Below are 57671 nucleotides of genomic sequence, written 5' to 3' on the forward strand. Positions count from 1 at the left end.
TAGACCAGCGCCGACACCCGCAGGGTGCCGTTGAAGTCCGGCACCTTCAGGCGGATGCGGGCGATGCCCTTGGCATCGAGCTGCACCGGGCCGGAGAACAGGTCCACGGTCTGCACGCGCGCGGTCGGGCGCTTGGCCTGCGGCAATGCCTGCAGCGCCATGTCGCCACCGAACTTCAGCTTGCCGGCACCGCCATCGAAGCTCTCGATCACCCGGCTGTAGATGTCGTAGGCATCGATGCCGAGGCGACGCTGGGCGAAGAAGTGCGCACCGGCATCGGGCACCGGGAAGCGGGTGATGTTGAGGATGCCCACGTCCACCGCCGAGACGGTGACGTGCGCCATCTTGCCGGCCAGCTGCGGTGCACTGACCGTCACCGACAGGTCCTGTTCCGGGCGCATCTGCTTGGGCGCCACCAGGCCGACCGCTACGGTGCGGCCCTTGCGGTCCATCGGCACATGCACCACGCCCACGGCACGGGCCGGGGTGATCTTGCTCGGCGCGCTGCCGCCGCGGAACACCAGTGCGGTGATGTAGACGTCGTGGCGCTCCCAGTCGGCGGTGACCGGAATCTTGAAGGTCGAACCCGGCTTGGCGTCGATGTCCTGCACGTACAGCATGCGGTCGGTCTCGACCATCAGGATGCCCTTGCCGGCATGCGGCGGGGTCACCGTCACTTCCAGGGTGTCACCGGCCTTGTAGCCGGTCTTGTCCAGGCCCAGCTTGACCTTGTCCGGGCGTGCATCCAGGCCACGGTTGTCATCGCCCCAGCTCCAGCCGGCACGGAACGGGTAGCGGCTGGTCAGGCCGGTGGACGGATCGAACACGTCCACCCGGTACTCGCCCCACTCCACCGGGAAATCGAAGGCGACCGCGCTGCTGCCGGCATCGACGGTGCGGGTTTCCTTGTTCTCGAAGCGGCGGGTGAAATCGTAGTCCCAGCGGTTGTCGTTGAAGGTCCAGTGGTAGTCGCGCAGTTCGCGCACCAGGGTGATCTTCAGGCCCTTGGCCGGCTGCGGCTTGCCGGCGGCATCCACGCGCATCAGCTCGAAGCGCGCATTGCCGTTGGAGTCGGCACCATCCTCGGGGTTGAACAGCGGGCGCACGCCAACCAGCGCGTTGGCCGGCCACATCACCCGCTTCAGGGTACGGGTGACGGTACGGCCACCGGTTTCATACAGGCTGCCGGACAGCACCACGGCGATCGGTGCCTTGGCCTTGGCGGCCTCTTCCGGCAATGCCACATCCTCACGCAGCTGGCCGTTGCCCGGCAGCGTGGAGTCGATCACGTCCTTGGCTTCGCGCGGCAGCTGCAGGGTCGGGTCACCGAAGAAGTAGCCCGGCAGGCCTTCGACTGGCTGCTGTTCGGCGGCCACCGCCATGCGCGCAGTGAAACGGTTGCCGTCGGCCGGCGCACCGTACAGGTAGGCACCATTGGCCTGCAGGCGCAGGTCCTCGCCCGGCTTCAGCGTCTTCTGCGCGCTGTCCAGGTCCAGCTTCATGCGCTCGGGCAGGAACTCCTCGATGCGCAGGGTCATGCCCTGGATCGCTTCCTTGCTGGCCGGATCGGTGCGGAACTCGACCTGCCAGCGCCCGGTCGGCGCTTCAGCGGGAATGACCTGCTCGAAGTTGATGTAGCCCTGCTCGCCCGGCTGCAGGCGGGTCTCGCGGAAGGTCTTGCCGTCGGGCTGCTTCAGGCGCAGGAACACCGGCTGCGCCTTGACCGGCTTGCCGTCGTTGTCGCGCAGCAGGGCGGACAGGCGCACGGTCTCGCCCGGGCGGTACAGGTCACGGCCGGACCAGGCGTAAACGTCGAACCAGGCATTGTCACGACCGGCCACGGCAAATTCGCTCAGGTCCAGCGCCGGCTGGTTGAACGGCAGGAAGCTGGTGTCCTTGCCCGTGCTGGCGACCAGCACGTGGGTGGCATCCAGCGTGTAGTTCAGCAGCGCATTGCCGTTGCCGTCGGTGCTGCCCTTCAGCACCACCTCGCCCTTGGCGTCCAGCACGCGCAGGTCGATGCCCTTCAGCGGCGCACCGTCCTTGAGGCCGGCGGTGTGCACGAACAGCTTGTCCTTGTAGGCGCGGGTATGCAGGCCGATGTCGCTGACCGAGAAGAACGCGGTATCGAACTCGCCTTCATAGTCGCCGGTGCGCTTGAGCAGGGCAAAGTACAGGCCCGGTTCCTGCAGTTCCTTGATGTCCTGGGTCGGCAGGTAGGTCAGCACCCGCTCGTTCTTCTTGCCGCCGAGGATGAAGCGGTTGACGTAGACCGGCTCGGCCAGCTTGTTGATCGGGCTGCGCTCGTAGTCACTGCTCAGCTCCCAGCTGCCGCGGCGGCCACCGCGCTGGTACTGGCTGAAGAAAGTCGGCAGGTCCTTCTCGCGCACGCGCAGGAATTCAACATCAACCTCGGGCACGTTCACCGAGACCACCGGCAGGCCACGGCTGTCCTTGGCCGGCAGAACGCTGCCCTGTGAGGCGAAACCGACCACCGGCTTCAGCTCGCCGCTGAACACCTTCTGCTTCAGTTCCTTGCCCAGGCGGCTGCCATCGGCGGCCAGCAGGTCCGGCGAGACCACCAGGCTGAACTCCTTGCCAGCCTCGACGAACGGGTAACGCAGGGTCAGGCCGTCATCGGACAGCGTCCAGCTGCTGTCGTCGGTGCCGACCTTCTCTTCGAAGCGCACCAGCTTGTCGAAATCCTGGGTGCCGACCAGCGGGCGCGAGAACTCCAGCGCCAGCGACAGGCCTTCATTCTTCTGGTCCGGGTAAGCGCGCAGCAGGGTGAATTCCTTCACCTGCTCGGCCTTGGTGGTGATGGCCTCACCGCTGCTCTTGGGCAGCTGCCCGCTGTCGTTGCGGCAACCGGCCAGGCCCAGCAACAGGCCTCCTGCCAGTACAGCCGCCGCCCATCCCCACCGCTTCCGCCGTGCCGGACCGCTCATGTCGTCACTCCTTGATCGAGGTGGCCATTATAGGCAGGCCGCGTCAAGGTGTTGACGCGAATTCGGCAATTGCCCGGGCGGGTAGTGCCGGCCGCTGGCCGGCAGGACCGGTAGCCGCCAACCTCGGTTGGCGATAGCCGTGGCAACCAAGGTTGGCACCTACCCAAGCGCCCCTCCCCCGCCGCGCCAGGCACAGGCCGATGCCGGCAACCTGTCTGGCTTGGGATCGGGCGCTCCCCCAATCGTGGCGCGCAATGTCCCGGCGGAGAGAAGGCCGAAGTCGCCCCAAAGTGACGGGTTCAACCCTCGATTGAGCGACTTCCCAATCGGCCTTCAGTCGCCGCTGTAGCATCGGCATCAGGCCTTCTGAACAGCAGTGAACATTGCAATGACACGAGTACGCATGATTCAGGATCCAGCGACCGGTAAGGTCTGGGGTACGCGATGTGACCGAGGTACTGTCGAAGTCACCTCCGGAAGCCCCGGGAAGCTGAAGTCACAGTTGAAAGACTTCCCGAGTCCCGACGAGGCACTGAAATGGGCCATCAAACAGGAGTGGTCGCGGCTGAAAAAGGGCTTCGTACTCGTGAACCATGCTGCTGCCGCAGGCGAACCCTGCATGCATCGTTACATTGGCGGGGGGTACACGGGAGCCCTGATGATTGCGGGTTGCAATGGGAAGCTGGCGACCAATCAGCACCAGGACGAAGACACGCATGGTGCGGCAACCGACATGTTGCTGCTCATTGGTGAAGACGCTGAGATCATCCATGGTTGGCGATCAAGCAAGACGGACCTTGCCTGGTCGGCACTACCTACGGATGACCGGACAGGATTCCTGATTCGATTCGACTCTGGAATCTACCTTTGGACTTCAGATGGCAGTCCTCCCCAGCGGATCAGCGATGCATCCGTACTGTCATCGCCCTTCCTGACAAGGTCCAACGGGCATGCCGCATGGCATGACGGTGAGCAGGTAACGGTAATGAGACTCGACGATGGAAGGCACATCATGCAGCTGGCGCGCTCCCCTGCGATGGTTGGCGGGCATTCCGAGCAGATTATGGGCACGCTCTCAGCGGATGCCACGATGCTTGCCTGCTGTGCCAATCCAGGTGAGATCGAGTACATCGATGTCGCCCAGGCCAAGACCGTGCGCCGACATCAGGCTGATTTTGAAATGATCGTCAAGATGGAGTGGAGCGCGGATGGACGCTGGTTGTTGGCCTTGGAAGAGTATGGACGGTGGCGCCTGCTGTGCCTGGACGCGGCAACAGGCGAATCCCGCCCCGGGTGGCCGGAGTTCACTGATATGATACGAACTGACTTTGCACTGGACTGCGATAGCAAGCGATTGGCCGTCATGCACCGCGGTCATATTGCACTTTATGACTTTGCAGACATGAGGGAAATTCGACGCTTTCCCGTCGATCATGTGGTGCGTACCGCGCATATTGCATGGACGGGACACAATGCCATTTCGGTACGCACCGACTATGGATGCCTTTCCACATATGCGATCTGATCCGGCTTAGTCTATCGCTATCGCGGGATTACACTATCTCTGAGGAACCTCTGCAGACTGCAGCGTGGACCAAAGCATCCCGGTAGTCGCCAACCTTGGTTGGCGTCGGCCGTGCCAACCAAGGTTGGCACCTACCAAAGCAGGTGCAGCCACGTGCCCGGCAAGCAGGCGCAGCGCCAGATCCGGCGAAGCCCCCTACCCCGGCAGGTACAGATCCACGTAGTCGGTCACCGGCATCGCCGCCAGCGCCACCGGGTCCAGCGAGGCGGCCAGGATGCGCTGCTGCTGGGCGGTCGGGAAGCGATGGGCCAGGTGCCGGCGGAACTTGTCCATCAGCAGCGGAATGCCTTCCTCGCGGCGCCGGGCATGGCCGAGCGGGTACTCCACCAGCACCTCCGGCAGTCCGCTGCCATCGTTGAAGCGCACGCTGAGGCCGTTGGCGATGCTGCGCTTGTCCGGGTCCAGGTAGTCGGCGCTGAGCTGCGGATCCTCGTGGCAAGCCATCTTTGCGCGCAATGCGTCGATGCGCGGATCGGCGGCGACGTCGTCCTCATAGTCCTCGGCCACCAGCCGCCCATGCAGCAGCGCGATGGCGATCATGTACTGCACGCAGTGGTCGCGGTCGGCCGGGTTATGCAGTGGACCCCGCTTGTCGATGATGCGGATGCAGGCGTCCTGGGTCCGGATCGCGATGTGTTCGATGTCCTCGGCGCGCCGCCCGGCCACGCGCAATTGCTGGTGCAGCGTAATCGCTGCCTCCACTGCGGTCTGGCCGTGGAACTCGGCCGGGTAGCTGATCTTGAACAGCACGTTCTCCATCACATAGCTGCCCAGCGGTCTCTCCAGCGTCAATGCCTGGCCATGCATGGACACTGCCTCGAAGCCCCAGGTCGGTGCACTGAGCACGCTCGGATAGCCCATTTCACCCGTTGCCGCGATCAGCGCCAAGCGCACGCCACGGCTGGTGGCATCGCCGGCGGCCCAGCTCTTGCGCGAGCCGGTGTTGGGCGCGTGCCGGTAGGTCCGCAGCGCCTGGCCATCGACCCAGGCCAGCGACACTGCATTGAGCATGCGTTCGCGATCAAGCCCGAGCAGCTGCGCTACCACGGCGGTGGTCGCCACCTTGACCAGCACCACATGGTCCAGCCCGACCCGGTTGAACGAATTCTTCAGCGCCAACACGCCCTGGATCTCATGCGCCTTGATCATCGCCAGCAGCACGTCCTGCACGGTCGGCGGCGGGCGGCGCAGGGCCTGCGCATTGCGTCCCAGCCAATCGCAGACGGCGAGGATGCCGCCGAGGTTGTCCGACGGGTGGCCCCATTCGGCGGCCAGCCATGTGTCGTTGAAATCCAGCCAGCGCACCATCGCGCCCAGGTTGAAGGCGGCCTGCACCGGGTCCAGCACGTAGTGCGTGCCCGGTACGCGCGCGCCGTTGACCACGCTGATGCCCGGCACCAGAGGACCGAGCAGCTTGCTGCAGGCCGGGAAGGACAGCGCTTCCAAACCGCAGCCCAGCGTGTCGAGCAGGCAGTGGTGCGCGGTCTGGAACGCCAGGGGTGAGTCGATGCGCGCGTCGCGCACGTAGTCGACGATGTCCACCAGCAGCGCATCCCACGCTGCACGCTCGTTGGATGGGGTGTGGTTATCGGACATCGTCGATCTCCTCTTCAGAAAAGCAGGTCAGGCCGCGCCTCCCGGTAGTCGCCAACCTTGGTTGGCGCTGGACATTGCCCGGGCGGTGCCAATGCCATGCCAACCAAGGTTGGCATCTACCGAAGCGTGTGATGCCAGCGCCGACCTGCTGGTTACTCGGCCGGCACCCGCACCTTGCCTTCCATCAGCACGCGGGCGCTGCGGCTCATGATGGCCTTGGTCACCGTCCACTGGCCGTCAACGAGACCGGCCTGCGCGCCCACGCGCAGCGTGCCGGAGGGGTGGCCGAAGGTCACCGCCTCGCGCTCGCCACCACCGGCCGCACGATTGACCAGGGTGCCCGGAATCGCCGCGGCAGTGCCGATCGCCACGGCGGCGGTGCCCATCATCGCGTGGTGCAGCTTGCCCATCGACAGTGCGCGCGCATGCAGGTCGATGGCCGAGGCCGGAATGGCCTTGCCGCTGGATGACACATAGTCCTGCGCCGGCGCCACGAAGGCGACCTTCGGCGTGTGCTGGCGGGTTGCCGCATCTTCCAGGTTCTTGATCAGACCCATGCGCAGCGCGCCATGCGCGCGGATGGTCTCGAACTTCTGCAGTGCGGCCTTGTCCTCATTGATCGCCGGCTGCAGCTCGGTGCCGGTGTAGCCCAGGTCGGCGGCGTTGAGGAAGATGGTCGGGATGCCCGCGGTGATCATCGTCACCTCGAAGCTGCCCACGCCGGGAACATCGAGGGTGTCGACCAGGTTACCGGTCGGGAACATCGCGCCCGCATCACCGTCATCGGACGGATCGATGAATTCCAGCTGGATCTCGGCCGCCGGGAAGGTCACGCCGTCCAGTTCGAAATCGCCGATCTCCTGCACTTCGCCATCGCGCATCGGCACGTGCGCGATGATGGTCTTGCCGATGTTGGCCTGCCAGATGCGCACGGTGCACAGGCCATCGCGCGGCACCCGGGCCGGATCGATCAGACCATTGGCAATCGCGAACGGACCCACCGCAGTGCTGAGGTTGCCGCAGTTGCCGCTCCAGTCGACGAAGGCGGTGTCGATCGACACCTGGCCATACAGGTAGTCCACGTCGTGGTCAGGCACCGAAGCGGTGGAAATGATCACGCACTTGCTGGTGCTGGAGGTGGCGCCGCCCATGCCATCGGTCTGCTTGCCATACGGATCGGGCGAGCCGATCACGCGCATCAGCAGCGCATCGCGTGCGGCGCCCGGCACCTGCGCGGCATCGGGCAGGTCCTGCAGGCGGAAGAACACGCCCTTGCTGGTGCCGCCGCGCATGTAGGTGGCGGGAATTCGGAGTTGCGGAAGAAAATTCATCGTCGGATCCAAGCGTTTGGATTTCAGGAAATGTCTTGCATCAGTGCGTCAAGGCCACGATCAACGCACCACACCCGCATGACGTCCACGCGGTCCGGCAGATCGAGGTAGTAGACGAGATAGCGTTCAAAGCCCGGAACCTGCATGAAGCGCAAGAGTGCCGGCAACTGTGCGGCGAGGTCGGCATGGCGGACGGAACCTGACGCAGGGAACATCGCAATACGTTGAAGCGTGGCCTTCAGCTCGGCGAGAAAGCGCTGACCCAGTGCCAGCCCTCCCTGTCGTGCGTACCACAGCGCGGCGTCGGCTGCGTCTGTCTCGGCCCGGGGCCTCCATTCAATCGCCTTCACGCTCCATCCTTTCGGTCAGTTCGCGACGCATCCGCTCGAATGTGGCCGCAGTCACCGGAACGGCAGGCCCAGAAGCCAGCCCCTCGGCAATCAACTGCTTGAGCAGCTCTTCAGCCTTGCTGCGCTGACGCTGGCGGATCAGGTCACGCACATAATCCGACGTACTGGAGTAGCCGCCTTCGCGCACTTCCTCGTCCACGAACTGCTTGAGCGGATCGGTCAGCGAAATGTTCATGGTGGCCATGAAACTCTCCTTTGGCAGTTTTTGCCAAGTCAGTGTGCGCCCTGCCCTGGTGTCGGACAAGCCCGCCCCCGGCCTCCGGGGGCAGGCATTCAGTCCGGCATCACGCCACCTTGGCGCCTTCCAGGAAGTCCTGGGCGAAGCGCTGCAGCACGCCGCCGGCTTCGTAGATCGCCACTTCCTCGTCGCTGTCCAGGCGGCAGGTGACCGGCACGATCACGTCCTGGCCGTCGCGGCGGTGGATGACCAGGGTCAGGTCAGCGCGCGGGGTGCGCTCGCCGATCACGTCGAAGGTCTCGGTGCCATCGATGCCCAGGGTCAGGCGGGTGGTGCCCGGCTTGAACTCCAGCGGCAGCACGCCCATGCCGATCAGGTTGGTGCGGTGAATCCGCTCGAAGCCTTCGGCCACGATCGCTTCCACGCCGGCCAGGCGCACGCCCTTGGCGGCCCAGTCGCGCGAGCTGCCCTGGCCGTAGTCGGCACCGGCGATGATGATCAGCGGCTGCTTGCGCTCCATGTAGGTCTCGATCGCTTCCCACATGCGCATCACCTTGCCTTCCGGCTCCACGCGCGCCAGCGAACCCTGCCTCACGCTGCCGTCGTCGTTGCGCACCATCTCGTTGAACAGCTTCGGGTTGGCGAACGTTGCGCGCTGCGCGGTCAGGTGGTCGCCGCGGTGGGTCGCGTAGGAATTGAAGTCCTCTTCCGGCAGGCCCATCTTCGCCAGGTATTCGCCAGCGGCACTCGAAGCCATGATCGCGTTGGACGGCGACAGGTGGTCGGTGGTGATGTTGTCCGGCAGCACGGCGAGCGCGCGCATGCCAGCCAGCGTACGCTCACCGGCCAGTGCACCCTCCCAGTACGGCGGGCGGCGGATGTAGGTACTCTGCGGGCGCCAGTCGTACAACGGGCTGACCGCCGCACCGTGCTCCACGCGTACGTTGAACATCGGGTTGTAGACGCGGCGGAACTGCTCCGGCTTCACCGAGGCCTTCACCACCGCATCGATCTCGGCGTCGCTCGGCCAGATGTCCTTCAGGCGCACTTCGTTGCCGTTGGCGTCCACGCCCAGCACGTCCTTCTCGATATCGAAGCGCACGGTACCAGCGATGGCGTAGGCGATCACCAGTGGCGGCGAGGCCAGGAAGGCCTGCTTGGCGTACGGGTGGATGCGGCCATCGAAGTTGCGGTTGCCCGACAGCACGGCCGTGGCGTACAGGTCACGGTCGATGATCTCCTGCTGGATCTTCGGGTCCAGCGCACCGCTCATGCCGTTGCAGGTAGTGCAGGCGAAGGCGACGATGCCGAAGCCGAGCTGTTCCAGGTCCGGCAGCAGGCCGGATTCTTCCAGATACAACTGCACGGCCTTGGAACCCGGCGCCAACGAGGACTTCACCCACGGCTTGCGCTGCAGGCCGCGCGCGTTGGCGTTGCGCGCCAGCAGTGCGGCGGCGATCACGTTACGCGGGTTGGAGGTGTTGGTGCAGCTGGTGATGGCGGCGATGATCACTGCGCCATCCGGCATCAGGCCCTGCGCCTGTTCGGCTTTGCCCGCTTCCAGCTTGGCCGCATCAGCAATGCCGCGCTCGGCCAGTTCGGCCACCGGCAGGCGACGGTGCGGATTGCTCGGCCCGGCCATGTTGCGCACCACGGTCGATAGATCGAAGCGCAGCACGCGCTCGTACTGCGCGTTGGCCAGATCATCGGCCCACAGGCCGGTGGTGCGGGCATAGTTCTCCACCAGCGCCACCTGCGATTCCTCGCGCCCGGTCAGGCGCAGGTACTCGGTGGTCTGCGCATCGATGTAGAACATCGCCGCAGTGGCGCCGTACTCCGGGCACATGTTGGAGATGGTGGCGCGGTCACCGATGGTCAGTGCCGCGGCACCCTCGCCGAAGAATTCAAGCCAGGCGCCCACCACGCGTTCCTTGCGCAGGAACTCGGTCAATGCCAGCACCACATCGGTGGCAGTGATGCCGGGCTGCGGCTTGCCGGCCAGCTCGACGCCGATGATGTCCGGCAGGCGCATCCACGAGGCGCGGCCCAGCATCACGTTCTCTGCTTCCAGGCCGCCAACACCAATCGCGATCACGCCCAGCGCATCCACGTGCGGGGTGTGGCTGTCGGTGCCCACGCAGGTATCCGGGAAGGCCACCCCGTTCTGCACGTAGATCACCGGCGACATCTTCTCCAGGTTGATCTGGTGCATGATGCCGTTGCCCGGCGGAATCACATCCACGTTCTCGAAGGCCAGCTTGGTCCAGTCGATGAAGTGGAAACGGTCTTCGTTGCGGCGATCCTCGATGGCGCGGTTCTTCTCGAACGCCTGCGGATCGTAACCACCGCATTCCACCGCCAGCGAGTGATCGACGATCAGCTGCACCGGCACCACCGGATTGACCTTGGCCGGGTCGCCCCCCTTGTCGGCGATCGCATCACGCAGGCCAGCCAGGTCGACCAGTGCGGTCTGGCCGAGGATGTCATGGCACACCACGCGCGCAGGGAACCACGGGAAATCCAGGTCGCGGCGGCGCTCGATCAGCTGCTTCAGCGAATCGGTCAGCGTCGCCGGATCGCAGCGGCGCACCAGGTTTTCGGCCAGCACGCGCGATACGTACGGCAGCGTGGCGTAGGCGCCGGGCTGGATCGCATCGACAGCGGCATGCGCGTCGAAATAATCCAGCGAGCTGCCGGGGAGGTTCTTGCGGTAATCGGTATTCATGGGCTGGCGGAGTGCTTGAGGCGGGCCGGGTGCCGGCGGTGCGGCGGCGAAAGCATCCGGCCGGCACGCGGCCGGCCGGATGGGTACAGCAGGTGGATCAGACGCGCTTGTCGATGGCGACGAAGTCGCGGTCTTCCGGACCGATGTAGTTGGCGCTCGGGCGGATGATCTTGCCGTCGATGCGCTGCTCGACGATGTGCGCGCTCCAGCCGGCGGTGCGGGCGATCACGAACAGGGGGGTGAACATCGCGGTCGGCACGCCCATCATGTGGTAGCTGACGGCGCTGAACCAGTCCAGGTTCGGGAACATCTTCTTGATGTCCCACATGACCGTTTCCAGGCGCTCGGCAATGTCGTACATCTTCAGGCTGGACTGCTCTTCGGACAGCTCGCGGGCCACGTCCTTGATCACCTTGTTGCGCGGATCGGACACGGTGTAGACCGGGTGGCCGAAACCAATCACCACTTCCTTGCGCTCCACGCGGGCCTTGATGTCTTCCTCGGCCTCGTCGGGATTGTCGTAGCGCTTCTGCACCTCGAAGGCCACTTCATTGGCACCGCCATGCTTGGGACCGCGCAGCGCACCGATGCCACCGCAGATCGCGCTGTACATGTCGCTGCCGGTGCCGGCGATGACGCGGCAGGCGAAGGTGGAGGCATTGAATTCGTGCTCGGCGTACAGGATCAGCGAGGTATGCATCGCCTTCACCCACGAATCCTGCGGCTTCTCGCCATGCAGCAGGTGCAGGAAGTGACCTCCGATCGAGTCATCGTCGGTTTCCACGTCGATGGCACGGCCGTTGTGGCTCCAGTGGTACCAGTACAGCAGCATCGAGCCGAGGCAGGCCATCAGCTTGTCGGCGATGTCGCGCGCGCCCGGATGGTTGTGGTCGTCCTTTTCCGGCGACACGCAGCCGAGCACGGACACGCCAGTGCGCATCACGTCCATCGGGTGCGCCGACGGCGGCAGTTCTTCCAGCGCCGCCTTCACCGCGGCCGGAATGCCACGCAGCGACTTCAGCTTGGCCTTGTACGAAACCAGCTCGGCGCGGGTCGGCAGCTTGCCGTGCACCAGCAGGTAGGCGATTTCCTCGAACTCGCTGGTGTTGGCCAGGTCCAGGATGTCGTAGCCACGGTAGTGCAGATCGTTGCCGCTGCGGCCCACGCTGCACAGCGCAGTGTTGCCGGCAGCAGTGCCGGACAGGGCGACGGACTTCTTCGGCTTGAAGGTCGGGGTTGCGGTCGTATCGTTCATGTTTTCCCTCCGAAAACTGATGGTGCAGGGTACTGCTTATTTCTTGGCGGCGAACAGTGCATCGAGCTGCTGCTCGAAGGCGTGGTAGCCGATGCGGTCATACAGCTCTTCGCGCGTCTGCATGCTCTCCACCACATTGCGCTGATGGCCATCGCGGCGCACCGCCTGGTAGACATTTTCGGCGGCCTTGTTGGCCGCACGGAACGCTGACAGCGGGAACAGCTGGATGGCCACGCCGGCCGAGGCCAGTTCATCGCGGCTGAACAGCGGGGTGGCACCGAATTCGGTGATGTTGGCCAGCACCGGCACCTTCACCGCATCGACGAAGCGGCGGTAGGTATCCAGGTCATAGGCAGCCTCGGCGAAGATGCCATCGGCACCGGCTTCGACACAGGCGATGGCGCGCTCGATGGCCTTGTCCACGCCGTCCACCTGGATGGCATCGGTGCGTGCGATCAGGAAAAAGTCCGGATCGGTCTTGGCATCGGCGGCGGCCTTCACGCGGTCGACCATTTCACCCTGCGAGACGATCTCCTTGCCCGGACGGTGGCCGCAGCGCTTGGCGCCAACCTGATCTTCGATATGGCAGGCCGCGGCGCCGGCCTTGATCAGCGACTTCACGGTGCGCGCGATGTTGAACGCGCTCGGGCCGAAACCGGTATCGATGTCGACCATCAGCGGCAGGTCGCAGACATCGGTGATGCGCCGCACGTCGATCAGCACGTCTTCCAGGGTGTTGATACCCAGGTCCGGCAGGCCCAGCGAACCAGCGGCAACGCCGCCGCCGGACAGGTAGATGGCACGGAAGCCAGCGCGCTTGGCCAGCAGCGCATGGTTGGCGTTGATCGCGCCGATCACCTGCAGCGGCGATTCGGCAGCCAGCGCCTCACGGAAGCGGGCACCGGCGGAGAATGGGGCGGAAGCGGTCATGCGGCAATCCAGGTTGAAGAACGGGAAGGTAGGCGCAAGCACCATGCCAAGCTGCAAGCGGTTGATTTCACGGGGATGACCGGCACGCAACTGTGAAACAAATGAAACATTGAAACGGATGTATCATGAAACACCCTACCCGAACCCGCCGCCATGTACCTGCCCCGATCACCCCTGCGCCACGCCGATACCGACCCCGGCCGCCCGGTGATCTGGACCGTCAGCGTCTCGCGGCTGACCGGCCTGCTCGGCGACGTCATTCCCGAGTTCGACCGCCGCGCACGCATCGAGCAGATCAACCTCGGCTTCGAGGAAGCGGTGGACGTGATCGGGCAGCGCCTGCGTCGCGAGCACTGCGATGTGGTGATCGCCGGCGGCTCCAATGCGGCGTGGCTGCGTGGTCGGCTGGAGCTGCCGCTGGTGCCGATCCAGGCCAACGGCTTCGACCTGATGGAAGCACTGGCGCGCGCGCGACGCATCGCTCCGCGCATCGGCCTGGTCACCCACGCCAGCGATGTACCAGTGTTCAGCAACTTCCAGCAGAGTTTCGGCCTGGATATCGAACATCGCCGCTTCGTCACCCGCGAGGACGCACGAGACTGCATCGCCGACCTGCGCGCCAACGGCATCGAGGTGATCGTCGGCACCGGCATGGCCATCGACCATGCAGAACAGGCCGGTCTGCCCGGGGTGCTGCTGTATTCGGCCGACTCGGTGCGGCAGGCGTTCGAACATGCGCTGGAACTGACCCAGACCCTGGCACGTTCCGGCAGCAACCGCCCTGCCCCGCGCCGGCGCCCGGCAGCGCGTGCCGATGCGCATGAACTACTCGGCGACAGCGACGCGATGGCGCAGGTGCGCGCGCAGATCGCGCTCTACGCCCCACATGACAGCACCGTGCTGGTCAGCGGCGAAACCGGCACCGGCAAGGAACTGGTGGCGCGCCAGCTGCACGCCGCCAGCGGTCGTCGCGGACGCTTCGTGGCACTGAACTGCGGCGCGATCAGCGAATCGCTGCTGGAAGCGGAGCTGTTCGGCTACAGCGATGGCGCCTTCACCGGCGCGCGGCGTGGTGGCCGTGTTGGCCTGGTCGAGGCGGCAGATGGCGGCACCCTGTTCCTGGACGAAATCGGCGAACTGCCGCTACCGCTGCAGACCCGACTGCTGCGGGTGCTGGAGGAACGCGAAGTGCTGCGCGTCGGCGCCACCGAACCCACGCCCGTGGATCTGCGCGTCGTCGCTGCCACGCTGCAGTCACTGGAACAACGTGCCGCCGCCGGAAGTTTCCGCCGTGATCTGTATTACCGCCTGGCCGCGCTGCGTATCGCGCTGCCTTCGCTGCGTGCGCGGCACAGCGATATCCCGCTGTTGGCGCAGCACTTCTTCCGCCAGCTGCGTGGCATCGATGCGCCACTGGATGAGGACGCACTGGCGGTACTGACCGCCGCCGAGTGGCCCGGCAACGTGCGCGAACTGCGCAACCTGGTCGATCGCCTGCGCATCCACTGGCAGCCGGGTGAAGGGCTGATCGATGCCGCGCGACTGTTGCGGCTTGCACCTGAGCTGGTGAATGAGGGCACTGCAGCCTTGCCGGTGGAAAGCAACGGCAAGCGCCCGCCGCGTGCGCAGCTGGAAGCGCTGTTGCAGGAACACCGCAATGACCGCGAGGGGATGGCGCAGGCGCTGGGCGTCTCACGCACCACGCTGTGGCGCTGGCTGCGCGCGGAAGGCCTGTAGAGCCGAGCCCATGCTCGGCTGATCTTCCCGCAGAAGCAGCCGAGCATGGGCTCGGCTCTACAGGGTGCGTGCCGTCAGCGTGACCAACGCGCCTCTATCGCAAACCGGCCACTCCCCACCGCCGCAATCCAAAGCAGCAGCACCCCAAGCGGCACTTCGCTGAGGTAGAAGAACCAGCTCAACCAATCCGGCACGCTCAGCCCGGCCGGAATGCGTGCGATGCCATCGGTCAATGCGGCCACCGCGCAGATGCCCGCCAGCAGCAATGCCGAAGGGCGACTGAGCAGCCCCAGCACCAGCAGTCCACCGGCAATCCATTCAATCACACCCAGCACCGGCGCACTGAATACCGGGAACGGAATCCCCGCATCGACCAACGTATGCACCATGCGCTCGCGCCCGGCGTCGGTGAACACCTTGTTCCAGCCGGAGACGCAGAACATCACACCGGCGACGATGCGGGCAAGCAGCAGCAGGTAAGCCTCCACGCCACGACGCGGTGATGGCACGGCAAACAGGCAACGCCAGGAGGGCATGGCAACTCCACAGATTGAAGGCTTCGATTGGAGTGTGCCCGCCAGCTACCTGCTCATACATGAAGCTGACCAGTCCACTCGCAAAAAGCGTGGACTTCTGTAGAGCCGAGCCCGCGCTCAGCTGATGCTCTCGAAGGAGCAGCCGAGCGTGGGCTCGGCTCTACAACAGGCCTCCAACAACCAGCAGGCGTTGCATCGGGCAGCCTTACGGATACAGCAGGCGCTTGCTCCAGCGCCCTTCAGCCCCGGCCTCATAGCACCAGCGCTCATGCAGGCGGAATTGCGCGCCGTACCAGAACTCGATGCGGTCGGGCACCACGCGCAGGCCGCTCCAGCCATCCGGGCGCGGCACGTCCTTGCCTTCGAAGCGGGCTTCGATCTCGGCCACGCGTGCGTCGAATTCCTCGCGCGTCGACAGCGTCTTCGACTGCTGCGAGGCCCAGGCGCCGACCTGGCTCAAGCGCGGGCGGCTGGCGAAGTAGGCATCAGCCTCGGCATCAGCGACCTGCTCGACACGGCCTTCGATGCGCACCTGGATGCCGGCCTCGCGCAGGCTGCGCCACAGGAACAGCAGTGCGGCCTGCGGATTGGCCTGAAGTTCCTGGCCCTTGTGGCTGTCCAGATGGGTGTAGAAGACAAAGCCACGCTCGTCGAAGGCCTTCAGCAGCACGGTACGCGCCGAGGGACGGCCCTGCGTATCGGCGGTGGCCACGGTCATCGCATTCGGCTCGACCTCGCGGCTCTGCTTGGCCTCCTCGAACAGGCCGGCAAACGTGGACAGGGCTTCGGCGTACAGGTCGCTCATGATTGCGTTCTTCTCACACGGATTGGGCTATTGTGGCTGCATGGTCGCTGCTGCGTATATGCCCCAGGTGAAAGGATTCCCCGAAACATTGGCCGAACAGGCGCTGGACGATGCGCTGGCCAGCGATGCAGCAGTTCCAGTATTGGCGATCAGCGGTCTGCAGGGGAGCGGCAAATCGACGCTGGCCGCGCAGGTGGTGGCGCGCGCCCAGGCACGTGGCCTGAACGCGGCCACGCTGTCGATCGATGATGTCTACCTGACCCGCGCACAGCGCCAACGGCTGGCCCGCCAGGTGCACCCATTGCTGATCACCCGCGGCCCGCCCGGCACCCACGACCTGCCGCTGGCCCACGCCGTACTGGACGCGGTGGCCGCACGCCAGCCCTTCGCGATGCCGCGCTTCGACAAGCTCGCCGACGAGCGCCTGCCCGAGGCTCAGTGGCCGCAGCTGCAGCAGCCATTGGACCTGCTGGTGTTCGAAGGCTGGTTCCTCGGCACACCGGCGCAGGATGACAACGCACTGGACAGCCCGTTGAACGCGCTGGAACGCGAGGCCGACGCCGATGGTCGTTGGCGCCGCTGGTGCAACCAGGCACTGGCCCGCGACTACCCGGCGTTGTGGCAGCGCTGCGACCGCCTGTGGTTCCTGCAGCCGCCGGATTTTTCGGTGGTGCCGCGCTGGCGCTGGCAGCAGGAGCAGAACCTGCAGGCGGCGCAGCCGGGCCGGCACGGCATGAGCCGGCCGCAGCTGGAGCGCTTCGTGCAGTATTACGAGCGGGTCAGCCGGCAGGCACTGCATGCCCTGCCCGGCCTGGCCGACCACGTGGTGGTGCTGGACGGCCAGCGCCAGGTGCAGGCGGTGCGCTGAGGGCGCCTATTCCACCAGGAACGTCACCCGCAGATTGACCCGCCATTCGGTGATTTCGCCGTTGCCATCGGTCACCACCTTGGTTTCGTTGATCCAGGCGCCCTGGATGCCCTTGACCGTCCCGGATACCTTCTTCAAGCCACTGCGCACGGCATCCTCCACGCTCTTGGGCGAGGACGCATTGATTTCGATGACCTTGGCGACCGTCATGACTGCTGCTCCGTCAGGCGCGGGAGAGCCCCGCAGTAACGCCCAGCCTGACGTGAAGAACGTAAAGGCCAAGGCACGGAGGTGTTAGGATCAGAGGGCATGAATCCTGCTCCGAACCTGATCCTGATCGGCCCGATGGGCGCCGGTAAAACCTGCATCGGCCGCCGCCTGGCCGAGCGCTTCACGCTGGACTTCGTCGATGTCGACCAGGCCATCGTCGATGCCGCCGGCGCCAGCATCCCGACCATCTTCGAGCACTCGGGCGAAACCGGCTTCCGCAGCCATGAGCGTGAGGCGCTTGCTCGCGTACTGGAAGGCCGTGGCCAGCTGGTCTCCACCGGTGGCGGCGCCGTACTGGATCCGGACAACCGTGCACTGATCGCCCGGCGCGGCTTCGTGGTCTACCTCCGGGTCAGCGTGGCCGAACAGCTGGAGCGCCTGGCCCGCGACAAGGGCCGGCCGCTGCTGCAGCGCCCTGACCGCGAGCAGGTGCTGCACGATCTGGCCGCACACCGCGACCCGCTGTACCGCGAGCTGGCCGACCTCATCCTCGATACCGACCCGTACACCGCTGCCGATGCGACCGCCCAGCTGGTGGTCAAGCTGGCCACGCAATGGCAGCGCCAGGACCTGACCGCATGACTTCCCCCGCCCTGTTGCAGGTCGCCGTTGGCGGCGACCGCCCCTACTCCATCACCATCGGCGCTGGCGCGCAGGCCGACGGCACCGCGCTGGCCTCGCATGTGCGCGGCCGCCACGTGCTTTTGCTCAGCGACAGCGAAGTGGCTCCGCGCTACCTGGCCGCCGTGAAGCAGACGCTGCTGGCCGCACGCCCCGACCTGATCGTCGGCGAGCACGTGCTGGCCGCCGGCGAAGCCTCCAAGACCCTGGCCGAATTCGGCCGCACGATCGAAGCGCTGGCCGCGCTCGGCGCCACCCGAGATGCCTGCGTGTTCGCCCTCGGCGGCGGCGTGGTTGGTGACCTCGCCGGATTCGCCGCCGCCTGCTGGATGCGCGGCGTGGACTGCGTGCAACTGCCGACCACCCTGCTGGCGATGGTCGATTCGTCGGTGGGCGGCAAGACCGCGGTCGACATTCCAGCCGGCAAGAACCTGGTCGGCGCGTTCCATCCCCCCCGCGCGGTGATCGCCGATACCCTCGTGCTGGCCACCCTGCCGTCGCGCGAACTGCGCGCTGGCCTGGCCGAAGTGGTGAAGTACGGTGCACTGGGCGACGCGGTGTTCTTCGAATGGCTGCAGCAGCACGCCGATGCGCTGCTGGCCGGCGAGGATGCAGTGCTGGCCGAGGCCATCGCGCGCAGCTGCCGGCACAAGGCCGCCATCGTCGAGCGCGATCCGTTCGAGAAAGGCGAGCGCGCCCTTCTCAACCTTGGCCACACCTTCGGCCACGCCATCGAGACCGAACAGGGCTACTCCGCTCCCGGCCGCGATGCACTGAACCATGGCGAGGCGGTGGCGGTGGGCATGGTGCTGGCGGCGAAGCTGTCCACCGACCTGGGCCTGGCCGAGGATGCCGACCGTGCACGCCTGCAGATGCTACTGGAACGCCTCGGCCTGCCGGTGGCGATCCCGGCCGGACTGGACCCGCAGGCCCTGCTCGGCCGCATGCGGCTGGACAAGAAGAACGTGGCCGGCCGCCTGCGCCTGGTGCTGTGGCGCGGCATCGGCCGTGCTGAAGTGGTGCCGGACGTGGACGAGGCGGCGGTGCTGAAGGTGCTGGGCGCGGCCTGACCGTTTCCGTGTTCGCCGGGCATGGCCCGGCGCTACCGGGGAGGTTTCATGAAGTTGCCGGCCAACGGCCGGCACGACCGCGTTGCGGCCGGGGTCACCCTGGCCCCGCTACAATCGGCGCCATGCACGTTTACCTGCAACATCCCGACGCCGGTGCGCAGGCACCGCGCTTCCTGCGCCTGATCCTGCAGCCGGACCTGTTCGGCGGCTGGGAGCTGCTGCGCGAGAGCGGTCGCGCCGGTGGTCGCTCGCAGCTGCGGCGCGAGCTGTTCCTGCAGGCCGACGAAGCCCGCCATGCCTTCGAGAAGGCCCGCGATGCCGAACTGCATCGCGGCTTCCAGATTCTTCCGCACGGCGACTGACGCCGCTGCCAACTTTCGCCCAAGGAATGCCCATCGTGACCAGCCCTCTCCGCAACGATCGCCTGCTGCGCGCCCTGCGCCGCGAACCGGTGGACTGCACCCCCGTCTGGCTGATGCGCCAGGCCGGCCGCTACCTGCCGGAGTACCGCGCGACCCGGGCCAAGGCCGGCAGCTTCCTGGCCATGGCCAAGAACCCGGAGATCGCCTGCGAAGTCACCCTGCAGCCGCTGCGCCGCTTCCCGCTGGACGCTGCGATCCTGTTCTCGGACATCCTCACCATTCCCGATGCGATGGGCCTGGAGCTGTACTTCGTCGAAGGCGAAGGCCCGAAGTTCCGCCACCCGGTGCGTGATGAAGCCGCCATCGCCAAGCTGGCGGTCCCGGACATGGAACAGGACCTGGGCTACGTGATGGACGCGGTGCGCCTGATCCGCCGTGAGCTGGACGGCCAGGTGCCGCTGATCGGTTTCTCCGGCAGCCCGTGGACGCTGGCCTGCTACATGGTGGAAGGCGGCGGCAGCAAGGACTTCGCGCGGATCAAGGCGATGGCACTGAACCATCCGCAGGCCCTGCACCACCTGCTGGAGGTCACCACCGAGGCGGTCATCGCCTACCTTGGCGCGCAGCGCGCGGCCGGTGCACAGGCACTACAGGTGTTCGACACCTGGGGTGGCGTGCTGTCGCCGTCGATGTACCGCGAGTTCTCGCTGCGCTACCTGCAGCGCATCGCCGAGGGCCTGGATCGCGGCGAAGGCAACGAGCGCACGCCGCTGATCCTGTTCGGCAAGGGCACCGGCCTGCACCTGGAGGCGCTGTCGCAGACCGGTGCCGATGCACTCGGCCTGGACTGGACGCTGGACCTGGACGAAGCGATGCGCCGCACCGGTGGTCGCGTCGCCCTGCAGGGCAACCTCGACCCGACCACCCTGTACGCCTCGCCGGATGCGATCGCCGCCGCAGCAGCACGCGTGCTCGACACCTATGCCGCCGGCAACGGCGGTTCGCGCGAGGGCCATGTGTTCAACCTCGGCCACGGCATGTCGCCGGACATGGACCCGGCGCACGTGCAGGTGCTGGTCGACGCGGTGCACGCGCACAGCCAGCGCTGAGCATTGCGCATGCGGTTGCGGCGCGATGTTGATCGCGCCGTGACCCGCAGTGCGCGATCATGGCGTCCCCCACGCTGCACCGGCCACACCCCATGTCTACATCGCCATCGACCTACAACCGCCAGCGCCCCCTGCTGTGGCTGGTTTCGTTGGCGATCTTCATGCAGATGCTGGACTCGACCATCGTCAACACGGCCTTGCCGGCGATGGCGGCCAGCCTGGGCGAAAGCCCGCTGCAGATGCAGTCGGTGGTGTTCAGCTACGCATTGGCGGTAGCCACCTTCATTCCCGCCTCCGGATGGATCGCCGACCGCTACGGCACGCGTCGTACCTTCCTGGTAGCGATCATCCTGTTCACCCTCGGCTCGCTGGCCTGCGCGCTGGCCCAGCACCTGCACCAGCTGGTTGGGGCACGTGTGCTGCAGGGTATCGGCGGTGCGATGCTGCTGCCGGTCGGCCGCCTGGCAGTGATGCGTTCGGTGCCACGCGAGGACTTCCTGCGCGCGATGAGCTTCATAGCCATCCCGGCACTGGTCGGCCCGTTGATCGGCCCGACGTTGGGTGGCTGGCTGGTCGAGATCGCGTCGTGGCACTGGGTGTTCCTGATCAACCTGCCGATCGGCGTGATCGGTTTCATCGCCGCGATGAAGATCATGCCCGACCACTACGCCAGCCATCGCACCCGTTTCGACCTGCGCGGCTACATCACGCTGGCCTTTGCGATGGTGGTGCTGTCGCTGGCGCTGGACGGCATTTCCGGGCTCGGAACGCCACATGCGCTGGTGATGCTGATGACCGTGGCCGGCCTGGCCGCACTGGTCGGTTACTGGCTGCATGCCGCCAACTCCACCGCGCCGTTGTTCTCGCTGGCCCTGTTCCGCGTGCCCAGCTACCGCATCGGCATCCTTGGCAACCTGTTCTCGCGCATCGGCAGCAGCGCCATGCCGATGCTGATCCCGCTGCTGCTGCAGGTCGGCCTGGGCCTGGGCCCGATGAACGCCGGCCTGATGATGGTGCCAGTGGCGGCGGCCGGCATGGTGTCGAAGAAGCTGGCGGTGAAGCTGGTCGAGCGCTACGGCTACCGCCGCGTGCTGATGGTCAACACCGTGCTGGTGGGCCTGGCGATGGCCAGCTTCATCCTGATGACACCCGGCCAGCACCTGGCCTGGCGCCTGCTGCAGCTGGCCTTCTTCGGTGCGGTCAATTCGCTGCAGTTCACCGTGATGAACACCGTGACCCTGCGTGATCTGGATCGCGAGTTCGCCAGTTCCGGCAACAGCCTGCTGTCGATGGTGATGATGCTCGCCGCCGGTTTCGGTGCCGCGGCGGCCGGCAGCCTGCTGGCCGCGTTCGGCAATCACCTGGACAGCGACAGTGCGACGTCGGCGCTGCACGCCACCTTCCTGTGCGTGGGTGCGATCACCCTGACCTCGACGATGATCTTCTGGCAGCTGCCGGACACCAAGCCCGAACCGCGGCAGGTCGAGCACGTCGCGGAGTGAGGGGGTTCGGCAGGGTTGCACCCTGCACCCGCAGAGGCCCAACCCGAAGCAACAGCAACAGCAACAGCGAGCATTCCGTGGGATGGCGGGGCGGTGTGGGCTTGCAGGACACGCCGTAAACCCGTCCATGGGGGCTCGATGGCGCCATCCATGGCGCCAACGGTCCTGCAAGCCCACACCGCCCCACCTCTGACAGGTTCACGCGGCTGTGGGTAACGGCGACTGTTGGAACGCGCGGTTGTTGGTAGGTGTCGACCTTGGTCGACACATCTGTCAGATATCGAATTCCAGATTGGGGTCAGAGCCCGTTGCGCGCCAACGGGATCCGACCCCGTGCTCCGACAGATCGCGGAAAACTGTCGAAGGCGGAGAGGGTCCGGTTGCGGGAGTGTCCGCTGCATGGATGCCGCGGCCAAGTTCCGGGGGTCACTTCATGGACGGGTTTACGGCGTCTCCCGCCACCGGACCCACCCCGCCATCCCACAGGAATCCAGCCTTTGCTTCGGCTGTTGCCGTTGCTCCGACGGGTAGCAGGTGCAGGGCCGCAGGCCCTGCCGAACCTACCTGCCCATGATCCTGGCAATCGCTTCCACCAGCAGCTCCCCGGTCACCGGCTTGCGCAGGAAGCCACCGATACCGGCCGCTTCCACCTGCTGCTGCAGGTCCGGGTCGGTACGCGCGGTCACCGCCAGCAGCGGCAGCATGTAGCCCTGGTTGCGCAGGTGCTGGGCCAGCTCGAAACCACTCAGTCCCGGCAGGTCCAGGTCCAGCAGGCCGACGTCGAAGTCACCGGCACTGATCTCGCGCAACGCCGCCAGCGCGTGGCCGGCATGTACCACGTCATGCCCACGCGCGCTCAACAGTCCGCGCACCACGTCGGCCACGGTGGCGTCGTCCTCCACCAGCAGCACCCGCAACGGCGGCATGTTCGCCGCTTCTTCGCGGTGCGCTTCGCCAGCGGCTTCGGCATCGGCGTCGACCACCAGCGGCAACGGCAGGGTCACGCCGAAACAGGTGCCCCGGCCCAGCTGGCTCTCGACCTGGATCCGGCCCTGCATGGCCTGCGCCAGCTCGCGGCAGATCGCCAGGCCCAGGCCGCTGCCGCCGTACTGCGCGGCGGTGCGCGCACCGTCGGCCTGCTCGAAGCGGCGGAACAGGCGTTGCTGTTGCTCCTGGCTGATGCCAGGACCGGTATCGCGCACCTCGAAGTGCAGCGCGCGCAGTTCACCATCGCTGCGCGCGTGCAGGGTGATGGTGCCGCGGCTGGTGAACTTCACCGCGTTCGACAGCAGGTTGAGCAGGATCTGGCGGACCCGCATCGCATCACCGGTCGCCTGCAGCCCCGGTGGCAACTGGTTGTCCAGGGTGAAGCGCAGGCCCTTCTGCGCGGCCAGCGGCCCCATCAACGCGGCCAGATCCTGCAGCAGGCGACTCAACGCGAACGGCTTGGACTGCAGTTCCAATCTGCCCGATTCGATCCGCGCCAGGTCCAGCGCATCATTGACCAGATGCAGCAGGTGTTCACCGGCGTGGCGGATCGACTGCGTGTAGCCGCGCTGCTGCGGATCCAGCGGCGAGGCCAGCAGCAGTTCGCTCATGCCCAGCACACCGGTCATCGGCGTGCGGATCTCATGGCCGAGGTTGGCCAGGAAACGGGTCTTGGCGGCGGAGGCCTGTTCGGCCAGCTCCTGCTTGTGCAGCGCCAGCTGGTAGGCATGGCGACGCTGCAGGCGGCGGCGATACAGCCAGGCGAACCAGCTGGTCAGCAGCAGTGCGATCGACGCCAGCACCAGCAACCCGGACAGGCTGCGCCACCACGGCGGCTGCACGCGGAACTCCAGGCTCTGCACCCGCGACCAGACATGGTCGGCCGAGCGCGCCTGCACTTCCAGGCGATAGCTGCCCGGTGGCAGCCGCGAGAACAGGCGCTCACCGGCCGGCCCCACTTCAACCCAGTCCGGGTCGTAACCGGCCAGCCGGTAGCGATAGGTGTTGGAGGCCGAATCCGCAAACGACAGCAGGCGCGCGACGATGCGCAGGTCGCGGTCGCCATCGGCAATCTGCAACGGCGTGTCATGAGTGAGGTCCAGCACCTGCTCGTTGCGGCGCACCTCGACACGCTCGATCACCAGCGGTGCACGCCGCACCGACGGCCGCACCTGTTCCGGGTCGAACACCACCACGCCGGCCGGCGTGCCCGCCACCAGGTGCCCGTCGCCCGAGGTCGTCAGTGTGTGCTCGCGAAACTCCTGGCTGGGCAGGCCGTCGTGCACGCCATACAGACGCACGCTCTGGCCATCGGCACCCACCCGCACCAGCCCACGTGCACTGGTTGCCCAGGCCACGCCCTGCGCGTCGACCACCAGGCCAGAGGCGGAGATCGCCGGATAGCCCTGCTCGGCACCGATCACAGCCTGCCGTTCCAGGCGCCCCTGGCTCCAGCGATAGCGCGACAGGCGCCCGTCTTCGGACAGCCAGACCTGGCCATCGCGGCCCACGTGCAGTGCGTGGATCGCCGTGGCCGGTGCACCGGGCACCGGCTGGAATCGTTCGCTCTCCGGCAACCACTGCAGCAGGCCACGGCTGCTGGCCAGCCAGATGTGGTCCTGCGGGCCACATTCCACGTCGAGGTTGAGTTGCCCCTGCTGCAATCCACGCTGGCCATTGTCCAGCTGCCGGCGCAGGCGCCCATCCAGATCACGCTGCTGCAGGCCGGCCGGCAGCATCAGCCAGAGGCTGTCGCCATCGCAGGTCATCATCGATTCGATGACCCCTTCCATGGTCGCGTCGGCGCCAGCGTCACGGCCCCACCGGCGCAGGTCGCGACGCTTGGGGTCGTAGCGCATCAGCGCGTCGGTCGAGCCGATCCAGACCTGGCCACGCCGGTCCTCGCGCACCGAGGTCAGCCAGTACATGCCATTGACCCAGGTGCGGTGCTGCTCGATCCTGCCGGTCTTCGGGTCGAAACGGTCCAGCGCGCCGTGGCTGCCCACCGTCCAGATGCCGCCATTGCTGGAGGGACTGGTCCCGAGCACGAAAGCATTGCGCAGCGAACTGGCATCGTCCTCCAGCCGCGACAGCACCGAGAACTGCCACCAGCGCGGCAGCAGGTGCCACAGGCCTGCATTGGTGCTGGCCAGCCAGATGCCGCCTTCGCGGTCCTCGTAGGCGCCGGTCCAGTTCGGCCGTACCGGGCCGCGCGCAACCGCGCTGTACAGCGGAACGGTCTGGTACTGGCCGTCCACGGCCCGGCCCAGGCCACTGCGGGTATCCAGCCAATGCCCGCCCTGCTCGTCGCGCAACATCATGCCGAGCACCTGCTCGCCCTGCGGCAGCTTCCACGGCAACGTTTCGAAACGACCATCGGGACGACGCACGGTGGCGCCGGCCATCGTGCTGATCCACAGGCTGCCGTCAGGTTCGCTGGTCAGGCCGTTGATCAGCAGGCTGGGAATCACGTCGGCGCCGATGCGCTCGAAATCGGTGCCGGTCCAGCGCGCCACGCCATGCTTGGTACCAACCCACAGGCTGCCATCGGCCAGCGTGACCAGGTACGGCACCGACGCAGCAGGCAGGCTGCGCGGATTGTTCGCCTCCGGCAGGAAGCGCTGCAGGCGGTCCTGGCTGTCCAGGCGGTACAGGCCGCCTTCGTGGGTACCGAACCAGATCGAGCCGTCAGGCGTGGTTGCCAGGCTCCAGATGGTGTTGGTGCCCATCAGCGGCTGGCTGCTGCGGTCGTAGAAATGCAGTTGCCGGCGGTCGGCCGACATCCGCACCAGGCCGGCGTTCTCGGTACCGATCCAGAGTTGGTTGCGCGCATCCACCAGCACCGTCCAGATGCGGTTGTCGCGCAGCCCGTCTTCCGAGCGCCAGATCCGGTAGTTGCGGCCGTCGTAGCGGGCCAGACCGTCATTGGTGGCGATCCACAGGTAGCCGTAGCGGTCCTCGGCCATGCGGTTGACGGTATTGGATGGCAGGCCATCGAACACCGTTACCTGGCGCGGGCTCGGCGGTACCGGCTGCGCCGCAGCAGGCGACAGGCAGCACAGGAGGACCAGCAGCAGCATCGCCGCCCGCAGATACACCACCGATTGCCTCCTCACGCTGCTTCTGATGGATTCCCGCGCTGCGGGCGTCGGCATGGTAAACCGAAAGTCACGCCGTTCACGTCCGGCACCGACGCTTTCAATGTGCGACTTGTCGTTTTGCGCGAGCCTGGGCAATCGCGGTCACCAGCAGGTCGCCGGTGACCGGCTTGCGCAGGAAACCATCGAAACCGGCCGCCAGCACCTGGCTTTCGGCATAGGCGTCGGAGCGTGCGGTAACCGCCACCAGCGGCAGTTCATAGCCCATGGTGCGCAGCTGGCGGGCGATCGCGGTTCCATCCAGGGCAGGCAGGTCGAGGTCGAGCAGGCCGACATCGAAGCCATCGGTCGCGATCTCGGACAAGGCTCCCAGCCCGTGCAGCACATGCACCACCTCGTGGCCACGGCCACGCAGCAGGCCGGCGATGACCTCAGCCACGGTGGCATCGTCTTCGACCAGCAGGATGCGCAAGGGCGGCAGCACCGGCAACGCCGGGGAGTCGCCCTGCGCGTTGGCGGCCTGCCGGGTCCACGGCAACGGCAGGCGCACCTGGAAGCGCGCGCCCTTGCCTGGCTGGCTGTCCACTTCGATGCGCCCGCCCATCGCCACCGCCAGTTCCTGGCAGATCGCCAGGCCCAGGCCGCTGCCACCATAGCGCGACGCCGTGCGCGGCCCCTCGGCCTGCTCGAAGCGATGGAACAAGCGCTCCTGCTGCTCGGCATTGATGCCCGGGCCACTGTCGTGCACCTCGAAGCAGAGGCCAGCACCGTTGTCATCCAGGCGCACGGCCAGGCCAACGTGGCCACGTTCGGTGAACTTGATCGCATTGCCCAGCAGGTTGAGCAGGATCTGGCGCACGCGCATCTCATCACCGCTGACGCTGATCGGCCCGGGCGGATCGTCGCCCCGCTGGAAGGCCAGCTGACGCTGCCGCGCCATCGGCTGCATCAGCGCCTGCACCTGGTCGAGCAGGCCGCCCAGGTCGAACGGACGCAGGTCCAGCTCCAGCCGCCCAGCCTCGATGCGGGCCAGGTCCAGTGCATCGTTGACCAGCCGCAACAGGTGGCTGCCCGCCTGCTGGATCGAGCCGGCGTAACTGCGCTGTACCGGATCCAGCGGCGTGGCCAGCAGCAGCTCGCTCATGCCCAGCACGCCCGTCATCGGCGTGCGCACTTCGTGGCCCAGCGTGGCCAGGAAACGGCTCTTGGCCTGCGACGCCTGCTCGGCCAGCTGCTGCTTGTGCACGGTCAGCTGCCACTGCTGGCGGCGACGCAGGCGCGCCCGGATCGACCACACCAGGGTCACCAGCAGCAACGAACCAAGCAGGATATAGCCGAAGATCGCCATGCCGCTGCGCCACCACGGCGGCAGCACCTTCACCTGCAGCCGCTGTGACGGTGTCCATGCGCCGCTGGCGGTCGCCGCCTGCACTTCGATGACATAGCTGCCGGTGGGCAACCGCGAGAGTGTGCGCTGGCCGTCACCGCCCTGCTCGACCCAGTTCTGGTCGTAGCCTTGCACCCGGAAGCGATAGCGATTGCCCTGCGGGTTGGCATAGGACAGCAACCGTGCATCGATCTGCAGATCACGATCATCCGGCCCCAGCAGCAGGGTGCCGGTGTTAGGCAGCGGCTGCCAGCCGCGGGCGTCGTCACGGCGCACGCGTACCTCGGCAATCACCAACGACGAAGGCGGCAGCACCGCGTCGACCGAGTTCACATCGAATGCGACCAGGCCGGTCTGGCTCACCGCCAGCACACGACCATCGGCATTCACCGCCGGCGGCCGGCTGGTGAACTCGGCATCGGACAGGCCATCGCGTTCGTTGAACTGCTGCAGGCGCCGCGCCTTGGGATCCCAGCGCAGCAGGCCGCGCGGCGTGGTTGCCCACAGGCGGCCGTCATCGGCCAGCGCCAGCCCGCCCATGCTGACCGCGGGCACACCGGCACCGCCATCAACACGCTGGATCAGGCGCAGGCTCATGCCATCCCACTGGTAGCGCTCGAGCGCGCCCTGCCGGGCCAGCCACAACTGTTGCGGATCAATCCATACCAGGTCGTAGATGAGCCCACGCGAGACACCTGGCACTGCTTCAAATCGTCCCGCGTGCTCGCGCCAGAGGCCCATGTCGCCCATCACCCAGGCCTGGCCATGGGCGTCGAAACGGATCTGCTCGATCGGTGAATCGGCGGTGCCACGGATGTCATCCAGCGGGAAACTGCGCAGCAGCCGGCCGTCGGCGCTGCGCTGCTGCAGGCCCAGGTTCATCACCGACAGCCAGACCGTGCCATCCGGCGCCTGCCGCATCAGATCGATGCGCTGGCGCAGGTCGGCGCCGCCATCGATGCGCCAGTCGTGCAGCGCACGGGTGGCCGGATCGTACACGCTGATGCGGCCCGCGCGGCCCAGCCACAGGCCCCCGTCCGGTCGCGGCAGCACCGACCACACCGCCCCGCTGCCGATCTCGCGATCGCTGGCCAGCAGGCGCAGCGTGCCCTGAGCATCCAACTGGTACACGCCATGCGCTGAGCCGACGTAGTAATTCCGGCCATCACTGGCTGCACTCAGCAGGTACTGGCTGTCCAGCGGCTTGCCGTCAAGCTGGTTCCAGATCGAAAACCGGCGCCAGTCCGGCGGCAGGTAGGCCAGGCCCTGGGTCAGCAGCGCCACCCACAGTCCCCCTTCATGGTCCTGCAGCAGATCAAGCACACCGCTTTGCGCGGTCAGGAAGCCGCTGCCACGGTCCCCCTCGAGCCGGCGCAGCGTGCCGGCATCGCCGCGCAGCAGGCCATCGGACGTACCGGCCCAGTAGCCGCCCTGGCGATCGGCCAGCACCAGTGCCGAACGCAGGCTGGCGCTGTCGGCCCAGCGCGGACGACTGACCCGGTCCTGCGCATCGATGCGGTACAGGCCCTCGTTCTGGCTGCCGACCCAGATCGAGCCGTCAGGATCCCGGCTCAGCCGCAGCACGCTCAGCGTACCCAGCTCGCGTGGGGCCACCGCCTCGAAGCTGCTGCCGTTCCAGCGCGCCAACCCCGCTTCGGTGCCGATCCACAGACGGCCCTTTGCATCGACCAGGCTGCTGAAGATGGTGTTGCTGGGCAGTCCACCGGGATGCCCCGGATCATGCTGGAAGAAGCGCAGGCTGCCGTCCTCGCCAAAACGGCAGACACCATGGCCGCTGGTGCCGATCCAGAGGGCGTCCTCGGCATAGGCCAGGGTCCAGAACTGGCTCATGCACGGGCCATTGACCGTGTCGAAGGTCTTGAAGCGCTCGCGATCGGCATCCAGGCGCGCCACGCCCTTGCCGTTGATACCCACCCATACGCGATCCAGCGGATCGACCAGCAGGGTCTCGATCTCGTTGCCGGGCAGCGAGCCCGGCTGATCCGGATCGTGCTCCCAGACCCTCAGGCCGCCCCCGTCGTAGCGCACCAGGCCGCCGTCGGTAGCCGCCCAGATATGCCCCTGGCGATCCTCTGCCAGGGCCAGCACCATGCGCGACGGCAAGCCTTCGGCGGCACCAAAGCGGCGCAGGCGTGGTGTTTCCGCCATGTCCAAGGTGGCAGCTGCCACGGCAAACGCCATCAGCAGCAGCCCCGTACCCGCGATGCCTTGGCACCACAGGCGCCAGCCGCTCGTCATCCTGAACCCCCTGTCCTGTCCCGATTGTCACACAGGGCCAGGTCCATCGCTGCAACAGCCTGTTTCCAGAGGCAATACCACCACGAACTGTTGCAGCCGTGCACGCAACGTTGGCAGGGGGCTATGCGTATGATCGCAGCGTCCCCCTTCCGGAGCCCGCCATCGATGCGTCCCTGCCTGGCCCTGCTGCCGATGCTGCTCGCCACCGCGCCCGCCTGGGCGGACGCAGACACCTATCGCCTCGACCCAGTGCATACGCGGGTGCTGTTCGCCATCGACCACGCCGGCTATTCGCAGGCGATGGGGACGGTCTCCGGCAGTGAGGGCCGCCTGCAGTTCGATCCCGACAACTGGCGCGAGGCTACGCTCGACGTCGAAGTCCCCGTGTCGCGATTGGACCTTGGCGATGCCAAGTGGAACCAGGCCACGCTGGCCCGCAGCCTGCTCGATGGCGAGCGCTTCCCGAGCGCGCGCTTCGTCTCCACCCGGGTTGAACCGATCGATGCCAAGCGCGCCCACGTGATCGGCACCCTGACCCTGCGCGGGGTCAGCCAGGAGGTCACGCTGGACGTGACCCTCAACGCCATCAAGCGCTACCCGCTGCCCCCGTTCCGACGCACCGCCGGTTTTTCCGCCAGCACCACGCTGAGCCGGCGTGCGTTCGGCATCACCGCCTGGCCGGGCGTCATCGGTGATGCAGTACAGCTGAGGATCGAGGCTGAAGCCACCCTCGACCGCAGCGACGCCCCGGGAACTCCCGCTCCCGTTCCGCACTCCGACCCCAAGACGGCCCCCTAGAGGACCTTTCATGACCGCCAAGAACACCCCCGCCGCCTGGGGGAGTGTCAGCCAGATCCTGCATTGGTTGATCGCACTGCTGATCCTCGCCCTGGGCGTGGTCGGCCTGACCATGGGCGAGCTGCCCAAGACCCCCAAGTACTTCTGGGTCTACACCGCGCACAAGTCGATCGGCATCACCGTATTGGCGCTGGTGCTGTTCCGCCTCGGCTGGCGTGTGTATGCCGGTGCGCCCAAGCCGGTGCCGGGCGTGCCCAGCTGGCAGGAACGCATCGCCAGTGCCACTCACGTGCTGCTCTACGTGCTGATGTTCGCCATCCCGCTGTCGGGCTGGCTGTACGACTCGGCCAGCGGCCTGCGTCCGTTCCGCTGGTTCGGCCTGGTTGACGTGCCGAAGCTGAGTGGCCCGGACCCGCAGGTCGTCGCGGTGTCCCATGCCATCCACGAATACGGCTTCTGGCTGTTGATCGCGGTGGTGCTGGCCCATGCCGGCGCTGCCTTCTACCACCACCTGTTCCAGCGCGATGCAACGTTGTCCCGCATGTTGCCGCGCGGCTGGCTCGCCTCCCCTCAGAAGGACTGATCGATGAACCTGAAACTGACCACTCCGGCCGCCGTGGCCGCCGCCCTTGCCGGCATGCTGGCCACCGCCCCGGTGCTCGCCGCCGACTACGCGCAGGCGCCCGGCGCCGGCTCGATCCTGGTGTTCGCCACCAAGTACGACGGCGAAGTGTTCACCGGCAGCTTCCCGGGCTTCGCCACCAAGCTCAGCTTCGACCCGGCCAATCCGGCCGCCGGTTCGCTGGACGTGGTGATCCCGCTGGCCGGCGCCAAGAGTGGCAACAGTGATCGCGACTCGACCCTGCAGACCGCTGACTTCTTCAACGTCGGCAAGTTCGCCACCGCACGCTACACCGCCAAGGGCTTCCGCGCGGTGGGCAACGACCAGTTCGCCGCCGACGGCACACTGGAACTGCGCGGCGTCAGCAAGCCGGTCACCCTCACCTTCACCTGGAAGCCCGGCACCCAGCCGGTGCTGACCGGCAAGGCCACGGTCAAGCGCCTCGACTTCGGCGTTGGCGGCGGCGACTGGGCCGACACCAAGACCATTCCGGACGAAACCGCGATCAGCACGATCGTGAAGTTCGACGCGAAATAAGACGGGTGTGCCGCCGGGCATGGCCCGGCGCTACCGCAGAACGGTGACACAGGGTAGCGCCGGGCCATGCCCGGCGGATTCAACCCGCAGCCAGCCAGGCCTGAACCGTGGCCGCGTCGAACGGCCAGTCCAGCTCGCGGTCAGCGCCCTCGTCACGCAGCACCGGCACCCGCGCGCCGTAGCGCGATTCCAGCGCCGGCTGGTCATCCAGGAATACCGATTCGAACTCCGGCGCCCGCGCTTTGGCCAGTTCGGCCAGGGCCATGTCGCACAGGTGGCAGTCGTCACGCTGGAACAGAGTCAACACCGGCAGGGTCCCCTTGGTGGAAATGCTGCGCCGCAGCCATTGAAGTGCGGCGTGAACCGCTAGAATAGCGGTCTCTTCCGGTACCCGCAGTACGGCAACCATGGCTGTCAGCACGTTCGACGTTTTCAAGATCGGCATTGGCCCGAGCTCCTCGCACACCGTCGGGCCGATGAAGGCCGCCGAGCGATTCATCCACCGCTGGCTGCTCGACCCGGGCCGCCTGCACGAGGTCGCGCGCATCCGTGCCGACGTCTACGGATCGCTGGCGCTGACCGGCCGCGGCCATGGTACCGACAAGGCGATCCTGCTCGGCCTGGAAGGGCAGCGGCCGAACCTGATCGACCCGGACATCATCCCGGCGACGCTGGAGCGCATCCGCAGCAGCAAGCGCATCCAGCTGATGGGCCAGCACGAGATCGCCTTCGACGAGAAGCGCGACCTCGGCATGAACAAGCGCCAGAAGCTGCCGTACCACACCAACGGCATGCGCTTCACCGCGTACAACGCCGACGACGAAGTGCTCGCCACCCGCGATTACTACTCGGTCGGCGGTGGCTTCGTGGTCAACCAGGACGACGCGGCCGATGACCGCATCGTGCCCGACGAGACCCCGCTGCCCTACCCGTTCAAGAGCGGCGACGAGCTGCTGGCGCAGACCGCACGCAGCGGCCTGAGCATCGCCCAGTTGATGTTCGAGAACGAGAAGTGCTGGCGCAGCGAAGACGAGATCCGCGCCAACCTGCGCGAGATCTGGAGCGCGATGCAGTCGTGCGTCAGCCGCGGGATCCGCGAAGAAGGCGTGCTGCCGGGTGGCTTGAAGGTTGGCCGTCGTGCACCGGCGCTGTACCGCGAGCTGTCGTCGAAGCCGGAAGCGGCGATGCGCGATCCGCTGACCACGCTGGACTGGGTCAATCTGTATGCGCTGGCGGTTAACGAGGAAAACGCGGCCGGTGGCCGCGTGGTCACCGCACCGACCAACGGTGCAGCCGGCGTACTGCCTGCGGTGCTGCATTACTTCGACCGTTTCTGCCCGGGCGCGAACGAGCAGCGCGTGTTCGACTTCCTGTTGACCTCGGCGGCGATCGGCATCCTGTACAAGGAAAACGCCTCGATCTCCGGCGCCGAAGTCGGCTGCCAGGGCGAAGTGGGCGTAGCCTGTTCGATGGCGGCCGGTGGCCTGGTGGCGGCGCTGGGTGGCAACCCCAGCCAGATCGAGAACGCCGCGGAAATCGGCATGGAGCACAACCTCGGCCTGACCTGCGACCCGATCGGCGGCCTGGTGCAGATTCCGTGCATCGAGCGCAACGCGATGGGTGCGGTGAAGGCGATCAATGCCTCGCGCATGGCGATGCGTGGCGACGGCAAGCACAAGGTGTCACTGGACAAGGTGATCAAGACCATGCGCGACACCGGCCGCGACATGCAGGACAAGTACAAGGAAACCAGCCGCGGTGGTCTGGCGGTGAACGTCATCGAGTGCTGAGCTCGACGGGGCCCGGCGCGATGGCGCCGGGCCACAGGTAGAGTCGACTGTTAGTCGACTATCGCGCGCAGCGCGGGTTTTTCGCGGTCTGATCGAAGAGCAGTCGACTGGCAGTCGACTCTACCCCCGTTGTCCCTGGCCGGTCGGACGACACCGTCACCGCGTTCCGGTTAGGCTCGGGGCTCCCTCGCCCCGGATTACCCCATGCGCGTGATCGCCGCTGCACTGCTAGCCTGCCTGCCGTTGCCGGCCCTGGCTGCGCCCACTTACGGGCCGCGGCTGGAGGGTTTCGACTACGGCTATCCAGTCAAGACGTTCGCGCTGGAATCACAGCGGCAGCCCGTGGAGATGGCCTATCTGGATGTCCTTCCCAAGCGCCGCGCCATCGGTGTGGTGGTACTGCTGCACGGCAAGAATTTCTGCGCAGCCACTTGGCAACAGACCATCGCGCCGCTGCTGAACGCCGGTTACCGGGTGATCGCCCCGGACCAGGTGGGCTTCTGCAAGTCCAGCAAGCCCGAGCGCTACCAGTACTCGTTCGCGCAGCTGGCGGCCAACACCCATGCGCTGCTGCAGCAGTTGCAACTGGAGGACATGCCGGTGCATCTGGTCGGCCATTCGATGGGCGGCATGCTGGCGGTGCGCTATGCGCTGATGTACCCGCAGGACCTGCGCAGTCTGTCACTGGTCAACCCGATCGGACTGGAAGACTGGAAGGCGCTGGGCGTGCCATGGCGCAGCGTGGATACGTGGTACGCCGGCGAAATGAAAACCAGCTACGACAGCATCCGCCGCTACCAGCTGGACGTGTACTACGACGGCCAATGGAAGCCGGCTTATGAAACCTGGGCGAGGATGCAGTCGGGCATGTACGAAGGCCCCGGCAAGCAGGCCGTCGCGTGGAGCCAGGCCCTGGCCTCGGACATGGTGTTCAATCAGCCGGTGGTCTACGAGCTGAAGAACCTGCAGGTGCCGACCACGCTGTTCATCGGCCAGAAGGACCGCACCGCGATCGGCCGTGACCTGGCGCCGCCGGAACTGAAGGCAACGCTGGGCAACTATCCGGTGCTGGGCAAGGCAGCGGCGGCGGCGATTCCGGGCGCAGCGCTGGTCGAGTTCGCCGAGCTGGGCCATTCGCCGCAGGTGCAGGACCCGAAGCAGTTCAATGCGGCGTTGTTGAAGGCGTTGGAGTCGCGTTGAGATTGCGGGTCCGCCGGGCATGGCCCGGCGCTACCTGCGAGCGGAGTTGGTAACGCCGGGCCATGCCCGGCGAGCGCAGCAGCAGGGACGTCAACCCACGATCCGCAGCACGTCATCCAGCAGCGCGGCCGCAGTGACTTCCGCGCCCGCGCCCGGCCCCTGGATCAACAACGGCTGGCGCTGATAGCGATCGCTGTGGATCGCTACCCGGTTGTCGGTGCCCGCGCCCTGTGCCAGCGGATGATCGGCCGGCAGCTCGCGCAGGCCTACCTGCGCACCGTTGCCATCAACGCGACCGACAAAACGCAACACACGCCCGTTGTCGCGTGCCTGCTGCCAGCGCGCCTGCAGCGGCGCATCCAGCTGTTCCAGCGCAGCCACCGCATCCTCCAGCGGCAACGCTGCCAGTGTTTCCGGCACCAGCGAATCCACCTGCACCTGCGAAGCATCCAGCGCCAGCCCGCTGCTGCGGGCCAGGATCAGCAGCTTGCGGCGCACATCCTCGCCGGACAGGTCCAGGCGTGGGTCGGGTTCGGTGTAGCCCGCCGCCAGCGCTTCGCGCACCGCCGCCGAGAACGGCGCTTGGCCGTCATAGCGATGGAACAGCCACGCCAGCGAACCGGACAGCACGCCCTCGATGGCGTGGATGTGGTCACCACCGGCCACCAGCGCGCGCAGGCTGCTCAGCAACGGCAGGCCCGCGCCCACCGTGGCGCTGTCGCCGTAGCGCGCACCGCTGTCGGCACAGCTCTCTGCAATGGCCTGTGCGCGTGCCAGCTGCGCGCCACGACCCAGCTTGTTGGCAGTCACCACGTGCACACCGCGTGCCAGCCACTGCACGTGACGCGCGGCGACGTCTTCGCTGGCGGTGGCGTCGACAACCACGTCGCCACGCTCCAGCCCTTCGGCACTGGCCCATGGCGGCGAGTTCTGGCCATCACGCGGCGCACGCCGCGCCAGTTCCAGCGGCAGCGCCAGATCACGATCGATCGCCAGCGCGGTGCGCGAATTGGCCAGCCACTGCACGCTGGGCAGCTCAAGCCCGCGCGCCTGCAATGCCTGGTAGCGCTGCACGAAGGCCGAACCAACCGTGCCCGTGCCGAGCAGCGCCAGGCGCCCCGCGCCCAGCGCAGGAATGTCAGCGGCGAGTGCGCTCATGCATCCACCACCTGTTTGCGGCGCGCAGCCGCATCGATCACGGCTTCTGCGCGCTGCAGCGCTGCGCCGAGATCCGCCAGCAGGTCACGCTCGGCCTCGATGCCGACCGACAGGCGCAGCAGGCCTTCGCTGATGCCGGCGGCCGCGCGCGCTTCGGCGGTCATCGCCGCATGGGTCATGGTGGCCGGATGCGCGACCAGGCTTTCAACGCCGCCCAGCGATTCGGCCAGGGTGAAGCAACGCAGGCCGTCGACGAAGGCCCGCACAGCGGCATGCGGATCGTCACCGGCACAGCCTGCCAGTTCGAACGACAGCATCGCGCCGAAGCCACTCTGCTGGCGAGCGGCGATGGCATGGCCCGGATGATCTGCCAGGCCCGGGTAGTAGACCGCGCCGACCGCCGGATGCTGATCCAGCAGGGCCACGATCGAGGCGGTGTTCTCCTGGTGCACGCGCAGGCGCGCATCCAGCGTGCGCAGGCCCCGCAGGGTCAGGAAAGCATCGAACGGCGAACCGGTCAGGCCCAGCGCATTGCCCCACCACACCAGCTGCTCATGCAGTGCCGGATCACGCGCGATCACCGCACCGCCGACCACATCACTGTGGCCGTTGATGTACTTGGTAGTCGAATGCAGCACCAGGTCCGCGCCGAACGACAGCGGTTGTTGCAGCGCCGGCGACAGGAAGGTGTTGTCGACCACCACCAGCGCACCAGCCTTGTGTGCCGCCTCGATGACGAAGCGCAGGTCGGTGATGCGCAGCAGCGGGTTGGACGGCGTTTCCACCAGCACCAGCTTCGGCTGGGTGGCCAACGCCTGCGCCAGCGCGCGCGGATCGGTCAGATCGGCGGTGACCAGCTCAAAGTGGCCCTTCTTCGCCAGCGCATTGAACAGGCGCCAGCTGCCGCCGTAGGCATCGTGCGGCACCACCAGGGTGTCGCCAGGCTGCAGCAGCGCGTTCAGCACCAGGTTGATCGCGCCCATGCCGGTGGCGGTAATGACGCCGCCGGCGCCGCCCTCCAGTTCCGCCAGCGCCTCGCCCAGAAGGTCACGGGTCGGGTTGCCACTGCGCGTGTAGTCGTACTGGCGCTTGTTGCCGAAGCCTTCAAAGCTGAAGTTCGACGACAGCACGATCGGCGGCGTGACCGCTCCATGCGCGGTGTCACGATCGATGCCGGCGCGGACGGCGGCGGTGGTGCGACTACAGGACGGCTCGTTGGCGTGCAGGCTCATGCGGACTCTCCAGAAGTGCGGAAGGCGGTGGCGAGGATCGCGTCGATGCGATCGGTTTCTTTGAGGAAGGCGTCGTGGCCGTAGGGCGAGCGCAGCACGCGCAGGCTGCCGCGCGGGCCCAGCCCTTCGACCAGGCCGACCAGATCGGCCAGCGGCACCAGGCGGTCGCCCTCCACGGCCACCACCACGGTCGGTGGCAGGATCGCGGTCGGATCAACGCGGTGCAGGTCGATCGATTCGGACAGGCGCAGGTAGGCGGTCACCGGCGTGCGCGCGACGTACTGCGCGCCGGCCGCATCGAGATAGTCTTCGGCAGCCACACGCACGCGGCCATTGATGACTTCCGGCGCGGCATCGAAGCGCTCGCCGAATTCTTCCGGCGTACGGTAGCTGAGCATGGCGAACTGCCGCGCCAGGGCAAGGCCGTGGTCTTCACCGCACTGCAGCTGGCCGAGCGCGACGGCGCGGCGCTGCAGCGCACGCCAGGCGGCGGCATACGGATGCGGGCGATGTGCACCGCTGGCCAGCACCAGCTGGCGCACGCGCGCGCGGTGACGGATCGCGAACTGCTGGCCGACCAGCGCGCCATAGGAATAGCCAACGAACGCCTTCAGCGCGCGGATGCCGAGATGGTCCAGCAGCAGCGCCAGTGCATCGGCTTGGTCGGCGGTATCGATCGGCACATCCAGTGCACCGTCGGCACCGATGAAATCGAAGGCCAGTACACGCAGCTGCTGTGGATCCAGCGCGCGCCCGCTGCCGACCAGATCTTCGGCCCAGCCCTTCTCGCTGAACTGTGCATTGGACGCCACGTGGCGATGGGCGGAAATGCCACCGGCCAGCACCACCACCGGCGCATTGGCCGGGCCGACCCACTCATAGCGCAGGCGCACCGGGCTGGAGCCGGCGTGACGCATCGACAGCACCGCGGCGAACTCACCGCGCTCGGCATGCACGCGGTCTTCAACCGGCACGCTGACGGGGACAAAGGGTTCGGGGCGAATGGCTGTACTGGCGGCGAAGCTCATGGCGGGATCCGGTTGGGGAATCGGCCATCGAGCCTTCGCAGGGCCCGCGTTCGAGATGCACGTGCGGTGCATGGTTCGAACCATCTTTCGGTGGACGCCACGGTCCCCGCAGGATTTGGCACCTACGCAGTCGCTTGCGCGCCTGCGGGCTGCCCCGGCTTCAAAGGGCCTGTCCCTCTGCCGGTCTCGATGGTGGAGCTACGATGCCAGCCTCTTTCGGGACTGTCAATCCCTTCATGCGGATAAAGCGATGAATGTTCTCAGCCCAGCTGTGCGAAGGCGGTCGCGGTCGTCCCGTTCAGGATCGGCTACAGTCCCGGCGGCCCCTACCCGCTGGAACCGCTGATGCCGCGCCTGCCCCTGACCTGCCTGTTGTTGTCCCTGCTGGCGAGCGCGACGGCAAGCGCCGGCGACTGGCGCCAGGGTTGGGGACTGGTGCCCAAGTCCGCCCCGGCCGCTCCGCCCCCCCGCGGCGAGACCGCCCAGAGCGCCGCGCCGATGGCCCAGCTGCGCCTGCAGCCGATCGGCCAGCAGTGGCAGGCCCGGATCGACAACGCCCTGGCCGGGCCACTACAGGTCGAGCTGCGCGCGGCGCCCGGACACCCTGTCGAGGGCCTGCCGGTACAGTCGCTTATCCAGGGCGACAGCAGCCTGGTGGTCGGCCACCTGCCCGCGCCGGTCAACGGCCGCACCTTGGACCTGCGCCTGCGGTCGGTTCCGGGCAACCCGGCCGCGCAGGCCGAGGATGTGGCCTACCGCCTGCCGTTCGATGACGCCCGTCCGCGCGTGGACCAGGCACCACAGGGCCGTTTCAGCCATGATGACGAGGAGAACCGCGACGCGGTCGACTTCGCACTGCCGGAGGGCACGCTGGTGCTGGCCGCGCGCGAGGGCACGGTGATGCAGATCCAGGACGGCTTCCATGGCAACGGCCTGGATCGTGAACGCGATGGCGCCCGCGCAAACTTCATCCGCGTGCTGCACAGCGACGGCAGCATGGCCCTGTACGGCCACCTGCAGGCCGGCGGCATGCGCGTGCGTCGTGGCCAGGCAGTGGGCATCGGACAGCCGATCGGCCTGTCCGGCAACAGTGGCTACAGCAGCGCCCCGCACCTGCACTTCGTGGTGCAGGTCAACCGCGGCATGGGCCTGCGCTCGGTGCCGGCACGCATCTTCGCCGAGCAGGGCCAGCTACAGTTCGCCCGCCAGGGCGAGGCCGGCGGCGGCACCGGGCGCTGACCGGCCCCGGCCGGTATAATCGGGCGCTTATCTCTTTGAAAAGCGCCCCGGGCGGGCGCCACTGCCATGTCCGAAGTCGCCAACGAAGCGTCGCGTCGCCGCACCTTCGCCATCATCTCCCACCCTGACGCCGGCAAGACCACGCTGACCGAAAAGCTGCTGCTGTTCGGCGGCGCGATCCAGATGGCCGGTTCGGTCAAGGGCCGCAAGGCCGCCCGCCACGCCACCTCCGACTGGATGGCGCTGGAAAAGGAACGCGGCATCTCCGTCACCTCCTCGGTGATGCAGTTCCCGTACGAGGGCAAGATCGTCAACCTGCTCGACACTCCCGGCCACGCCGACTTCGGCGAGGACACCTACCGCGTGCTGACCGCGGTGGACTCGGCGCTGATGGTGATCGACGTGGCCAAGGGCGTGGAAGAGCGCACCATCAAGCTGATGGAAGTGTGCCGCCTGCGCGACACCCCGATCATGACCTTCATCAACAAGCTCGACCGCGAGGGCAAGGACCCAATCGAGCTGCTGGATGAAGTGGAGACCGTACTGGGCATCCAGTGCGCACCGGTGACCTGGCCAATCGGCATGGGCCAGCGCCTGAAGGGCGTGGTCCACCTGCTGACCGGCGAGGTGCATCTGTACGAACCGGGCCGCAACTTCACCCGCCAGGACTCCACCATCTTCCCGTCCATCGATGCGCCCGGCCTGGCCGAGAAGATCGGTGCACAGATGCTGGCCGAGCTGCGCGACGAGCTGGATCTGGTGCAGGGCGCCAGCCATCCGTTCGACCTCGACGCTTACCGTGCCGGCAAGCAGACCCCGGTGTTTTTCGGCTCGGGCGTGAACAACTTCGGCGTGCAGCCGCTGCTGGACTTCTTCGTCGAGCATGCACCACCGCCGCAGGCGCGCACCACCACCGGCCGGGTGATCGCCCCGGAAGAGAACAAGCTGACCGGCTTCGTGTTCAAGATCCAGGCCAACATGGACCCGCAGCACCGTGACCGCGTGGCGTTCATGCGCATCTGCTCGGGCCGTTTCAGCGCCGGCATGAAGACCTTCCACGTGCGCACCGGCAAGGACATGAAGCTGGCCAACGCGCTGACCTTCATGGCCAGCGACCGCGAGATCGCCGCCGAGGCGTGGCCCGGCGATGTGATCGGCATCCACAACCATGGCACCATCTCGATCGGCGATACCTTCACCGAAGGCGAAGCGGTCACCTTCACCGGCATCCCCAACTTCGCCCCGGAACTGTTCCGTCGCGCCCGCCTGCGTGATCCGCTGAAGCTCAAGCAGCTGCAGAAGGGCCTGGCCCAGCTGTCCGAGGAAGGAGCGACCCAGTTCTTCCGGCCGCTGACCAGCAACGACCTCATCCTCGGCGCCGTCGGCGTGCTGCAGTTCGACGTGGCCGCCTACCGCCTGAAGGACGAATATGGCGTGGAAGCCACCTTCGAGCAGGTCAGCGTCAGCACCGCACGCTGGGTCCACTGCAGCAACGAGAAGAAGCTGGAAGAGTTCCGCGAGAAGAACGCGCTGAACCTGGCGCTGGATGCAGCCGGCCATCTGGTCTACCTGGCACCGACCCGGGTCAACCTGCAGCTGGCCCAGGAACGCTCGCCAGACGTGCGTTTCTCGGCCACTCGCGAAGCGGCGCATACCGTTTCGGTAGGCTGAGCCGTGGGGTCGGATCCCTTTCCGCAAGGAAAGGGCTCTGACCCCAGCAGTCGCGGGCGATTCATCCCCCGCAACACTGGGATTCACCCACCATACGGTGACGGGCGTGCACGCACCGGCCATCGCGGCGATGATAGGGGCACGCGGGTCCCCCTCCCCGTGACCGATGCCCATGCCCATGTCCACGACGTCCATTGCTTCGATCCGTGAAGAAATCGCCAGCGCCTTGACCCACGGGTTGGGCGCGGTATTCGCCCTGGCCGCCAGTGCGGTGTTGATCACCCTGGCCGCGATCTACGGTGACGGCTGGCAGCTGGCCAGTGCGATCGTGTTCGGTATCGCCCTGTTGCTGCTGTATACCGCCTCCACGCTGTACCACGCCATCCAGCATCCGGTCGCCAAGGGCCGCCTGAAGGTCTTCGACCATTGCGCGATCTACGTGTTGATCGCCGGCACCTATACGCCATTCACCCTGATCGGCCTGCGCGGCCCCTGGGGCTGGGGCCTGTTCACCGCGATCTGGGCGCTGGCGCTGGGCGGCGTGGTGTTCAAGCTGTTCTACACCGGCCGCTTCAAGGTGCTCTCAACCGTGATCTACATCGCCATGGGCTGGTTGGTAGTGGTGGCGATCAAGCCGATGTGGGCTTCGATCGACGGCGGCACCCTGGCCTGGCTGTTCGGCGGCGGCCTGTCGTACACGCTGGGCACGTATTTCTATCACCGTGAATCGATCCCCTATTCGCATGCGATCTGGCACCTGTTCGTGATCGGCGGCAGCGTCTGCCACTTCGTCGCAGTCACCATGCAGGTGCTGTAAGCGCGCACGCGCGGCTTGTGCACACCACGCACATGGACGCTTCGCGCCCCCTCCACGATCAAGGGGCAACCATGGCAGCGTGAATGCTGCCCCCTCCCCTGCCGCGCCACGCGCATCCCGCTGGCGTTTCCGTCGCCCAGGCCCGCGCGGCCAGCGCGGGTTGGCCGTGCTGGTCTTCCTGCTGGCCGCGATCCTGCTGCTGATCGCGCTGTGGGACTGGAACTGGTTCAAGGGCCCGGTCGAGCGCGCCGTGCAGGCGCGCACCGGCCGTGCGCTGCACATCGGCCATCTGGATGTCGACCTTGGCCGCACCAGCACGGTCCGCGCCGATGCGATCACCTTCGCCAATGCAAGCTGGTCGAAGCAGCCGGAGATGGCCACGGCCGACCGCATCGAGATCGATGTGCGGGTGTGGCCCCTGCTGCGCGGCAGCGTGCAACTGCCCGAGGTGCGCCTGACCCGGCCGGACGTGCTGCTGGAAACTGCGCCGCGCAAGGATGAACCAGGCAACTGGGATTTCCTCGGGGACCGCTCCGGCGGGACCAGCCCGCAGCTCAAGCGCCTGCGCATCGATGACGGGCGCCTGCAGTTCCTCGACGCTCTGGGCCGCACCGACATCCGTGTGGATGTGCGCAGCGGCCAGCCGAAGCAGGCCGACGCCGCACCACCGCTGCTGGTACAGGGCAAGGGTCGCTGGCGGGGCAACCCGTTCACCCTGCGCGGCGGCACCGAATCTCCACTGCAGCTGACCGACAGTGATCATCCGTTCCGCATCCACCTCGATGGCCGCGCCGGCGCCACCCATGCGGTGGCCACCGGTACGCTGACCAATCCCTTCCAGCTGCGCATGTTCGACCTGCAGTTCGCGCTCAGCGGCCAGGATCTTGCCGATCTCTATCCGCTGCTGGGTATCGCCATCCCACCGTCGCCCCCCTATGCCCTGGACGGCCGTCTCAAGCGCGACCACAACGTCTGGCGCTATGAGCAGTTCACCGGCAAGGTCGGCGACAGCGACCTCGGCGGCAACCTGCAGTTCGAGGTGGGCGGCGCACGGCCGCGGCTGACCGCCACACTGGAATCCAAGCGCCTGGACTTCGACGACCTGGCCGGCTTCGTCGGTGCGCCACCGAAGACCGGCGGCGGCGAAACCGCGAACGCGCAGCAGAAGGCCGAGGCCGCACGCGTTGCGGCCAGCGCGCGGGTGCTGCCGGATACCCCGTACAACCTGGGCAAGCTGCGCGCAATGGATGCCGACGTGCGCTGGAAGGCCCACCGCATCAATGCGCCGTCACTGCCGCTGGATGACATGGATGCGCACCTGTTGCTGGATGATGGCGTGCTGCGGCTGGACCCGCTGAACTTCGGCGTGGCCGGCGGCGATATCCGCAGCACCATCCGCATGGACGCACGCCAGCCGCAGATCGCCACCGCACTGAAGGCCAGCGTGCGCGGTGTACAGCTGGGCCAACTGTTCCCGGATGCCAAGCTGGCCGAGCAGGCCAAGGGCGGCATCGGCGGTAATGTGGACCTGAGCGGCCACGGCAACTCGATCGCCGCAATGCTCGGCAGCAGCAGTGGCCAGGTCGGCCTGGCGATGGGTCGCGGCCATGTCGGCAACCTGGTGATGGAACTGGCCGGCCTGGACATCACCGAATCGTTGAAATTCCTGGTGACCGGCGACAAGCAGATCCCCCTGCGCTGCGCCTTCGCCGACTTCGGCGTGCGCGACGGCCTGATGACCAGCGAGGCGCTGGCGGTGGACACCACCGATACGATCCTCATCGGCGAAGGCACAGTCAGCCTGCGCGACGAGAGCCTGGACCTGCTCCTGAAGCCGCGCCCGAAGGACAAGAGCATCCTGGTACTCCGCTCGCCGCTGCACATCTCCGGCACGTTCAAGGACCCGTCATTCCGCCCGGACTTCAAGGCGTTGGGCATCCGGGGAGCCGTGGCCTTGGCACTGGGCAGCATCGCCCCACCGGCGGCGTTGCTGGCGACCATCGAACTGGGGCCGGGGAAGGATGCCGACTGCGGGGGGCAGTATGCGAAGTAGAAGCGTTGTTCGCGGCGCCTCGTTTTTCCGCGCGTAGAGCCGGAGCAAGGCGACAGGCAGGACACGCCGTAAATACGTCCCTGTAGGCTCGGTCGGCGCATCCATGCGCCTCACGGTCCTGCCTGCCGCCTTGCTCCGGCTCCGGACAGTTTCCAGCGCGCGGAACGAGAGCGGAAATTCAAAGTCAAAAGAAAAAGCAAAGTCAAAAGCTGTTGCCAACCAAGGTTGGCAGCTACCAAAGGCGAGCCACCGCGCATGTATGCACCGCGCTCGCAGGAACGTGTCCAGGGGCGGAGGGCATGGCCGTGCAGGACCGTTGGCGCCATGGATGGCGCCATCGAGCCCCCAGGGAGGGGTTTACGGCGTGTCCTGCACGGCCATGCCCTCCGCCTCCCCGACGTATCAGGAAGGCGCTGCTTTGGCTTTGGCTTTGAGCTTCGAAAAGCGGGCCGGCGGGCCGCAGGCCCGCCAGCGAACACCTCACCCCGCCACAATGTACTGCTGCAGTTGATCCAGCTCCCTGCGCTGCGCATCGATCACCGACTTCACCAGGTCGCCGATGGAGATCACTCCCAGCACCTGTGCGCCCTCCACCACCGGCAGGTGGCGGATGCGGTAGTCGGTCACCAGCTGCAGGCAGTGTTCCACCTGCTCGCCCGGCGACACCGTCACCACCTGCGCCGTCATGATCTCCGCCACTGCCGTATCGCGCGACGAACGATCGCGCAGCACGATCTTGCGCGCGTAATCGCGCTCGGACAGGATGCCGACCAGCCGCGGCCCGTCCATCACCAGCACCGCACCAATGCCCTTTTCCGCCATCAACCGGATCGCGTCGATCACCGCCGCATCCGGCGCGACCGCATGTACTTCAGGAGACTTGCCGTCCAACAGTTGCCGTACCGTGGTCATCCGCCTGCCCTCCAAGGGTGGGTTGCAGGGCCGAGTCTGCCACGGCGGATGCTAGCCACGCGTCAACCAGGTACAACGGCCGCTGCTTGGACTCCTCGTACAGCCGGCCCAGGTACTCACCGATCAAGCCAAGTGCGATCAGCTGCACGCCGCCCAGGAACAGGATCACCGCCATCATCGTCGGCCAGCCGGCAACCCGGTCGCCGTACAGGGCCGCCTTGGCGATCACCCAGACACCGAACACGAAGGCCACCGCCGCCGTCGCCAGGCCCATGTAGGTCGCCGCGCGCAGCGGGACGGTCGAGAACCCGGTGATGCCCTCCAGGGCGAAATTCCACAGCCGCCACAGACTGAACTTGCTGGATCCGGCCACGCGCGCATGGCGGTGATAGGGCACCGCGATCCGCTTGAATCCGACCCAGCTGAAAAGGCCCTTCATGAAGCGGTGGCGCTCACGCATTTCGCGCAGTGCACTCAACGCGCGCGCCGAGAGCAGGCGGAAATCGCCGGTATCGGCGGGGATCGGTGTGCGCGACAGGCGCCCGATCACCCGGTAGAACATCGCGGCAGTAGCGCGCTTGACCCATGCCTCGCCATCGCGGGCCATGCGCGTGCCGTAGACGTTGTCATGGCCTTCGCGCCAACGCGCGACAAACTCCGGCACCAGTTCCGGCGGGTCCTGGCCATCGGCGTCAAGGATCATCGCCGCGCCGTCGCGCACCAGATCCAGGCCGGCGGTCAGCGCTGCTTCCTTGCCGAAGTTACGCGACAGCTTCAGGGCGGAGACCCGTACATCGGACTGGGCCAGGCCGGCAATCACCTCCCAAGTGCCGTCATGGCTGCCATCGTCCACATAGAGGATGTGGCCCTCGATGTCAGGCATGCCGTCGAGCACGGCGCACAACCGCGGATGCAGCAGCGGCAGTGCCAGGGCCTCGTTGTAGGCAGCGATGACGAAAGTAAGCCGTTCGCGGGTCATGCCCGGATTGTACGTCGCCGGCAGGCGCACGGCCTGCCGACCGGGCCGCCTGGGCCTCACTCCTCCGACAGGTACGCCGCCCCACCCAGCTGCCGCGCCTGGCGCTGGATCCACGCCGCGCGCCGCTGCACATACGGCCCCGGCGCCGCTGCGTTGTAGCGCCGCGGTGCCGGCAGCACCGCCGCCAACCGCGCACTCTCGGCCGGGCTCAGCCGCGCCGCATCCTTGCCCCAGAATTTCTTCGCCGCCGCCTGCGCGCCGTACACACCATCACCGAACTCGGCGATGTTGGCGTACATCTCCAGGATCCGCTCCTTCGGCCACAGCGCCTCGATCAGCACCGTGTACCAGACCTCCAGGCCCTTGCGGATCCAGCTGCGGCCCTGCCAGAGGAACAGGTTCTTGGCCACCTGCTGGCTGATCGTGCTGGCCCCCCGCAGGCGTCCGCCCTTGGCATTGTGGTCGCGGGCCTTCTCGATGGCCTGCAGATCGAAGCCACTGTGCTCGGGGAAGCGCTGGTCCTCGGCCGCCACCAGCGAAATCGGCAGGCTCGGCGCCATCTGCTCCATATCCCGCCATTGGTAGTGCAGGCGATAGGACCAGTCACCCTCGCCCAGCGCCTCGCCATAGCGCCACAGCATGACCGTGGACAGCGGCGGGTCGATGAAGCGCAACACCAGCACCTGCAGGCAGCTGAAGGCGGCCAGCAGCACGGGCAGCCACAGCAGGCGCTTCCAGTGCCAGCGACGACGGCGTGGCGGAGCCTCAACCGCCTCTACCTTGTGCTGCTCTCCCGCTGCCCCCATTACTGGTGCATCCTTCTTCTGTCTGGTTGTCGGCACATTATCCGGCAACCGCCCCTGTTTACGCGCGATGTGAGCCGATGACCGCCAACCCCGATTCCCTGATCCGCTTCCTGCTCCCCGACGCTGGTGTCCGCGGCGTCCATGTGCGCCTGCAGGCGACCTGGCAGGAGATCCTGTCCCACGCCCAGTACCCGGATACTGCCGCTGAGCTGCTCGGTGAAGCCTGCGTGGCCTCGGCACTGTTCACCGGCCACACCAAGATCGATGGCCGCCTGTCGATCCAGCTGCGCAGCAGCACTGCACTGCGCACCCTGTTCGCCGAATGCACCGCGGCCGGCACCCTGCGCGGCATTGCCCAGCTCAGTGAAGGCGCCGATGCACCGCGCGACCTGTCCAATCTCGGCGACGATGCCCTGCTCGCCATCACCATCGAGAACCCGGGGCTGGACCCGCGCGAGCCGCAGCGCTACCAGAGCCTGGTCGGGCTGACCGCGCCGGAACTGGACGAGGCCTTCGAGGACTACTTCCGCCAATCCGAGCAGCTGCCAACCCGCCTGCTGCTGGTCGCCGACCGCGACGGCGCCGCCGGCCTGCTGCTGCAGAAGCTGCCCGGCGACGAGGGCGACGAGGATGGCTGGGCACGCGCCAGCGCGCTGTTCGAGACCCTGGGCAAGGCCGAACTGCTGGCCACCCCGGCCGAGCAGCTGCTGCACCGGCTGTTCCACGAGGAGCAGCCGGCGCTGCTGGGCGAAAAGCCGCTGTCCTTCGCCTGTTCCTGCTCCCGTGATCGGGTGGCCTCGATGCTGCAGTCGCTGGGCGAGGACGAGGCCCGTGCTGCCGCCGAAGCCAGTGGCGCGGTCGAGGTCCGTTGCGAATTCTGCGGGCGGGAGTATCACTTTCCGTTGACGGAGTTCGGCATACTGTTCCACGGTGCCGAGGGGACTGTGCCGGCGCCTGAACGGCTTCAGTAAACGGCATGTCTTGCATCTGGGGGGATCAAGGCTTGTTAAGAATTCATAAACACCCTAGGATCAAGTTCCCGTATCCGCGGGAACTTCCGTTGTCCGTCCCTGTCTGAACTGGTCCGATGCGTACCTTCCTGCGTCTACCGCTGGCCCTGCTGATCGCCCTTGGCGCGATCACGGGCGTGCACGCGCAGAGCAAGGACACCCGCACCGTGCTGCCGGTGTGGAACAAGGGCAGCGGCAAGGTCGAGGCCCTGCTGTATCTGGAACCGACCGGCGAACAGGCGGCCGGCGCGCGCTGGCACTTCGGCCGCAACTCGCTGGATGCAGCCTTCGGGCTGTCGTCCGGCGACTCGCTGGGCCTGCTCTGCAACAGCAGCGGGACCAGCATGAGCGGACTGGCCAGCCATTGCATGCTAGCCAGCCTCGGCGATGACGATGACCTCAACAGCCGCCGCTTCACCGGCACCGCTGCGCTGAACCGTGGCAACAGCCGCCTGGGCATCACCGCCGGTACCGGCCGTGAAACCCTGCCGGCCTGGTTGTCCGGGCCGAACAAGACACCTTCGTTGCGTGCCGAGCAGAACGACCTGACCGTATTCGCGCAGAAGAACATCGGCCGCGAAGGTTTCGTCTCCATCGCCGGCACCTACGCCAAGGCGCGGCTGGTGCCACTGGCCGATGCCTCACCGGCCATCGTCGATCGCTGGGACAGCAAAAGCCTGAGCATCGGTGCCGGCTATGGCAACTTCACCGGCAGCATCATCGGCCGCGTCATTGACGTACCCGGCAAGCCAGGCAAGTGGGAAGGCCTGGGTATCGGCCTGACCTGGCGCACCCCGTGGTCCGGCCAGCTCACCGTCGGCGCCGAGAATGTGATCAGCCGCGGCAAGAACCCGTTCTCGCCCCGCAACGAGAGCAACGACGACGGCACCGTGCCGTACGTGCGCTACGAGCAGGACCTGTAAGCCCCCTGCCTGATCGCAGCGTCAACGCTGCGATGCTCTTCTCTTCTACCTCCCTGGTGACACAACGTCACCTGCCTGCGGCTGCGTGCATGGCGACGTGCACTGGGCCGTTCCGCCCGGTGCCGGCCGGCGAACCCACCCCATGAAAAAGGCCACGCCCCTTTCGGGGCGCGGCCATGTCACACGTACGGATTACGCTGCAATCAGAAGCGCTGCGTGTACTTCATGTACAGGAAGCGACCGATGTCGAAGCCACCGTAGTAGGAGACGTTGGCGTTCGGCTGGCTGTACATGGTCGGGCCCACGCGGCCGAACACGTTGTTGGCACCCACCGCCACGGTCGCGTTCCACGGCGCGCTCCAGCGCAGCTGGACGTCGTTGAACACCGTTGCGCCACGCTGGTTGGTCGCGCTGCCCACGGCCACGCCCTGGTTGTTCGGCGAGGCGTAGTTCGGCAGGTTGCACTCTTCCGGGAACGTCACAGCACTCAGGCACGACTCCTTCATGCCCGAGAAGTAACGGACGGTCCAGCTGGCGCCGAAGTCACCCATTTCCCAACCCAGGTTCAGGTTCGAACGCACGCGGAACGCGCCGCCCGCCCAGCCCACGCCGGTGCGGGGGTTCGGGTGGGTGACCGGGTTCTTGGTGGTGACCAGGTCATCACGCGAGGTGTAGGTGCTGGTCCACTGCGCGCTGAAGTTACCGAAGCGATCGGTCGGCAGGCGGTAGCTGACGTCCAGATCGAAGCCTTCCACCTCGCGGTAGCCGGCGTTGATGCCGGTGCGGTTGAGGTTGTTGACGATGCCGGTCACCGGGTCGCGCGTGAAGGCCGAGCAGCGCGACGCGATGTCGTTGAGGTAGCAATCGTTGAGGATCAGGTTGGCCGTGTCGGCGATGATGGTGTTCTCGACACGGATTTCCCACCAGTCCAGCGACATGTTGAAGTTCTGGATGAAGCCCGGGCTCCACACCACGCCCAGGGTCTTGGACGTCGAGGTTTCCGGAGTCAGCTGGTCGTTCGAACCCGAAACGAAGGCCAGCGGCGTCTGCGACGATGCAGCGGTGGTCGGGGTGAAGCCCTGCTGCTGCTGGCGGAAGGTCGCGGCATTGACACCAGCCGGCAGTGCGGCGGCGCAACGGGCACGCACCGCAGCATTGGTACGCGAAGCGCCATAGACCGAATCGCACGGATCGGTGTAGAAGTCGAACGACTGCGAACCACCGCTGTACAGGTCGGCGATGGTCGGGGCACGGAAGCCCTCGGCCCAGGTACCGCGGATCAGCACTGAATCGACCGGCTTCCACTTGAAGCCGAACTTGCTGTTCAGCGTGGTGCCGAAGGTGTCGTAGTCCGAATGACGGGTGGCCGCGTTGAGGCTCAGCTCGCGGGCGCCCGGCAGGTCGGCCAGGATCGGGATGTTGAACTCGGCATAGACTTCGTCAACCTTGTAGCCACCACCGGTCGGGAAGTTGGCCAGGCCGGAAGTGTTGCCCGACTGCACCAGCGCATCCGGGCTGAAGCTGCCCGTTTCCTTGCGGTGTTCGATACCGACGGCGAAGCCCAGATCGCCCGCAGGCAGGGTGAACAGGCTGCCGGCCAGGTTGGCGGTCACGACCTTGGTGGTGGTCTCGGCGGTGGAGTGAGCCGCTGGGAACAGCAGCTTCTGCAGCGCATCATTGCCGGTCAATGCGCCATTGGCACCGTTGCTCGGAATGCCGGCACGCAGGAACGGGTTGTACGGCACGCACTGGTTCAGCGGAATCGGACTGGCGGCGGTACCGCACTGCGCCACGCCGCTGCTGTTGATGAAGGACGGGCCCACCGCCGCACGCAGCGCGGTCAGGTTGAGGTCACCGGTGCTGGTCTGGACCAGCTTGTTGTTGTTGTACAGGTAGCCGACATCCCAGTCGAACAGACGGTCAGCGAACTCGAAGCTGCCTTCCAGGCCACCACTGAAGCGGAACGTGGTCAGTTCGGCGCGGGTGTTGCGCGGCACTTCCAGGGTACGACGCCACCAGTTGCTGATTTCGGTGCCCAGCGGGTTGAACGCGCTGGTGGCCGACATCGGCGAAGTGAAGGCCAGCGCCTGGTACGGGTAGCCGGCGATCTGACGGTTCGAATCGCGGTAGCTGTACAGCATGTTGGTGCGCAGGCGCACATTGTCGGTCAGGTCATAGATACCATCGACGAACACCGCGCGGCGTTCCTGCGGGGTACGCAGGTCGGTCTGCAGGTTGGTATTGGTCTTGTCCTTGGTGACCAAGCTGTTGACGTTCTGCGCGACGTAGTCGGCCTTGTTGTTCGGGTTGCCACCCTCACGCAGGATCACGCGCACTTCGCGGTTGGGATTGCCCGCACTGGCAGCCGGATAGGTGACGCCCGGCAGGCCATCGGCCGGACGGCTGACGAAGCCACCGAATTCACCGACGGTGGTCCAGCCGAAGTCCGGGTGGTTGGCGCTGCGCGGGAAGGCACCGTACGGACGATCCGCCGCCCGCACCTTGTCTTCCTTGGCGTACTCGGCACCGATGGTCAGCGAACCGCGCTCACCCTTCACGCCCATGGTGAAGTCCATGGTGCGGGTGGCACCGTCGCCCTCACTGTACTGGCCGTAGTAGACGCTGCCGGTGGCGCCTTCGAAGTTGGTACGGGTGATGATGTTGATGACGCCGGCGATAGCATCGGAACCGTAGATCGACGAAGCGCCATCCTTCAGCACTTCAATGCGCTCGATGGCCGACACCGGCACGGTCGAGATGTCCTGCAGGCCACCGGTGGTGATGCCCAGGCGCTTGCCGTTGAGCAGCACCAGGGTACGGGTGGCACCGAGATCACGCAGGCTGATGTAGGTACCGCCCACGGCTTCGCCCGAGGACAGCGGCTGGGCACGGCTGATCGGCGGCGAACCGACGGCGCTGATGTTCTGCAGGATGTCGGCGACCGACGAGAAGCCCTGCTTCTCGATATCCGCGCGGTTGAGGGTCAGGACGGGCTGGGCGGTTTCGACGTCGACGGTACGGATGCGCGAACCGGTGACTTCGATGCGGTCCAGATTGGTCGCTTGCTGGGCGAGGGCCGTGCCGGTGCCGGCCACGGATGCGGCGCTGGCCGCCAACGCAACGCACACAGCATCGCGCAGCTTGTTGCTGTTCAACTTCATGGGCTCTCTCTCCATGGATCTTGGGTTGTGTGCTGAGTCCAGCCGGCGTGCCAGAAAAGGAGGCACAAAAACGACTGGTGACCCGATAGTAGCCACACTTGATCTGGAATTAAAGAGTCGTTAAGAAAACGCCCAAATCGCGTGAAATCGGTCTCACTGCGACATACGTTGGCGCATTGAGGCCGTCCTGCTTGACGCTTCCAGCCTCAGCAGGACGCCCCCTTCCCCATTCAGCTGGGGATGAGCGTGTCGATCAGATGCTCGACGTAAGCCTCGAAATCCTCGCGCGCCTGCTTGGGCTGCTGCAGCTGCAGCGACAGCTGCAGGAAGCCGACATAGGCCGCGTAGGCCAGGCGCGCGCGATGGCGTGCATCGGTCGAGCTGAGCCCGGCCTGGCGGAACGAGGCGATCAGGTAATCCAGGCGGCGCTGCGAGACGCGGTCGATCACCGGACGCACCATCGGGTGGTCCAGCGCCTTCAGCAGTTCGCTGTAGATGATGTGCGGCTGCACCTCATGGGCGACCATCTGGAACAGCTGGCGCAGGCGCACCCGGGGATCGGGCACGTCTTCGAGACTACCGAACACCTGTTCCTGTTCGAACAGCTCCCAACGCTCCAGCGCGGCCTGCAGCAACGCATCACGCGAGGGGAAATGCCAGTAGAAACTGCCCTTGGTCACGCCCAGGCGCCGCGCCAACGGTTCCACCGCGACGGCACCCACGCCTTGTTCAGCAATCAGATCGAGGGCCGCCTGGGCCCAGTCTTCGGCACTCAGGCGGCTGTTGCGGCCGGCGCGCGGTTCGCCGGCGGAAGCGTCAGGTTGATTCATGGGCTGATTTAACCATACGCCGGGGTTCGTTGCAGTACGCGAATGCGGCCGAATCCGTCGCAGAGCAGTCCGGATGGCCTTCTGCATCGCACCATACGATGCAGTATTGACTTCCTTCCGAAGCAATCCATACTAGCAAGTATGGTTACGTCCCCGACTCCCGCTGCGTTCCATGACCTGCGCCTGGAAGCGGCCCATGGCACCCGTCTGGCCGCCACCGCCAGTGACCACGGCCGTCGAGGCCGTGTGCTGTTCGCACATGGCTTCGGCCAGACCCGGCATGCCTGGAATGCGACCGCCGGCGCACTGTCTGCAGCTGGCCTGCAGACCCTGGCCTACGATGCCCGCGGCCATGGCGATTCGGACTGGAATGCCGCCGACCTGCCCTATCACGGCGAACAGTTCGCCGATGACCTGATCGTGCTGGCCGGCGAGCAACCGCGCCCACCGGTGCTGGTTGCAGCATCGATGGGCGGCCTGTTCGGCCTGCTCGCCGAATCGCGCTGGCCGGGCCTGTTCTCGGCGATGGTGCTGGTCGACATCACTCCGCGCTGGGATACCGCAGGGGTCGAACGCATCCTGGCCTTCATGACCGCTCACCCCGATGGCTTCGCGTCGCTGGCCCAGGCCGCCGACGTGATCTCGGCCTACATGCCGCACCGCCCGCGCAAATCCGAACAGTCGCTGCGCGCCCTGCTGCGCGAGGACGACCACGGCCGCTGGCGCTGGCACTGGGACCCGCGCCTGGTGGCCGAACTGGCCCGCGACAGCGAGCAGCACCAGGACGCGCTGGCTGAAGCCGCGCGCCAGGTGAAGTGCCCGTTGCTGCTGGTCAGCGGCGGTCGCAGCGATCTGGTCACGCCACAGACCGTGGCCGAATTCCTGGCGTTGGCGCCGCACGCGCGCCATGTACAGCTGCCGCAGGCCACGCATATGGTTGCCGGCGACGACAACAACGCCTTTACCGCTACTGTGTTGGACTATCTGGACGTGTTGCCCGCAGCGGATGCTGCGGCTTCGTCCGCCACAAACGAGCACGTCACCGGAGCACGCTCATGAGCATCGTTCTTCCCTTCCTCGCCCTGCTGCTGGCAGGCGCGTTCGTCGCCTACCACCGCATGCGGCTGGTTACCTGGACGCTGATCAGCGTGGCCCTGCTGGTCGCCTGCTGGTTCGTGCCCTACGTCAACCAGACCGCCACGATCGTTGCCGCCGCCGTGCTGGCGGTGATCGCCGTGCCGCTGCTGCTGCCGTTCATCCGCAAGCCGCTGCTGACCGGCCCGATGATGAAGGTGTTCCGCAAGGTGCTGCCGCCGCTGTCGCAGACCGAGCGCATCGCGCTGGAAACCGGCTCGGTCGGTTTCGAAGGCGAGCTGTTCACCGGTGACCCGGACTGGAACATCCTGCTGAACTACCCCAAGCCGCAGCTGACCGCGGAAGAGCAGGCCTTCCTCGATGGCCCGGTCGAAGAGCTGTGCAAGATGGTCAACGACTGGGAAATCACCCACGTCCATGCCGACCTGCCGCCGGAACTGTGGGCCTTCATCAAGAAGAACAAGTTCTTCGGCATGATCATTCCGAAGGAATACGGCGGCCTCGGCTTCTCCGCGCTGGCCCACCACAAGGTGATCCAGAAGCTGGCCTCGGTGTCCTCGGTGGTCAGCTCCACCGTCGGCGTGCCGAACTCGCTGGGCCCGGGCGAACTGCTGGTGCATTACGGCACCCAGGAGCAGAAGGACCAGTACCTGCCGCGCCTGGCCGATGGCCGCGAAGTGCCCTGCTTCGGCCTGACCGGCCCGTTCGCCGGCTCCGACGCCACCTCCATTCCGGACTACGGCATCGTCTGCAAGGGCGAGTGGAACGGCGAGCAGGTGCTCGGCGTCAAGCTGACCTTCGACAAGCGTTACATCACCCTGGCCCCGGTCGCGTCGCTGATCGGCCTGGCCTTCCGCATGTACGACCCGGATGGCCTGATCGGTGAAACCCGCGACATCGGCATCACCCTGGGCCTGTTGCCGCGTGATACCGCCGGCGTTGAAATCGGTCGCCGCCACTTCCCGCTGAACTCGACCTTCCAGAACGGCCCGATCCGCGGCAAGGACGTGTTCATTCCGCTGACCCAGCTGATCGGTGGCGCTGCCATGGCCGGCAAGGGCTGGAACATGCTCAACGAGTGCCTGGCCGTGGGTCGCTCGATCACCCTGCCGTCCACCGCCAGTGGCGGTGCCAAGGCCGGTGCCGCCGTGACCGGCGCCTATGCGCGCATCCGCAAGCAGTTCGGCCTGTCGGTCGGCCGCTTCGAGGGCGTGGAAGAAGCACTGGCCCGCATTGGCGGCAAGGCGTACAAGATCAGTGCGCTGTCGCAGGCCACCGCAGCTGCGGTGGACCGCGGCGACGTGCCGTCGGTGCCGTCCGCCATTGCCAAGTACCACTGCACCAACATGAGCCGTGAAGTGATCTCGGACATGATGGACGTGATCGGCGGCAAGGGCATCATCCTCGGCCCGCGCAACTTCGCCGGGCGCAGCTGGCAGGCCGCGCCGATCGCGATCACCGTGGAAGGCGCCAACATCATGACCCGCAGCCTGCTGATCTTCGGCCAGGGTGCGATCCTCTGCCACCCGTGGGTGCTGAAGGAAATGAAGGCCGCGCAGGATCCGGACATCCGTGCCGGCCTGCAGGACTTCGACCGCAGCCTGTTCGGCCACATCCGCTTCGGCATCTCCAATGCCGTGCGTTCGTTCTGGTTCGGCCTGACCGGCGCGCGCTTCGGCGCTGCCCCGGGCGATGCCTACACCCGCCGCTACTTCCGCAAGCTGGACCGCTACTCGGCCAACCTGGCGCTGATGGCTGACATCTCGATGATGACCCTCGGCGGCAAGCTGAAGTTCAAGGAGTCGCTGTCCGGCCGCCTGGGCGACGTGCTGAGCCATGTCTACATGACCAGCGCCATGCTCAAGCGCTACCACGACGAAGGCGCACCGCAGGCCGACCAGCCGCTGCTGGCCTGGGCCTTCCATGACAGCGTGCACAAGATCGAGGAATCGCTGTCGGCGGCCCTGCGCAACTTCCCGATCCGACCGATCGGCTGGCTGATGTGGGCACTGATCTTCCCGCTGGGCCGTCGCGCCGAGGCACCGGGCGATCGCCTGAGCCGCCGCGTGGCCGCCCTGCTGATGGCTCCGAACGAAGCGCGTGACCGTCTGGCCAGCGGGGTGTTCCTGACCCCCTGCGAGAACAACCCGGGTGGCCGCATCAACAGCTACCTGAGCAAGGCGATCATGGCCGAGCCGGTGGAGCGCAAGTTCCTGAAGGCGCTGAAGAGCAAGGGCATCGAAGCGCTGGACTTCAACAGCCAGCTGGACGAAGCCGTGGCCGAGGGCGTGATCACCCAGGACGAGCGCAGCCTGCTGGAAGAACTGCGCACGCTGACCCTGGACACCATCACCGTGGACGATTTCGACACCCACGAACTGCGCGCGGCCAGCTACTACGACCGCCAGCACAAGGACCCGCACTCGCAGGCAGCCTGATCGCCCGCGACATGTGTTGCCTTCGACGGCGGGCTTCGGCCCGCCGTTGTTTCATCTGCCGACCGGAATTCCAACCATGTCCACGCCCCTGCTGTCCCTCTACCAGCGTCTTCAGCGCTGGCCTGCCGGCAACTGGCTGTTCTCCCGCGCGGTGTGCTTCAAGGCACCCTACTTCGCCAGCATTGCGCCACGCATAACCCGTCTGGAGCACGGCCGCTGCGAAGGCACGCTGGCCGACCGCCGCAAGGTGCGCAACCACATCGGCACGGTGCACGCGATCGCGATGTGCAACCTGGCCGAGCTGACCGCCGGGTTGATGGTCGATGCCTCGCTGCCGAAGGGCATGCGCTGGATCCCGAAGGGCATGCAGGTGCAGTACCTGGCGAAGGCGCGTGGCACGCTGCGGGCGCTGGCGTTGCCGGCGCAGCCGATTGTCGTCGCGGCCGAGGGCTATGCGCTGCCGGTGACGGTGAGCGTGCGCGACCGTGCGGGCACCGAGGTGTTCAGCGCGGTGATCGACATGTGGCTGTCGCCGGCGAAGTAGTGTTCCCGCGAACGGCGCAGCCCCTCGTGGGTGGACGGTTGGTCGCGGAAAGCTTTGGTTTGGCTGGGGGCGGTGGGTTCGCGGGGGACGCCGTGAACCCGTCCATGGGGGCTTGGCCGCGGCATCCATGCCGCGGACACCCCCGCGAACCCACCGCCCCCAGCCTCTGACAGATCTCTGCAGCGTCCACCCACGGAAGAGAAAAAGAAGAGCAAAAGCAAAAGCGGCCCACCGGCCGCTTTTTTCATGCGCGCAGAACCCACGAGCGCAGCGACCCGCTGTTGCTCTTGATCTTCTTTTTCTTCTCCGTGGGCTGGCCGCGCACGGAAACTGTCAGGGGTGGGGCGGGTGGGCCGTGCAGGGGCGTTGGCGCCATGGATGGCGCCATCGAGCTTACATGGGTGAAGGCGCTTTGCTTGCGAAGCACTGCTTCGCAAGCGCCTGAACGCACAGCCGCCAGCGGCTGGGCCGGGCCCCGGAGGGGGACTTGCAGCGTCCCCTGCACGGCCCACCCGCCCCACCAATCACATGAACAGCTCTACGCGACCACCCCACGAGGGGCTGCGCCGTTGGCTGGAAACTCACGCCAGCGCGCGAAACACCAACGCCAGAATCGCCGGTACGGCCTGGATCATGAAAATGCGACGGCTCACGCTGTACGCGCCATAGCACCCCGCCACCACCACGCAGGCCAGCGAGAACGTCACCAGCACCGGCTGATCGATCACCAGCCCCACCACGATGCCCGCCGCCAGGAAGCCGTTGTACAGGCCCTGGTTGGCCGCCAGCACACGCGTGGCCTGCGCCTTCTCCGGCGTATTGCGGAACGTCTTCAGGCCCAGCGGACGGGTCCACAGGAACATCTCCAGCACCAGGAAATAGGCGTGCAGCAATGCGACCAGCAGGGTCAGGGCAAGTGCGATCCAGTACATGGGCGGTTCCTTGGATAGATGGATGGGGTGATGGGGTCAGAGCCCTCTCCGTGGGAGAGGGATCCGACCCCGCGCGTCTCAGCGGTCGCGCGGCAGCTTCTTTTCTTCGCGCAGCACGCCGAATGCGGCGGCGGTCATGCACGCGGCAACCAACACGCCACCGATGAACACCACATGGGAACCCAGCAGCGACAGCCCCTTGTGCACCCAGGTGAAGCTCAGGTCCGCTCCGCGGTAGACCACAGTGTCGATGGCCGCGCCGGCCTTGTAGCGCCACTGGCGGTCCACACGGGTGTAGATGGTCTCGCGGGCAGGCTTGGCCAGCGC

The 57671-nt window shown here is 66.7% G+C and carries 46 protein-coding genes and 1 riboswitch (2 of these 47 running past the window's edge); of the genes, 22 read left to right on the forward strand and 24 right to left on the reverse strand.

All coding sequences use genetic code 11. The features are described 5' to 3' along the window. On the reverse strand, positions 1 to 2948 hold the 5' portion of the coding sequence (locus tag AC0Z6F_RS14005) for an alpha-2-macroglobulin family protein (protein WP_485617339.1). The gene continues 1960 nt to the left of window position 1, outside the view; only the first 2948 of its 4908 coding nucleotides appear in the window; its start codon is at positions 2946 to 2948; its stop codon lies beyond the left edge, outside the window. A 502-nt stretch (positions 2949 to 3450) separates the two neighbouring features. On the opposite strand from AC0Z6F_RS14005, the gene AC0Z6F_RS14010 reads away from it, so the two are divergent. Beyond that, positions 3451 to 4473 (forward strand): WD40 repeat domain-containing protein, encoded by a 1023-nt coding sequence (locus tag AC0Z6F_RS14010; protein ID WP_485617341.1) that lies wholly within the window; start codon positions 3451 to 3453, stop codon positions 4471 to 4473. Between the two features lie 195 nt (positions 4474 to 4668). Here the strand turns inward: AC0Z6F_RS14010 and AC0Z6F_RS14015 are convergent, their stop codons facing one another. The 7 genes from AC0Z6F_RS14015 to prpB all read right to left on the reverse strand — a co-directional run bounded on the left by AC0Z6F_RS14015 (position 4669) and on the right by prpB (position 12958). Next, positions 4669 to 6129 (reverse strand): bifunctional 2-methylcitrate dehydratase/aconitate hydratase, encoded by a 1461-nt coding sequence (locus AC0Z6F_RS14015; RefSeq protein ID WP_100435104.1) that lies wholly within the window; start codon positions 6127 to 6129, stop codon positions 4669 to 4671. A 152-nt stretch (positions 6130 to 6281) separates the two neighbouring features. Continuing rightward, positions 6282 to 7460 (reverse strand): 2-methylaconitate cis-trans isomerase PrpF, encoded by a 1179-nt coding sequence (gene prpF, locus AC0Z6F_RS14020; protein WP_100435105.1) that lies wholly within the window; start codon positions 7458 to 7460, stop codon positions 6282 to 6284. A 23-nt stretch (positions 7461 to 7483) separates the two neighbouring features. Continuing rightward, positions 7484 to 7810 carry a type II toxin-antitoxin system RelE/ParE family toxin gene (locus AC0Z6F_RS14025; protein ID WP_100435106.1) on the reverse strand — a complete coding sequence of 109 codons (327 nt, stop codon included), beginning with the start codon at positions 7808 to 7810 and terminating at the stop codon, positions 7484 to 7486. Then, on the reverse strand, positions 7797 to 8054 hold the full coding sequence (locus AC0Z6F_RS14030) for a type II toxin-antitoxin system ParD family antitoxin (RefSeq protein WP_006384133.1): 258 nt from the start codon (positions 8052 to 8054) through the stop codon (positions 7797 to 7799). The genes AC0Z6F_RS14025 and AC0Z6F_RS14030 overlap by 14 nt, the downstream gene beginning before the upstream one ends. A gap of 100 nt (positions 8055 to 8154) precedes the next feature. Then, the gene (acnD, locus tag AC0Z6F_RS14035) at positions 8155 to 10773 is read right to left on the reverse strand and encodes a Fe/S-dependent 2-methylisocitrate dehydratase AcnD (RefSeq protein WP_485617343.1); all 2619 of its coding nucleotides are present in this window, start codon (positions 10771 to 10773) and stop codon (positions 8155 to 8157) included. Positions 10774 to 10870: 97 nt separating this feature from the next. Next, on the reverse strand, positions 10871 to 12028 hold the full coding sequence (gene prpC, locus AC0Z6F_RS14040) for a bifunctional 2-methylcitrate synthase/citrate synthase (protein WP_006384137.1): 1158 nt from the start codon (positions 12026 to 12028) through the stop codon (positions 10871 to 10873). Between the two features lie 36 nt (positions 12029 to 12064). Continuing rightward, entirely contained in the window at positions 12065 to 12958 is an 894-nt protein-coding gene (gene prpB / locus AC0Z6F_RS14045) for a methylisocitrate lyase (RefSeq protein WP_012511842.1), read from the reverse strand. 153 nt (positions 12959 to 13111) lie between these two features. Here prpB and prpR point away from each other — a divergent pair, with 153 nt between their 5' ends. Then, on the forward strand, positions 13112 to 14695 hold the full coding sequence (gene prpR, locus AC0Z6F_RS14050; protein WP_006384210.1) for a propionate catabolism operon regulatory protein PrpR: 1584 nt from the start codon (positions 13112 to 13114) through the stop codon (positions 14693 to 14695). Between the two features lie 74 nt (positions 14696 to 14769). On the opposite strand, the gene AC0Z6F_RS14055 is transcribed toward prpR, so the two are convergent. Both AC0Z6F_RS14055 and pdxH read right to left on the reverse strand, forming a co-directional pair. Further along, positions 14770 to 15231 (reverse strand): DoxX family protein, encoded by a 462-nt coding sequence (locus tag AC0Z6F_RS14055; protein ID WP_006384211.1) that lies wholly within the window; start codon positions 15229 to 15231, stop codon positions 14770 to 14772. Positions 15232 to 15436: 205 nt separating this feature from the next. Further along, positions 15437 to 16036, reverse strand: coding sequence for a pyridoxamine 5'-phosphate oxidase (gene pdxH, locus AC0Z6F_RS14060; RefSeq protein WP_012511844.1), 600 nt, complete (start codon positions 16034 to 16036; stop codon positions 15437 to 15439). 40 nt (positions 16037 to 16076) lie between these two features. Here pdxH and AC0Z6F_RS14065 point away from each other — a divergent pair, with 40 nt between their 5' ends. Further along, positions 16077 to 16904: a kinase gene (locus tag AC0Z6F_RS14065; protein ID WP_041864575.1), complete on the forward strand. Its 828-nt coding sequence runs from the start codon at positions 16077 to 16079 to the stop codon at positions 16902 to 16904. 6 nt (positions 16905 to 16910) lie between these two features. Here AC0Z6F_RS14065 and AC0Z6F_RS14070 read toward each other — a convergent pair whose 3' ends face one another. Next, entirely contained in the window at positions 16911 to 17114 is a 204-nt protein-coding gene (locus AC0Z6F_RS14070; RefSeq protein WP_012511846.1) for a dodecin family protein, read from the reverse strand. Between the two features lie 99 nt (positions 17115 to 17213). On the opposite strand from AC0Z6F_RS14070, the gene AC0Z6F_RS14075 reads away from it, so the two are divergent. The 5 genes from AC0Z6F_RS14075 (at position 17214) to mdtD (ending at position 21838) form a co-directional block, all read left to right on the forward strand. Further along, the gene (locus tag AC0Z6F_RS14075) at positions 17214 to 17756 is read left to right on the forward strand and encodes a shikimate kinase (RefSeq protein WP_006384262.1); all 543 of its coding nucleotides are present in this window, start codon (positions 17214 to 17216) and stop codon (positions 17754 to 17756) included. After that, positions 17753 to 18865, forward strand: coding sequence for a 3-dehydroquinate synthase (aroB, locus tag AC0Z6F_RS14080; RefSeq protein WP_006384265.1), 1113 nt, complete (start codon positions 17753 to 17755; stop codon positions 18863 to 18865). Before AC0Z6F_RS14075 ends, aroB begins: the two co-directional genes overlap by 4 nt. 122 nt (positions 18866 to 18987) lie before the next feature. Then, positions 18988 to 19227, forward strand: a complete 240-nt coding sequence (locus tag AC0Z6F_RS14085; protein WP_006384267.1) for a WGR domain-containing protein — start codon at positions 18988 to 18990, stop codon at positions 19225 to 19227. Positions 19228 to 19253: 26 nt separating this feature from the next. Further along, a complete protein-coding gene (hemE, locus tag AC0Z6F_RS14090) occupies positions 19254 to 20336 on the forward strand; it encodes a uroporphyrinogen decarboxylase (RefSeq protein ID WP_032972140.1) in 1083 nt (360 codons plus the stop codon). A gap of 92 nt (positions 20337 to 20428) precedes the next feature. Beyond that, positions 20429 to 21838: a multidrug transporter subunit MdtD gene (mdtD, locus tag AC0Z6F_RS14095; RefSeq protein WP_153676025.1), complete on the forward strand. Its 1410-nt coding sequence runs from the start codon at positions 20429 to 20431 to the stop codon at positions 21836 to 21838. 560 nt (positions 21839 to 22398) lie between these two features. Here the strand turns inward: mdtD and AC0Z6F_RS14100 are convergent. Continuing rightward, positions 22399 to 25926, reverse strand: coding sequence for a hybrid sensor histidine kinase/response regulator (locus AC0Z6F_RS14100; RefSeq protein ID WP_012511850.1), 3528 nt, complete (start codon positions 25924 to 25926; stop codon positions 22399 to 22401). A 97-nt stretch (positions 25927 to 26023) separates the two neighbouring features. Further along, positions 26024 to 29569, reverse strand: coding sequence for a hybrid sensor histidine kinase/response regulator (locus tag AC0Z6F_RS14105; RefSeq protein ID WP_485617349.1), 3546 nt, complete (start codon positions 29567 to 29569; stop codon positions 26024 to 26026). Positions 29570 to 29734: 165 nt separating this feature from the next. On the opposite strand from AC0Z6F_RS14105, the gene AC0Z6F_RS14110 reads away from it, so the two are divergent. Genes AC0Z6F_RS14110 through AC0Z6F_RS14120 form a run of 3 tightly spaced genes read left to right on the forward strand, consistent with a single transcriptional unit; the run spans position 29735 to position 31526 of the window. After that, complete coding sequence (locus AC0Z6F_RS14110) at positions 29735 to 30367, forward strand: YceI family protein (protein ID WP_012511852.1); 633 nt, start codon at positions 29735 to 29737, stop codon at positions 30365 to 30367. 10 nt (positions 30368 to 30377) lie between these two features. Continuing rightward, positions 30378 to 30950, forward strand: a complete 573-nt coding sequence (locus AC0Z6F_RS14115) for a cytochrome b (protein WP_006384699.1) — start codon at positions 30378 to 30380, stop codon at positions 30948 to 30950. 3 nt (positions 30951 to 30953) lie between these two features. Further along, complete coding sequence (locus AC0Z6F_RS14120) at positions 30954 to 31526, forward strand: YceI family protein (RefSeq protein WP_006384701.1); 573 nt, start codon at positions 30954 to 30956, stop codon at positions 31524 to 31526. 79 nt (positions 31527 to 31605) lie between these two features. Here AC0Z6F_RS14120 and AC0Z6F_RS14125 read toward each other — a convergent pair whose 3' ends face one another. Beyond that, positions 31606 to 31833 (reverse strand): glutaredoxin family protein, encoded by a 228-nt coding sequence (locus AC0Z6F_RS14125; protein WP_100435181.1) that lies wholly within the window; start codon positions 31831 to 31833, stop codon positions 31606 to 31608. 100 nt (positions 31834 to 31933) lie between these two features. Between AC0Z6F_RS14125 and AC0Z6F_RS14130 the strand changes: the two genes are divergently transcribed. Further along, the gene (locus AC0Z6F_RS14130) at positions 31934 to 33316 is read left to right on the forward strand and encodes an L-serine ammonia-lyase (protein ID WP_006384709.1); all 1383 of its coding nucleotides are present in this window, start codon (positions 31934 to 31936) and stop codon (positions 33314 to 33316) included. 204 nt (positions 33317 to 33520) lie between these two features. Beyond that, entirely contained in the window at positions 33521 to 34516 is a 996-nt protein-coding gene (locus AC0Z6F_RS14135; RefSeq protein WP_100435113.1) for an alpha/beta fold hydrolase, read from the forward strand. 90 nt (positions 34517 to 34606) lie between these two features. On the opposite strand, the gene AC0Z6F_RS14140 is transcribed toward AC0Z6F_RS14135, so the two are convergent. Genes AC0Z6F_RS14140 through metX form a run of 3 tightly spaced genes read right to left on the reverse strand, consistent with a single transcriptional unit; the run spans position 34607 to position 37934 of the window. Continuing rightward, on the reverse strand, positions 34607 to 35674 hold the full coding sequence (locus AC0Z6F_RS14140) for a homoserine dehydrogenase family protein (protein ID WP_006384718.1): 1068 nt from the start codon (positions 35672 to 35674) through the stop codon (positions 34607 to 34609). Beyond that, positions 35671 to 36906: an O-succinylhomoserine (thiol)-lyase gene (locus tag AC0Z6F_RS14145; protein WP_485617353.1), complete on the reverse strand. Its 1236-nt coding sequence runs from the start codon at positions 36904 to 36906 to the stop codon at positions 35671 to 35673. The genes AC0Z6F_RS14140 and AC0Z6F_RS14145 overlap by 4 nt, the downstream gene beginning before the upstream one ends. Further along, the gene (metX, locus tag AC0Z6F_RS14150; RefSeq protein WP_065723916.1) at positions 36903 to 37934 is read right to left on the reverse strand and encodes a homoserine O-succinyltransferase MetX; all 1032 of its coding nucleotides are present in this window, start codon (positions 37932 to 37934) and stop codon (positions 36903 to 36905) included. Before metX ends, AC0Z6F_RS14145 begins: the two co-directional genes overlap by 4 nt. 77 nt (positions 37935 to 38011) lie before the next feature. Further along, positions 38012 to 38130: riboswitch (SAM riboswitch) on the reverse strand. A gap of 149 nt (positions 38131 to 38279) precedes the next feature. Between metX and AC0Z6F_RS14155 the strand changes: the two genes are divergently transcribed. From AC0Z6F_RS14155 to AC0Z6F_RS14170, 4 genes are all read left to right on the forward strand, one after another. Next, the gene (locus tag AC0Z6F_RS14155; protein ID WP_485617355.1) at positions 38280 to 39173 is read left to right on the forward strand and encodes a M23 family metallopeptidase; all 894 of its coding nucleotides are present in this window, start codon (positions 38280 to 38282) and stop codon (positions 39171 to 39173) included. A gap of 66 nt (positions 39174 to 39239) precedes the next feature. Continuing rightward, positions 39240 to 40844 (forward strand): peptide chain release factor 3, encoded by a 1605-nt coding sequence (locus tag AC0Z6F_RS14160; protein ID WP_006384729.1) that lies wholly within the window; start codon positions 39240 to 39242, stop codon positions 40842 to 40844. Positions 40845 to 41022: 178 nt separating this feature from the next. Further along, positions 41023 to 41661: a PAQR family membrane homeostasis protein TrhA gene (gene trhA, locus AC0Z6F_RS14165; RefSeq protein ID WP_032972214.1), complete on the forward strand. Its 639-nt coding sequence runs from the start codon at positions 41023 to 41025 to the stop codon at positions 41659 to 41661. Positions 41662 to 41740: 79 nt separating this feature from the next. Then, entirely contained in the window at positions 41741 to 43714 is a 1974-nt protein-coding gene (locus AC0Z6F_RS14170) for an AsmA family protein (RefSeq protein ID WP_100435115.1), read from the forward strand. Positions 43715 to 44194: 480 nt separating this feature from the next. On the opposite strand, the gene AC0Z6F_RS14175 is transcribed toward AC0Z6F_RS14170, so the two are convergent. From AC0Z6F_RS14175 to mtgA, 3 genes are read right to left on the reverse strand one after another with little or no spacing between them, the layout of a single operon-like run. Next, on the reverse strand, positions 44195 to 44626 hold the full coding sequence (locus AC0Z6F_RS14175) for a CBS domain-containing protein (protein ID WP_012511858.1): 432 nt from the start codon (positions 44624 to 44626) through the stop codon (positions 44195 to 44197). Further along, positions 44586 to 45605, reverse strand: a complete 1020-nt coding sequence (locus AC0Z6F_RS14180; protein ID WP_012511859.1) for a glycosyltransferase family 2 protein — start codon at positions 45603 to 45605, stop codon at positions 44586 to 44588. The genes AC0Z6F_RS14175 and AC0Z6F_RS14180 overlap by 41 nt, the downstream gene beginning before the upstream one ends. 56 nt (positions 45606 to 45661) lie before the next feature. Then, entirely contained in the window at positions 45662 to 46411 is a 750-nt protein-coding gene (mtgA, locus tag AC0Z6F_RS14185; protein WP_012511860.1) for a monofunctional biosynthetic peptidoglycan transglycosylase, read from the reverse strand. A 77-nt stretch (positions 46412 to 46488) separates the two neighbouring features. Between mtgA and hslO the strand changes: the two genes are divergently transcribed. Both hslO and AC0Z6F_RS14195 read left to right on the forward strand, forming a co-directional pair. After that, positions 46489 to 47382, forward strand: a complete 894-nt coding sequence (hslO, locus tag AC0Z6F_RS14190; RefSeq protein ID WP_006384774.1) for an Hsp33 family molecular chaperone HslO — start codon at positions 46489 to 46491, stop codon at positions 47380 to 47382. Positions 47383 to 47498: 116 nt separating this feature from the next. After that, positions 47499 to 48344 carry an XOO1806 family protein gene (locus tag AC0Z6F_RS14195; RefSeq protein WP_006384775.1) on the forward strand — a complete coding sequence of 282 codons (846 nt, stop codon included), beginning with the start codon at positions 47499 to 47501 and terminating at the stop codon, positions 48342 to 48344. A gap of 203 nt (positions 48345 to 48547) precedes the next feature. Here the strand turns inward: AC0Z6F_RS14195 and AC0Z6F_RS14200 are convergent, their stop codons facing one another. Then, positions 48548 to 51505, reverse strand: a complete 2958-nt coding sequence (locus tag AC0Z6F_RS14200) for a TonB-dependent receptor domain-containing protein (RefSeq protein ID WP_100469323.1) — start codon at positions 51503 to 51505, stop codon at positions 48548 to 48550. A gap of 230 nt (positions 51506 to 51735) precedes the next feature. Further along, complete coding sequence (locus AC0Z6F_RS14205) at positions 51736 to 52335, reverse strand: TetR/AcrR family transcriptional regulator (protein ID WP_012511862.1); 600 nt, start codon at positions 52333 to 52335, stop codon at positions 51736 to 51738. A 141-nt stretch (positions 52336 to 52476) separates the two neighbouring features. Here AC0Z6F_RS14205 and AC0Z6F_RS14210 point away from each other — a divergent pair, with 141 nt between their 5' ends. The 3 genes from AC0Z6F_RS14210 (at position 52477) to AC0Z6F_RS14220 (ending at position 56412) form a co-directional block, all read left to right on the forward strand. Next, a complete protein-coding gene (locus tag AC0Z6F_RS14210; RefSeq protein ID WP_012511863.1) occupies positions 52477 to 53394 on the forward strand; it encodes an alpha/beta fold hydrolase in 918 nt (305 codons plus the stop codon). After that, positions 53391 to 55868 carry an acyl-CoA dehydrogenase gene (locus tag AC0Z6F_RS14215; RefSeq protein ID WP_012511864.1) on the forward strand — a complete coding sequence of 826 codons (2478 nt, stop codon included), beginning with the start codon at positions 53391 to 53393 and terminating at the stop codon, positions 55866 to 55868. Before AC0Z6F_RS14210 ends, AC0Z6F_RS14215 begins: the two co-directional genes overlap by 4 nt. Positions 55869 to 55944: 76 nt before the next feature. Then, a complete protein-coding gene (locus AC0Z6F_RS14220) occupies positions 55945 to 56412 on the forward strand; it encodes a hotdog fold domain-containing protein (RefSeq protein ID WP_006384868.1) in 468 nt (155 codons plus the stop codon). A gap of 581 nt (positions 56413 to 56993) precedes the next feature. On the opposite strand, the gene AC0Z6F_RS14225 is transcribed toward AC0Z6F_RS14220, so the two are convergent. After that, complete coding sequence (locus tag AC0Z6F_RS14225) at positions 56994 to 57344, reverse strand: DUF1304 domain-containing protein (protein ID WP_006384872.1); 351 nt, start codon at positions 57342 to 57344, stop codon at positions 56994 to 56996. Positions 57345 to 57422: 78 nt separating this feature from the next. Next, positions 57423 to 57671: the end of an NTP/NDP exchange transporter gene (locus AC0Z6F_RS14230; protein ID WP_006384874.1), read on the reverse strand. Its footprint extends 1077 nt past the window's final position; 249 of the gene's 1326 nt are visible here — the last part of the coding sequence; its start codon lies off the right edge, out of view; its stop codon occupies positions 57423 to 57425.

The sequence above is a fragment of the Stenotrophomonas sp. 1L-E-5-B-C3 genome, assembly GCF_057292075.1.

Bases quoted from the DNA above. Each gene is read 5' to 3' on its own strand.
- AC0Z6F_RS14195 (WP_006384775.1), top strand. From the start codon at position 47,499: ATGCGTACCTTCCTGCGTCTACCGCTGGCCCTGCTGATCGCCCTTGGC.
- trhA (WP_032972214.1), top strand. From the start codon at position 41,023: ATGTCCACGACGTCCATTGCTTCGATCCGTGAAGAAATCGCCAGCGCC.
- AC0Z6F_RS14155 (WP_485617355.1), top strand. From the start codon at position 38,280: ATGCCGCGCCTGCCCCTGACCTGCCTGTTGTTGTCCCTGCTGGCGAGC.
- AC0Z6F_RS14180 (WP_012511859.1), bottom strand. From the start codon at position 45,605: ATGACCCGCGAACGGCTTACTTTCGTCATCGCTGCCTACAACGAGGCC.
- AC0Z6F_RS14070 (WP_012511846.1), bottom strand. From the start codon at position 17,114: ATGACGGTCGCCAAGGTCATCGAAATCAATGCGTCCTCGCCCAAGAGC.
- AC0Z6F_RS14200 (WP_100469323.1), bottom strand. From the start codon at position 51,505: ATGAAGTTGAACAGCAACAAGCTGCGCGATGCTGTGTGCGTTGCGTTG.
- AC0Z6F_RS14225 (WP_006384872.1), bottom strand. From the start codon at position 57,344: ATGTACTGGATCGCACTTGCCCTGACCCTGCTGGTCGCATTGCTGCAC.
- AC0Z6F_RS14075 (WP_006384262.1), top strand. From the start codon at position 17,214: ATGAATCCTGCTCCGAACCTGATCCTGATCGGCCCGATGGGCGCCGGT.
- prpF (WP_100435105.1), bottom strand. From the start codon at position 7,460: ATGAATTTTCTTCCGCAACTCCGAATTCCCGCCACCTACATGCGCGGC.
- aroB (WP_006384265.1), top strand. From the start codon at position 17,753: ATGACTTCCCCCGCCCTGTTGCAGGTCGCCGTTGGCGGCGACCGCCCC.
- AC0Z6F_RS14120 (WP_006384701.1), top strand. From the start codon at position 30,954: ATGAACCTGAAACTGACCACTCCGGCCGCCGTGGCCGCCGCCCTTGCC.
- AC0Z6F_RS14130 (WP_006384709.1), top strand. From the start codon at position 31,934: ATGGCTGTCAGCACGTTCGACGTTTTCAAGATCGGCATTGGCCCGAGC.
- AC0Z6F_RS14065 (WP_041864575.1), top strand. From the start codon at position 16,077: ATGGTCGCTGCTGCGTATATGCCCCAGGTGAAAGGATTCCCCGAAACA.
- pdxH (WP_012511844.1), bottom strand. From the start codon at position 16,036: ATGAGCGACCTGTACGCCGAAGCCCTGTCCACGTTTGCCGGCCTGTTC.
- AC0Z6F_RS14145 (WP_485617353.1), bottom strand. From the start codon at position 36,906: ATGAGCCTGCACGCCAACGAGCCGTCCTGTAGTCGCACCACCGCCGCC.
- acnD (WP_485617343.1), bottom strand. From the start codon at position 10,773: ATGAATACCGATTACCGCAAGAACCTCCCCGGCAGCTCGCTGGATTAT.
- AC0Z6F_RS14175 (WP_012511858.1), bottom strand. From the start codon at position 44,626: ATGACCACGGTACGGCAACTGTTGGACGGCAAGTCTCCTGAAGTACAT.
- mtgA (WP_012511860.1), bottom strand. From the start codon at position 46,411: ATGGGGGCAGCGGGAGAGCAGCACAAGGTAGAGGCGGTTGAGGCTCCG.
- prpC (WP_006384137.1), bottom strand. From the start codon at position 12,028: ATGAACGATACGACCGCAACCCCGACCTTCAAGCCGAAGAAGTCCGTC.
- AC0Z6F_RS14085 (WP_006384267.1), top strand. From the start codon at position 18,988: ATGCACGTTTACCTGCAACATCCCGACGCCGGTGCGCAGGCACCGCGC.
- mdtD (WP_153676025.1), top strand. From the start codon at position 20,429: ATGTCTACATCGCCATCGACCTACAACCGCCAGCGCCCCCTGCTGTGG.
- AC0Z6F_RS14215 (WP_012511864.1), top strand. From the start codon at position 53,391: ATGAGCATCGTTCTTCCCTTCCTCGCCCTGCTGCTGGCAGGCGCGTTC.
- AC0Z6F_RS14205 (WP_012511862.1), bottom strand. From the start codon at position 52,335: ATGAATCAACCTGACGCTTCCGCCGGCGAACCGCGCGCCGGCCGCAAC.
- prpR (WP_006384210.1), top strand. From the start codon at position 13,112: ATGTACCTGCCCCGATCACCCCTGCGCCACGCCGATACCGACCCCGGC.
- AC0Z6F_RS14210 (WP_012511863.1), top strand. From the start codon at position 52,477: ATGGTTACGTCCCCGACTCCCGCTGCGTTCCATGACCTGCGCCTGGAA.
- AC0Z6F_RS14110 (WP_012511852.1), top strand. From the start codon at position 29,735: ATGCGTCCCTGCCTGGCCCTGCTGCCGATGCTGCTCGCCACCGCGCCC.
- AC0Z6F_RS14055 (WP_006384211.1), bottom strand. From the start codon at position 15,231: ATGCCCTCCTGGCGTTGCCTGTTTGCCGTGCCATCACCGCGTCGTGGC.
- hemE (WP_032972140.1), top strand. From the start codon at position 19,254: ATGCCCATCGTGACCAGCCCTCTCCGCAACGATCGCCTGCTGCGCGCC.
- AC0Z6F_RS14030 (WP_006384133.1), bottom strand. From the start codon at position 8,054: ATGGCCACCATGAACATTTCGCTGACCGATCCGCTCAAGCAGTTCGTG.
- AC0Z6F_RS14140 (WP_006384718.1), bottom strand. From the start codon at position 35,674: ATGAGCGCACTCGCCGCTGACATTCCTGCGCTGGGCGCGGGGCGCCTG.
- AC0Z6F_RS14160 (WP_006384729.1), top strand. From the start codon at position 39,240: ATGTCCGAAGTCGCCAACGAAGCGTCGCGTCGCCGCACCTTCGCCATC.
- AC0Z6F_RS14015 (WP_100435104.1), bottom strand. From the start codon at position 6,129: ATGTCCGATAACCACACCCCATCCAACGAGCGTGCAGCGTGGGATGCG.
- AC0Z6F_RS14105 (WP_485617349.1), bottom strand. From the start codon at position 29,569: ATGACGAGCGGCTGGCGCCTGTGGTGCCAAGGCATCGCGGGTACGGGG.
- AC0Z6F_RS14135 (WP_100435113.1), top strand. From the start codon at position 33,521: ATGCGCGTGATCGCCGCTGCACTGCTAGCCTGCCTGCCGTTGCCGGCC.
- AC0Z6F_RS14115 (WP_006384699.1), top strand. From the start codon at position 30,378: ATGACCGCCAAGAACACCCCCGCCGCCTGGGGGAGTGTCAGCCAGATC.
- hslO (WP_006384774.1), top strand. From the start codon at position 46,489: ATGACCGCCAACCCCGATTCCCTGATCCGCTTCCTGCTCCCCGACGCT.
- AC0Z6F_RS14220 (WP_006384868.1), top strand. From the start codon at position 55,945: ATGTCCACGCCCCTGCTGTCCCTCTACCAGCGTCTTCAGCGCTGGCCT.
- prpB (WP_012511842.1), bottom strand. From the start codon at position 12,958: ATGACCGCTTCCGCCCCATTCTCCGCCGGTGCCCGCTTCCGTGAGGCG.
- metX (WP_065723916.1), bottom strand. From the start codon at position 37,934: ATGAGCTTCGCCGCCAGTACAGCCATTCGCCCCGAACCCTTTGTCCCC.